Below are 57,671 nucleotides of genomic sequence, written 5' to 3' on the forward strand. Positions count from 1 at the left end.
GATGGCAATGAAAACGACAAAAAAAGTGATTGAAAAGTAGGAAAAACTCTTCTCTTTTCAATCGTACAACTATGAATCTACATGAAAAGAGGAAATGTATGTATACAGTACGGGAAGTAACGATTCGCCCCATTACAAAAAACGATCTCCCAAGACTATGGGAGCTGATTTACAAAGATGAACAGCCGGAATGGAAAAAGTGGGACGCCCCCTACTATCCGCATCAAGCGATGAGCTATGAGGACTTTCTGCCACAAGGAGAAAAATGGATTGGTCTCGAAAATTTCTGGGTGATTGAAGTGAAAAATATCGTCCGCGGTATTGTTTCGTATTATTGGGAGCATGAGTACTCCAAATGGCTGGAGATCGGGATAGTCTTCCACGAAGCTGGCACTTGGGGAAAAGGCCTAGGCACAACAGCACTGCGTTTATGGATTGACCATCTCTTCGCTACGATGCCGCTTGTCCGTGTAGGCTTTTCTACTTGGTCCGGCAATGAACGCATGATGCGTGTCGGCGAAAAGCTTGGCATGCAGCTGGAAGCAAGAATCCGTAAAGCCCGCTATTATGACGGGCAATACTACGATTCGATCCGTATGGGTGTTTTACGGGAAGAGTGGGAGAAGAATATCATACAAGCTCAGTCTTGATTTGAAAGGGCTACATGTATAAAGGAAGCAGATGTCAAAAGGCATCTGCTTTGTTGTTTATATCGAATAGCGGAAAATGCCCCGGTCTGTATGAATGATGGTGGGCGTCTCCTTCCCCGGCTTTTCTGAAAAAATCCATCGTCTGCCTACAGGTCCGACAATAATATAATTCCCCTCTTCCGCCTCACCCATAAAATTCAGAAACTGGCTTTCATAAATGTTTTCATTGTTCCGCGGGAATATACCCATTCCCATTAATTCTTCTACTACAATTTTTACATCATTTGTTGACACACCTATTTCACTAATTCCTACAAGTTGAGTGGGACTGAATTCAACCGTTAATGCTGTCGGCGTTGTAGACCGCGCAATATATTCGATAATATTGCCTGCCGGGTCTTCAAAGTACAATGCCTTTGCCTTTGACTCCGTAAAGTCTACCTCATCATCCCCGTCCTCGGTCAATAATGTCATGCGCTGCTGTATCCAATGCTTGGCAGAGTGAAATAAATTTGGCGGAATATTGAAAGCAAAGTGGTAGTAGTGCTTTGATTCTTCATTCTGATGGAGCACGAGCAAACTCTCCCCTACACGGAATGTCGCCTTTCCATCCTTTGTATTCAACAGATCCCAATGAAGCTGGTCCTTATAAAAAGAAATGGTTTCTTCAAAATTTGCGATAAACAGCTCTACTTGCGTAATTTTCATCTTTCTACACCCCTTTTTTACATAATAGCAACCAACTAAAAAAGGAAACATACGACGCAAGGCTGAATTTACCAGCTGCCATTTTGGCCGGACACTTTCCCTTGTGTAGGGCTTCAACTATATGTATACGGGATGCTACTCCACCCAACACATCATCACATTATTTTGTCATCCCCTTCCTACGGCAAATAGCTAAAACTTTTCCAATTATTTGAAACCTATATCTATAGATATCCGTAGAAAGAAAATAAGGGGGCTCCCCCTTCTAAAAGAACGGAGGGTTCGTAATGCTGAATCAAAAATCACCACGTGTCCTTTTAGTTGTTTTTTCGATTGCTGTACTCATCCTATCTCCTATTTTCATCCTCATTTTGCCTGTTGGTGTAGTAGAAACCATATATTTTGATAGAAAGAATATCCTGCTGCTTGTTCCCCGTGCTAATTTTTATTTAATGGCCGGTACAATGACCCTTATTATAGCCATTCTTCTTCTCCTTTCCTGGAGAAGGAGTGTTTCTACATATATCATCGCTTTTCTTCTGTTGGCCGGAAGCGGCACCGCAGCCCACTATTCAAGTCTCAGCTATACAGCGATACAAGATGGAGGACTCGTCCTAAAAAAATTCCATACGGTCAATGATTACCCGTGGAGCAGCATCGCAGAAGTCGTCTATGAGTATGATCCTAATACTTCAGGCAGCTATATCTTTAAGACAACCGACGGAGAAGCGATTACGATAGAGGAGAACGCACAATTTGGGCCTGCAGAGCAGCGGAAAATATATCGGGCTGTAACAGGGCAAGGTATCACATTAATCGAACGTGAAAAGAATACAGAGTAAACAAAAAAATCCTTACGGGTAGATCCCGCAAGGATTTTTTAGTGCAGCATTGTTTTTTTCAGCTTTTTATATTGGACAAGCATCGCCAGTCGCCAAGGAATGATCATAGACCATGCCAGGATAAAGAACATGCCTCCCAGTTCCCCGACATCGAGGCTGTTTGAAAAAATCAGCTTTAAAAGGATGCGCAAAATTAATAGCCCAATCAAAATAAAAACAAATGCCTTAGAACGTTTTAAATAAATTTCTCCATCCCGCGCCTCAAATTTTGAAGTAGCAATTAATACGGTTGAAAATAAAACACCAATCACTGTCGCTTCTAAAATTTGAAGTGGTGCTACTCGGAATTCCTCAAAAATAAACATGAGGGCACCCGTCGACATAGCAATAGGCGGGATGATGATTTTCTTCTCATTAATCGGTTTTTTCTGCGAACGTAAACGGACGAACATCACAAAAACCGCCATAAAGATCGCCCCCACACTGGAGACGAGAACTAATAATTGAGAAGGTATGGCCCCAAACACACGAATCCCTCCTCTTGATGCTTGACCTTCTTACACTTCCATCGATGGCATAATATTATCGATGACTGCTTTAAGTTTTTCAGGTGTAAACGGCTTCGTGATAAAGTCCTTTGCACCATATTCAATGGCGTCTATGACTAGGCGTTGATGACCAAGAGCTGTAATCATAATGATCTTTGCATCAGGAAATTCAGGAATGATCTGCTTTACAGCATCCAGTCCTGACATCCCCGGCATTGTAATATCCATCGTCACAAGATCAGGCTGCAGTTCACGGTACTTCTCAATTGCCTGCCTGCCATTTGAAGCCTCTCCAATGACTTCAAATCCCCATTCTTTCAGCATGTTCCCAATTGCTACACGCATGAACAATGCATCATCTACAATAAGTACTGTCGGCATAAGTAACTCCTTCTAATTAGTCAACCTATTACAAGATGTATCTGCTATAGTGTAACAAATTAGAACCCTGTAAATCCACCGAAAAATGGTGAAAGTAAGCGAATAATATAATCTAGACCATCAAAGAATAGTAACACCCCTACGGCGATCATAATCCAGCCGCCTATTTTGACGATTTTTTGGCTGTTGCGGCGGATCCATCCTAAACGTGAAATGAAGAAGCCTAAAATGAAAAATGGTATCGCAAAACCGAAGTAATAAGCAAGCATATATAGCATGCTTGACTCAGGATTAGTACCGGCTAGCAAAGTGATGGAAGCTAGAATAGGACCCGTACATGGTGTCCATCCCGCTGCAAAGGCAAGCCCGATTAAAGCTGATCCTAGATAGCCGCTCGGACGGTTCTTAAACTGGAATTTCCGGTCTTTCATTAGGAAATCGATTTGCAGAAGGCCAACAATCATCAATCCAAACACGACGATTAAAATCGCTCCTATTTGACGAATCAGATCCTCATATTGGACGAAGAAAGAGTTCACTATAGAAGCACTGAACCCTATCGCAATAAAGATGAGGGAAAATCCAATGAGGAAAAATAAAGTATGTAAAATTGCCCGCTTCTGCAGCATTCCCTTTTCTGCTTTCAGCTCATCCAATGTCATCCCTGTTATATAAGATAAAAAGGCGGGATACAATGGCAAAGTACAAGGTGAGATAAAGCTTAAAAACCCTGCACCAAATGCTAAAAATATATTAATATCTGTTGCCATTCAATTTTTCGTTCCTTTCTCTGTACTGTTTACATCGTACCAAATTTTTGCTGAAAAAGCGCTTGAATGGACTGTGAAAGTTTCATGGCGGACTTATGAAGAAAGTATGAAGAGATGTAAAAGAGAGCTTTTTGACATAGTCAGGATAAAAAGTTACCTGACTATGTCTATGACTAAAAACAAAAAATAGATTATCGAGGTAAAACCAATGACCACCATAAAGGCCATGGACTGGAACCTCATCATCCACCGCAGCAGACTTTCCCCTTCTTTTCGCTTGCTCCATCTTTTAGCCGCCGCAAAGCTGATAAACCAGCAATGCAATGTAATAAATAGAGAAGGAAATACACAAAGAAAGATACCACAGACGACACTAAGAGCTAATGTCGGCTGATAGTTGCCGTAATTCACAATATACAGCGGCAACACAAACCAGAATACAGACGTCATAATCAGTACCAAGGAAAAAATCACATGCAGCCACAAATACCTGCGGTGCATATTACCATAAAATTGAAAGGCCTCCCTCATATCCAACCCACCTTTTAATGGTTTTTCCATGTTATTTCCTTGTACAGCGTATTTAAAAACATTTTTCGCTATCATTTTCTTTATATAAACAATATGTACGAGCTGGTGACAATAATCACGGAATGTGCCTTTTGTGCACGATGCTTTAAAAACACACTTTTGACAGGGTGGCACAGGCAGCTGCTCTTTCTATTGCTGCATCGTATGGAGGGGCGGAAGAAGGTATTACGCGCATTTTGTAGAATTGGTATAAATACAGAGGCGGTACAAAGCGGGAATAATGGAATTATTTATAAAACGGAGAGGTGGAAATAAGATGAAACGATTTAGCCGATTGTCTTTAGGGTTTCTCATAGCAGGGCTGGTTTTTCTTCTATGGAAGACGCAGATGGAGGGTTCCGCAGAGCCCGTGCTCTTAACCGGTCTTTTATGTTTAGTCATCGGGGCAATCTTCAGCCTTCTCGCTATGGCAAAAAAAGAAAAAGGAAAGACAAAGTTCACAGCAATCGCTTCCTTTTTCGCTGTCACATTTATGATTACATGGTTTGAGCCTTTTGAAATCATCCGGTTAATGACTTGGCTGAAACACTTCAGTTAAAGAGCAGGCAATTACTATGAAAATAACCTGTCAGATTTTAGCATCTGACAGGTTACATTTTTCTATTGATCTGAAACCATGAGCTTAAAACGATCGCAGCTGCTCAGATTCTTCCTTCCCCACCCGTAGGTTCCAGATTGGCTCGAAGCGGCGGATCATTGCGTTTTTCAGCTGATTCATCTCTTTTTTATCATCCATCGGACAGATCGAGAAATAAATATCGGCTTTACCGAATAGCTCCGTCAAGCGGGCATTCACATGACAATGTGTAGCCGTACCGTCCCGGTAGCAGCCCTTTGCCGAAATATTGCCGATGTGCTGATTAAACCGCTCCTTAAAAGATCTGGCACAGACGCCGGTGAACGTGAGCTCATTATTTACAATAATGTTGTAAACCCCATTTTGTAAAAGCAGTGCATCGTTTCCTTGGACGACAAATCGCGAATAGCGTTTATCGCCATAGTTGTTTAGAAATTTCCGGTAAAATGAGTCCCCCTCATTTTTCAGGAGAAGCAGCGCCTCCCCAGCGGAAAGATCAAGCAGGCTGCCATAATGTTTTTCTGTTTGTTCCTTTAAGTGCTCATACTTTTTTTGCCTGGCCAATTCACCTAACGTCATTTTGTCGAATTTGGCAAATGTGTTTTCAATCCCCATTTCCAACACATCAATTTCGATTTTCCGAAAATCATAGCGTTTATCCCCAAGTGTTACGTACATCCCTTTTCCCCCTTCAAGTGTACATAGGATATATTCGTCATTTTCGGACAAATTCCTGCAAAAACTGTAAAATTATTCTCGCTAACGCTTTATCTGGTCCATTTACTTTGCCTGCAGGGCATGACGTTTTCTTGCCTGGTGAATGGAGGAATAGGAGAAAATCGCGATGGCTGTCCAAATGCATCCAAAAGCAACGAGCTCCACTTGTGTGAAGGGCTCCTTATACAAGAAGACGCCGAGAAAAAATCCGATCGTAGGTGACACATATTGGATAAATCCTAACAAATACATCGGAATCCGCTGTGCACCTTTTGCGAACAGGATGAGCGGAATCGCTGTTAAAATACCACTGATCATCATGAGGACATCTGTTTGCCAGCCTTCATGCAAAAACTGCATAGAATCATTGCTGTACAGATAGATGTAATAAATAACGGCAATCGGCAAAATAAACAATGTTTCAATTGCCAGCCCGCGTGTTGCCTCTAATACAATCCGCTTTTTCAGCACGCCGTAAACTGCAAAGCTGAAGGCAAGAAGGAGCGACGCCCACGGAACCTGGCCATAATTCACTGTCATGACTAAAACACCCAGCAGGGCCACAACGAGCGCCAGAATCGTTGAGCGCGACAGCTTTTCCTTAAAGAACAGCATGCCAAATACTACGGAAATAATTGGATTGATATAATACCCCATTGAAGCTTCCAACACGCGTTCATGAGTAACGGCCCAAATGTAAATATACCAGTTGATCGAAATAAAGAAGGAGGCTGCCATCAGTGAATAAAACTGACGTTTATTGTGCCATAAATAGGATAAATCGGCCATGAGCTCTTTCCGCTTGCCGATCAGGATGATAAAGATCGTCGTGAAAACAAAAGACCAAATGACACGTCCGAGCAATATTTCCAAACTGCTCACATGGTCAAGTAATTTCCAAAACAACGGGAACACACCCCATATGGTATAAGCTGTAAAGGCAAAAAGCATTCCCTTTTGCTGCTCTGTCATAGTAACACCTCTCATATGTAAAGTAAGCCCATTATAGTGTTCGCCTATTGAAAAGTAAATGCATTTCTTTCGAGTATAGAAGGATTAGATGCAGAAGAGAAAATTTTCCCGCTCGCATAGCATTTTGTGACAAATTGGTGGCAGTCTTCATTTATCTCTTTCAGCAACGCAGAGTATTTCCTCCTATAGTAGAGAGTTTCTTTCTTTTTAACGCCAAAAAGACCGGGTGAAATGCTTCACCCGGTCTCTGTTCATTCTACGATGCCATTTTGCAATAAATACATTTTGTGATACAGCCCTTTTTGTGAAAGCAGTTCCTGATGGTTCCCCCGCTCTACGATTTCCCCTTGGTGAAGCACTAAAATCTGATCGGCATCCTGGATGGTTGATAGCCTGTGGGCAATAGCAATCGTTGTACGTCCTTTTCGCATTTTATCAAGCGACTGCTGAATCGCTGTTTCAGTTTCTGTATCAATGGAGGCTGTAGCTTCATCCAGCACAAGAATTTTTGGGTTCGCCGCTATCGTCCGGGCAAAGGCGATGAGCTGACGCTGCCCGCTTGAATAAGTAGACCCTCGTTCTGTTACATGCTCGTTAAGCCCGGCCGGCAATGCATCAATGAAGTCAGCCTGGACAAATTTCGCAGCGGCTTCTATCTCTTCATCCGTCATCTCACCATACAGGCGGATATTACTCTTTACTGTGCCGTAAAACAGAAACGGGTCCTGCAGCACGAGGCCGAGTTTACGCCGGATTTCCTTCTGGCTATATGATTTGATAGAGACTCCATCAATGAAAATATTCCCTTGCTCGTATTCATAAAAACGCATGAGCAAATTGATAATCGAGCTCTTGCCTGAGCCTGTATGTCCGACGAGCGCTGTTGTCTCACCCGGACGTACGGTAAATGAAATATCCTTTAATACATCTGTTTTTCCATCATAGCTGAATGTCACATCGCGGAATTCGATAAGCCCATCTGTAATGCGCTTTTCGGTATTTTCCTGCCTAGGTTCTTCATCCGTTTCATCCATTACTTCAAAAACGCGTTTGGCGGCTACAACTGCCTGCTGGAAGATGGCCAGCTGCTCCATCATTTGATTAATCGGCTCAAAGAAGCGGGTAATATACGTGACAAACGCATATACGACACCGATTTCTACAGCCCTGTCAAAGGAAGCAATCCCAAAATAGGAAAGCAAAATAATGATGGCGCCAAAATAAACAAGATCAATGATCGGCCGTAGCAGTAAACTGTTCAGCTTCGTGTTGCGCATCATCGAGCTGTAATGCGCTTCATTAATCTCATCAAATTCGCGGTTCAGCCGTTTCTCCTGGCGAAATGCCTGTACAATGCTCATGCCTGATAACGACTCAGACAGCTTTGCATTGAGATCACTCAATTTTTCACGCATTGTCATATAAACGACTGCGCTCCATTTCCGGTATAAGTAAATGATGAGCACAAGAATCGGAATGACAAAAATAACATACATCGCAAGGAGCGGATTTAACAGGAACATCGCAAAGTAAACACCGACGATTAACACAATTGCCTGTACAAAGCTGATCAGCACATTAACAAATAGGTCCTTAATCGCTTCTGTGTCATTTGTCGCGCGAGAAACAGTAGCGCCTGCGGGTACTTGGTCGAAATAGCGCATACCTAAACGATGCACCTTGCTGAATACGTCAATTCGCAGCTGCTGAACAACCTTCAGCGCAATGACCTGGAACTTGTAATGCTGCAAGTAACGCAGTACTACATTGGCCACTTCGATAACAATATACGTCACGGCAAGAAAAACAATCGGCCCTGTCTCAAAGCTCCTCGGTGTAATATGATCATCGATAAACAGCTTGATTAAATAAGGTGTAATCACCTCACCCGTAACGGATAACAGTAAAATAACTAAAGCAATCGCGACCGCCTTTTTATGGGGCTTTAAATAGGAGAAAAGGCGCTTCAGTACCTCTGCCTGTTCCTTCCTGCTGATTGAAGGCTTACTCATCCTGGCCACCCCTTTCCACAAGCTGCTCTAGCTGCTGCAGCTGATACATCTCATAATAGCGACCACGGAGCGCCATAAGCTCTTCATGTGTTCCCTTCTCGGCAATTGTTCCATTTTCCATAAAGAGTATAAGATTTGCGTGCTGTATTGCGCTCAATCGATGTGATGTGATGATAGTTGTTGCGTTTTTTCGTTCTTCTTTCAATGAATGGAGGATCGCTTCTTCCGTTTTTGCATCCACCGCCGATAATGAATCGTCCAGAATGAGTAAATTCGGCTTCATCATTAGTGCACGTGCAATGGAAATACGCTGCTTCTGCCCTCCTGACAAGGCAACCCCCCGCTCTCCAACGACCGTATCGTAGCCCTGTGAAAAGCGAAGGATATCGTCATGAATATGGGCGGTTTTCGCTGCGTGCTCCACTTCCTCTTTATTCGCTTGTTCATCGGAAAAGGCAATATTATGATAAACACTTGTAGAAAAAAGGAAATGATCCTGCGGAACATAGCCGATTGCTTTCCGGAGCTGTTCCTTCCGGTAATCGTCAATCGGCAAGCCGCCATATGTGATAGTCCCTTCATATTGGTCAAACTGCCGCAACAGCAGCTTGAGGATTGCACTTTTACCTGATCCCGTTTTTCCTACAATGCCGAGTGTCTCGCCCTCCTGCAAATCGAACGCCACATTTTTTAATGTTGGATGCTCGTCTCGCGGGAATGTAAAGGATTGAATATGAAAGGAAATTGCTCCTTTTGGCACTTCCGCAATGGCACCTTCCTTATCCTCCACATCGACTGGCGTCTCCAGCAAGGATTCAATGCGGTCATACGAGGCACTTCCCCGCTCCACAATATTGAAAAGCATTCCGATGGCCAGCATCGGCCATACAAGAAGTCCTAAATATGTCGTGAAGGCGATTAAGTCTCCTACCGACATTGCCCCTTCCACAATGAACTTTGCGCCGAACATTAAGCTTAAAAAATAGCTGATGGCAATCACGAGGCTGATTGTCGGGTCAAACAGCGAATCGATTTTTGCTACCCGTATGTTTTTATCTACTACTTCCTGTGAAAGCCTGCGGAAATCCTCGATATCGTTCTGCTGGTAGCCAAAGGATTTAATGACCTTTACGCCTGTAATGGACTCCTGTGTTTTATCATTTAAATCCGAAAACGCCGCCTGTGCTTCCCTAAAGCGCATATGTAATAGCTTGCCGTAGTAGCTGGTGGACAGCGCCATAAGCGGCATTGGAATAAGGGCTATCAGCGTCAGGCGCCAATCGATTGTAAAAGCCATCGCCAAAATAACAAATCCGCCTGTCGTAATCGAGTCAAAAAGCGTCAATACCCCTGAACCGGCCGTCATTTGTACAGCGGAAACATCATTCGTAGCATGCGCCATTAAATCCCCAATACGGCGCTCCTGATAAAATGCCGGGCCCATTTTGGTAAAATGACGAAACAGCTTTTCACGCAGCAGCTTCCCTAAATAATTGGATGAGCCAAAAATCATTTTCCGCCAGTAAAAACGCAGCACATACATGACTAGTACCGTTGCTGCAATGTACGCAAGCCATTTGCCAAGCGAACCGGCTGTCAATGTTCCGTCCCCTATTTCATCAATCGTAATCCCGATAATTTTCGGCGGAACAAGCTGCAATATCGCTACAAGAATGAGCATTAGTACCCCAATACTGTATTCTTTTTGCCGCTCTTTAAAAAACCAGCCGAGCCTTAAAAAAACCTTCAAATACTCCCACCTCCAGATTTTTCTATTTTAGCAAATTTCATCGGATGAATGAAGAGGAGTATTGAAATTATTTCGAACATTGAAATAAATCACAATTCATCTGTTTCCTTTTGCGAAAAGAAAAACAGGACCACCTTCGCTGAGAGTTCTTTCCCCATATAAAAAACCTCCCCGGCTTGGCCGGAGAGGCTCTTTTTACGTTGTAACTTTTAATACCGTCTTGATTTTTTGAATAACGCCGCCAGTAGAATACGTTAGCACACTTCGTTTATAGAAGGTGATGCTAATGTAGTAAAGCGCTGCTACTGTTACTGCTAAAACAGCAAGCGAGATTAGCGGCGGGACAATCGAAATATCCGTCCCACCCATTCTCATCGGCATAACCATCCCCGATGTGAACGGAATGTAGGAGAATATTTTAATAAGAATCGTATCCGGATTATTCATTCCTGCAATCATGACATAAAATGCTGCGATAATGACGATCATCGCCGGCATCATTACTTGAGAGGATTCCTCCACTTTGGAAACAAGCGAACCGAACAATGCCCCGATAATCAAGTAAAGCAAAATCGATAATATAAGGAATGCTACTACGAAAATATAATAGGATGCCGATAATTCGTTAAGGTAGTCAGTAATCTTACTCCACAATTCCCCGCCATCCTTCAGGCTAGTCAGCAGTAATACCGCGCCAATCAGAACAACCAGCTGCGTGATTGCTACTAGGAAAGTGCCGAATACCTTTGATTTAAAGTGCGTTTCCGGCTTTACGCTGACAAGCAGCATTTCCAGTGCACGAGAGCCTTTTTCACTTGCTACATCTGTCGTAATAATCGATAAGAACGAAATAACAATGATATAAATAATAATACCAGCTGCATAGGAACCAAGCATGCCAGCCATTTTCTCATCTGCTGTTTTTCCGCTTTCTTCATTATTGAACGCCTTCATGCTGATGATCGGTGTCGTGTCCATAAGCAGCTTAGTCTGCTCAGCAGACAAATTCATCTGGCTGATGGCATAGAGCTGCCCGGCTGTTTCCACCTGTGTTGTTAAATCCTGCTGCAGGGAGAATTTCAGCGGTTCATAGGAGTAAAACTGTGCCGCCAATTTCCCTTCCACATCTGAAAGCTCAATAGCGGCAAGGTAGTCACCATCCTCTAAAGCACCTTCAATTTTATCCAGGCTGTTTATTTCTTTAAATTCCATATCTGTCGTATCTGTGAAATACTCTTCTATATTTGCCCCGGTTTGGTTATAAACCGCCACGACATCAGCTGCACTGTCCGAATCATTAAAAAGAGCCTTAATATCGGACCAGAATATAAAGCCGCTGATAAGCACCAAATAAAAGCCTGTGGACAGAAGGAAAGCTTTTGATTTCAATTTCTGTTTATACAGCTGTTTTAATAAAAGCGTAAACTTAGACATGGACGCCACCTACCTGATCTTTAAAGATTTCATCAAGCGATAAATAATCGAGGCTGAACTTTTCGATATAGGCGCCGTTTGATACAACATCAAATATACCTTTTGCAAAGCTTTCATCTTCCAGTGTCAGCAAATATTCACCCTTGATATTTTTGATCTCTTTTACACCCGGCAGATTGGCCTCTTCAAGCGGCATTTCCGTACGGATTGTCAGCTTTGTTTTCCCGTACTGCTTTTTTAAGTCCAGCAGCGAGCCGGAAAATAATGATACCCCGCGCTTTAGTAGGCACAAGTGGTCACAAAGCTCCTCAACATTTTCCATCTGATGGCTGGAAAAGAGAATAGTCATTCCCTGGTCGCGCAAAAGGAGAATCGCATTTTTCAGTAAATCCTTGTTCACCGGATCAAGTCCGCTGAACGGCTCATCCAAAATAAGGAATTTCGGCTTATGGATGAAGCTTGCAATCAGTTGTACCTTTTGCTGATTCCCTTTAGAAAGCGTTTCTGCCTTATCCTTCCGCTTCTCCTCCAAATCAAAACGATTGATCCAGAAGTCGACTTCTTTTTTCAATTCATCGCGTTTCATCCCGCGCAGCTCACCAAAGAAATAAAGCTGCTCGTCAACTTTCATCTGCGGGAAGATTCCGCGCTCTTCCGGTAAATAGCCGAGGATATCACGGTTTACCGAATTGATCGGCTTGCCTTCCCACGTGATTGTTCCTTCCGTAGTTTCCTGCAAGTCAAGAATCATCCGGAATGTCGTTGTTTTTCCTGCTCCGTTTTGCCCGATCAGGCCAAAAATCTCACCCTTTTCAATTTCAAAGTTCAAATCTTGAACCGCGGTGAAATCTCTGTATTTCTTCGTTACATGTTCCAGTTTTAAGCTCATGACAGGTCTTCCTTTCTCTCAATCTACAACATATATACGGTATAACTTTAACATAAGTTTCATAAATTTCATTTATTTCCAAAAATAATATACAAAAGTCCGTGCTTTTCTAATAAAAATGTGTAAGCAATGACGATATTTCATGACAAATCCATATTTCATTTATACTTACACAATGAAAAAAAGAATAGCCCGGTAACAGGCTATTCTCCTTTTTCCAGTAGAAGCACACATAAACCGCAAAAGTCGTTTAATGTTAATTGACCTTTCTCAAGCTTTTCCCTCCAAATGACTGAAAAACATCCTTGTGAAATTCCTTTTTCCACGATTGCTTTGACAAATGATTTATCGTAGTAAAGCTTTTGGATTCGCTCATACAGAGCAGCACTGGAAAACGGATTGCTATTCGGCTGGATAAATTGGGCAAGTGATTTTGCGATTGCCCTGCAGATTGCTTCAAAATGCTTCTTATAAAGGGACACATCCGCTGTTGAGTTGACAAAGCATATTTCTATCAACACAGCATCCTCCGTTGTTCCGTTTAAGAATGCTAGATCATTTCGTTGTTTAGCTCCCCGGTCCGGATAGCCGGCTGCATCAGCCACACCTTTACTCAAGCGTGCCGCAATCGAACGTACTGCTGCCTTTTTATAAAGCACCTCTGTTCCAATCGCACGCGTCTGTTTACTAGCTACGGCATTAAAATGAATGCTTACATCCAGTTGTCTTTTTGTCTGATTATGTGCCACGATTAAGTATCGTAGATTTTCTCTTTGGTTTTTTGAAGTATTGTCTTCTACATGATGGACACGAATGCCCATGTTTTTCAGTTTGGCTATGACACGGTTTACTACTTTCCTAGCCTCCGTTACCTCATCTATTATTCCAACGGCTCCGGTTCCCGGCTTCCAGTGTCCTGGACTCATTGTAATCATGCTATTCCCTCCTTTTCTTTTACTATCGATTCCGAAAAGCAAAAACGGGACAATGGCTGCACAACGAGGCGCCGCTTTGTTACTTTGTCATTTTCAGCCTGTTCAGCTGCTCATCTGCAAACTGCTGAATCGCTTGGTAATCTGCTTCCAGCGCTTCATAAGGAAGCGGACGGCTGATGAAATAGCCCTGGATTTTTTCACAGTCGTTATGGAATAAATAGTCGAGCTGTTCGGGTGTTTCAATTCCTTCTGCAACTACTTTCAGCTTCAAATGCTTGGCCATCGACAAAATCATCTTAACGAGTGCTTCATCGTCTGGATTGTCTAAAATGTTCCGGATGAAACTGCGGTCTATTTTTAAATAATCAATCGGAAAATCTTTTAAATAAGAGATGGAAGAATAGCCTGTTCCAAAATCATCTACAGCAATTGTGACCCCTAATGCCTTTAGTTCCTGAAGGGCCGGGACTATGAGCTTTGTGTTCATCGTCATACTTTCAGTAATTTCCAGCTGGAGATGAGCTGGCGCAAGACCGGTTTTTTCTAGGGTTTGTTTAACAAAGCGGCTAAAATCCTTTTCATAAAGCTGCCCAATGGACAGGTTTACGGCAACCCTCATCGGTTTACGGTGTTTTTTCTGCCACCTAACCGTTTCAGTACACGCTGTTTCCAGGACCCATTTTCCAATCGGCACGATAAGCCCGCTTTCTTCGGCAAGCGGAATAAAATCAAGCGGTGCAATCAAGCCCCTCTTCGGATGCCGCCACCGGACAAGCGCCTCGGCAGAACTGATTGCTCCTTGCTGCAGGTCAAGCTGCGGCTGGTATTCTATAAACAACTCGCCCTGTTCAATTGCTTTCTTTAGGTCATGTTCAAGCACGAGCCTTGCAGCGCGTTCTTCCTGCATGCTTCCTGTATAAAAGGAGACACGTTCTTCTTTTTTCGTTGCCTCATATGCTGCAAACTGGGCAAATTGCAGCAAATCCTCTGCATTCGCCGCATCCTTTGGATAGAGAGAGACCCCAATATGGAGCACACTGCTGATCGAAAAATGCTCCAAAACAAGTGATCTGTGCATCATCTGCTGCAGCTTGTCTGTGACTTCCTGAAGCATCTGCAGCTGCTCATAGCGAGGGATAAAAACAGCGAACCGGTCCTCCGGCAGTTTACTCAATACATAGCTATAGGGCAGTACCTCCTGCAGACGCTGCGCGATGGTTTCCAGCATTTTTTCTGCATAAGCCGTACCGAGCGAGCTCTTCACCCCCTCATAACGGTCCACCCCAAATACAAGGAGCGCCTTTGCGGAGTCTCCCTGCGGCAGATGCTCTTCAAGATATTCTTTTAAATACCGCTCATTTGGAAGCCTTGTTCCCGCATCATAGTAAGCGAGCTGCTTGATTTTCCTTTCCTTCAGCTCCAATGACTCTTTTGCCTTTATCACAGCGACAAAGGGCTGCTCGACCGTGAAATAATAGATTGATTTATAAAGAAGCCAAAAAGCAGTAAATTGGAAAATATGTCCCGTAAAATTATAAATATCATACACATCTATATAGGAGATGAACATAATATCACTGCAAAGCAAATTGAACGAGGCAGCAATGAGAAAGAGAAATAGCCTTGGCATGGTTCTAATTTGCTTAACTAGGACAACCATTAACAGAACTGTAAGAATGAAGGCCGCCATTTGCAAATTGCTCTTAAGCGCTGTGATGCCCCCTTCATTGACCAGCTCCGGTAATGGCCTAGCAGGTAAGTAGACCATTACAACCACCGATAGAGAAATCAGGAGGCTGCTGGCGTAAGCAGCCAATCTTGTTGAAGATGCAGCCTGCTTTTCTTTCGTTAATAATATGTATAAAAAACCAATCGGGAACAGCAGCCTGCCAGCTATATAAAACCATGTCGCAGCATATGGACCGCTTTCATGAATAAAAAACGGCATGCCTTTATAGGCGATTGCATGGACGACCCCCAAAACGCCGATCGTTAAAAAAAGAGCCCCACTATAAAGTATCTTATTGTTTTGATGGAACTTAGAACTTAGCCAAATCTGGTTGGCGATTGCTAAGGAACAAAAGGCTACAAATATTTCAATGATGAGATGGATGGCGACATAATTCTGCTCTCCAAATATTCCATGAAGAGGTTCCCTGAAGATCACGGCTATCCCTGCTAGTATATAGACTAGAAGTATATAGAGAGTTAAATACTTTTGCTCTGCTAAAACTTGTTTGAATGTTTTCATCACGATCCCGCCTCAATAATTATTAGGAATTTTTGGATGGTAGTATGTAATTTTATACTACCACAAGCATATGGAAAATATTATATCGCCACAAATTTTTCATTCTTTTCTTTCCCGCCTCGTTAGTCTAAAATCGAAAGGATAGTACATAGATTCGAGGTTATTATGGAGAAAAATAAGACAATTGGCTTTTTACTTGTAATTTAAGGGGCATTTTTCTGGGGAATCGGTGGTACGGTGTCTCAACAGCTATTTCAAAAGTTCGGCATTGACGTCGGGTGGTTAGTGTCTTCCAGATTATTGATCGGAGGCTTTTTACTGCTTGTCATGCAGGGACTATTCAAGGACCGTGCACAAATTTTAAAAGTGTGGCAGACAGATGCGGTGCGGCTCCTGATTTTCGGCCTTTTTGGCATGCTGGCAGTACAATATACATATATGGCAAGTATTGATTATGGTAACGCAGCGGTTGCTACACTTCTTCAGTATTTAGCACCCGTTATGATTATGGCTTGGCTTGTATTCAAAAAGCAGTCGCTCTTTACAAAGAAAGACGGGCTTACTGTCGCCCTCGCTTTATCAGGCAGCTTCCTTCTGCTGACGAATGGCTCGGTGTCCACCTTAGCCGTACCGGTGCCGGCTGTGATCTGGGGCTTATTGTCCGGTGTGACACTTGCCTTTTATACACTGTACGCCGTACCACTTTTAAAAAAATACGATTCCCTTGTCATTGTCGGCTGGGCCATGCTGATCGGCTCTGTTGCGATGAACGTTCTTCACCCTGTATGGCAGGTCGATACCTCCATCTGGACTGGCGAAACGATTTTTTACTTGGTGATCGTCATCATTTTCGGTACAATGCTTGCGTTCTGGTTTTATATTGAAAGCCTGCAGACGCTATCAGCAAAAGAATCAAGTCTTCTTGGCAATATCGAACCGTTAACAGCGGTGCTCGCTACAGTCCTATGGCTCGGTGAACCGTTCGGCGGCTTTCAGTGGGTCGGTACAGGTCTTATTTTATGCATGATGGTGTATTTGGCATTGAAGAAATAGACGGGAGTTTTAGCGTATTACGGCTAAAGGACTTTACGTGGTGCAGCATACGCCAAATAAGGCCCTTTTGAATGAAAATGATGTTTTATTAGACCGGCAGCTTCTTCGCTATTTCATCTACTGGATTAAAAAAGGTATCGGATTTGTTAAGATCCGATACCTTTTTCCTTTTATACGACCTCTTTTTCTTTACCGGCGATGGATAAATATACTACAAATATAAGCATCAGCAGCATGCCGGCATACTGCCAGCCGTACATAGCCGCATCCAGCCAGATGACGGAAATAATTGTCGCCGCCAGCGGTTCTACACTGGAGAGGACACTTGTCTCGACAGCGGAAATATAATGTAAGCTGCTTAAAAACAGGACAAATGCGGCAGAACCAAGGATGACAAGTGCCGCCATCATCCATATGACTGTACTGTCGGTCAGCAGCATCCATTCATCTGATGACCAGATACGCCCAATCACGCCTAGCTCAATCCCGCTGAGCAGCAGCCCCCATGCCACGACGACCAGTACCCCCCATTCCTTCATAAGGCGGGCAGGATACAGTGTGTAAAATGCATAGGTAAACCCTAGTGCCACACCCCATAGAAGCGCTGTCCTGCTTACCATCAGCGATTGGAGGGAGCCATTCGTCAGCAATAGGAACAATCCGAAAAGAGTTCCTGCTATACCGATTATCTGGGCTTTCGGCGGCCACTTTTTATGTATGAAAGAAATATAGACAACGATAAAAATAGGTGCCAAAAACTGCAGCAGTGTCGCAACAATAGCATTACTTTCTTCTATTGATTTTACGAATGTAAACTGAACACCGAGCATACCTACTATACTAAAGATAATTAATTGATTGCGCCAAGCTGATAGTTTCCAAATAGCCATCACTTTTTTCCCGCGCAGCTGTAAAAACAATAAAAGCAGTGTGCCTGCAATAATGAGCCTTACCGCCAGCATAAAGGATACGGTAATTGATGTTGTATGAAGCAGCCACTCCATCATCGGGCCGGTTGCCCCCCAGCAAAGGGCGCCCGATACTATCATGAGAATTCCTTTTAAACGATCCATGTTTGCACCTCTAAATTTGAGAATCATCACTTTTTCTGTTGCCCGAACTATATCATTAAAGGATTTTAATAAAAATGCAGCTTCATTTGATATAATAAGTTTACGAGCGTAAATTTTTTGTTAATAATAATAGTTGAGGTGAATACTATGTACAGAACAACAGAAGAGCGCCTGCGAGCTTTAGAGCAGGAGATCGCCCGCCAAGCTTTTCAAATTCAGCTCCTGCAAAACTTGGCTGCCAATCACGAAAAATATGCGCTATATCAGTACGTGATTTCTTCTAATATGAGCGAAAATACCTTCTACTCCCTCCAACATCTGACGGAGCAATATGAAAAACGGTTTGAAAACGGCGAAAATTTTTCGTTAATTGATTTTATAGCGGATTTTAAAGCAGTGCTGACAAAAGACGGCCTGTTCCTAACGAGCTCCGAGCTATCGGAACTGGTTCCTAAGTGGCTTGGCGGCGCCAATGGAGGCATCGGCTTCTCGGCTTCTCTTCATCATTATTTTTACGGGTAATGCCTTTGCCATCACAGCCGTCCCCGTCTCCTGTTCACCAGGCGGGGTGTGGGTGCTTCCGATTCGTCTTTTTACATATTGCTGTATACTTGCTCTTTATTCATCTATGTCTGTTTACTAAAGAAATTCAGCCTCTCTTTGCTTCCTCTCATTTAAACACCGCTGCACGATTATGTAAATACAAGATGTAGAAGATACCAACTCTCCCTACCTTTTCAGCTAGGACCATACATAGAGAAGGATTGACGATGGCTGCGTCCAGCAAAAAAGGAGCGCCATCGCACTCCCTTCCGTTTCTTCATTCAGCATTGAAACCGCTCCGGATAGAGAATCTCCTAGCGTCCTTTTAAAAAGGCAGCAATTTCATCAATCGTTTGATGGATCTCCTCTTCAAATACCTCGTTTTTCGTAAAAAAGCTGTGCACAAGACCTGCTGCAATAGACTGCTTCACATGAACGCCTGACTGCTCCAGTTTTTTTGCATAGGCAAGCCCCTCATCCCTCAGCACGTCATTTTCAGCTACGAGGACAAATGCGCGCGGCAGCCCTGCAAGCTCCGCATGAATTGGTGCCAGAAGCGGATTTTCTGCATCGGCACTTGTCCGGATATAATAATTACCAAACCATTTCATCACTGCTCTATCGAGTCCGTACCCTTCCCCATACGTTAGATAGGAACTGCTGTCATACGATAAGTCCGTCACTGGATAAAGCAGAACCTGCGCATCAATTGTAAGGCCGCCTTCTTTTGCAAGCAGTGTCACCCCTGCAGCCAAATTTCCTCCGGCACTATCCCCTGCTACATACACATGCCCGTTAGTCTGCAGCCCTTCAATCCCTTTGTTAATGGCAAGAAAAGCATCATAAGCATCATGCAACGGCACAGGGAATTTATATTCAGGGGCGAGCCGGTATTCCACAGAAACAACGATGGCCCCTGCCTTCTCCGCTAAAAGCGAACAGCTAATATGGCATGTATTCAAGTCATTCAGCACCCAGCCCCCGCCATGATAATAAAGAATGACAGGAAATGGACCTTCCCCTATCGGCTTATATACTCTCACAGGAATAGGATAACCGTCGCGGGCCGCTACTGCTCTATTTTCAATGGCTGCCAGCTTTCCTGATTGGACATGGATAGGCGGATATTTTGACCGCATCTCCCGTGCTTTTTGGGCTGACATCGTTGTAAGTGAGGGAGTTTGATTGTGATGAATTAAATACTGCTTTGTCTTTTCTTTTAGATAGGTCAATTTGCAACGCCTCTTTCTTAATACCTTTAATTCCGATAAACTTAATATACTTTAAAATAAAGGATATCGCAAACAAAAAATCCCAGTGGCTGCTTTCGTCCACTGGGATTGTTATTACATACGTTTTAATTTTTCATACTCAAGCTGCAGCTTTTCAATTCGTCTGCGTCCTTCTTCACGGTTGCGGATTGTTTCTTCCTGAATTTGCTTTGTTTCCTCAATGCCCTTCATAATTGTCTGCCATGTTGTTTCCATCGTCTCAATGGAAATGCTAGGTGCACCTGACTGGCGTGCAATATTGACAGAGTTTTGACGGATATTTTCCGCATTGCGGACTAGCATTTCATTTGTACGCTTATCCAGCTCAGCCATTGAATCCGATACAAGCTTTTGGCGCTGTAATGTAACGGCATGGATCAAGCCCTGTTTAAAAATCGGGATTGTCGTAATGAAGGCTGAGTTGATCTTCCCGATCAAGTGGTTATTTCCCTGCTGCATGAGGCGGATTTGCGGCGCAGCCTGGAATGAGACCTGCTGTGCCATTTCCAAATCATATTTACGCTGCTCTAAAAGCTCCATGCTTCGTCTTAACGTATCTAGCTCCATCAGCGCTTCCTGATCGCCTTGATTTCCTTTAGACTCTAATACCGGAATCTGATTTTGCAGCTGCTCTAATCTTACATCGATGGCTGCAACATGCTCGCTTAAGCTGTGGAAATAGCTTAAGTTTTCATCATACATTTGCTCCAGCTCAATCGTATTTCGCTTCATTTCCACTTCATATTTCTGGATTTCCCGGTGAACCGCATCGACTTCCTTGCTCATATTGTCATATTTGGCCAGGATGCGCTCCAACTGTTCCTTGCTTCGGTTAAATAAGCGCTTCAGGAATCCGCCCTTTTTTTCCTCTTCCAAAAACTCTTTCGGATCAAAACGGTCCATAATTTTATTTAAATTATTTAAAAGGGCACTTGATTTTTCAAGGTTGCTCGTTTTAATTGTTGAAAGCATCCGGTCTGAGAATGTCGAAATGCCCTTTGCTGTTTCCTTGCCGAATTCCAGGACGGCAATTTGATTTTTCACATCAATTCTATCAGCAAGCTGGACAACACGCGGTTCCGTTCTCAGCTGCAGCTGGCGCTTGCGGATTTGGGACATCTCTTCATTGGAAACAAGCTGCTGCGGCTGTGCTGTGGCCACCTCATGAACCGGCTCACCCGCCGGCTGTAGTTTTGCATCTAAATCGTCGAATAATGGATTTTTCATTTCTGACATCGTTCTTCCTCCGTTCTTCTATAAGGGCTTACCTTTACTTTACCATACGTATAAGGCTGACAAAAGTTTCAAAATAAACAACATCCACTTTTTCAGAAAAATGCTAAATTTCTGCTTTACTTTCTAAAACTCAATGTTAGAATGAGTAAAATAACATATATCAGGGAGTAAATTCATATGAAATTATCAATCAAATGGAAGATTATCGGTATCGTTGCAATTATCGTTGTATTTGGTCTGGGGTCTTTAGCATCAATCAGTTCTTATGTCATTTCTCAAAAGACAGAAAAGAATGTGGTGGAAGAGAGCAAATCTATTGTCGAACAGCTATCACATAATGTCGAGACATTTCTCGGCACCTACGAAAAGGCACTGCTTACATATGCTGCTTCCGATGAAATTGAAACATATGTAACCGATCACACAACGCTTTTTGATGAAGCGGATACTGTGCTGCGTACAGACTTGGCTACATTCCTGGACAACTATACGGAAGCATCCGGCATTTATTTCGCGCAGGCGGATAATATTATTTTTGAGCCTCACTTTGACGGAATTAAGGATGTAGATGCCACAACCCGCCCTTGGTATAATCAAAGCCTTAAAAATCCGGATTCAGTTATTTGGACAGAGCCTTATATAGATACAGCAACCGGTGAATATGCAATTACCGGCTCAAAGGCAGTCATCGCAGACGGCAAAGTGATCGGGGTTATCGGAGTTGACCTATTACTGCAAAGCTTAACGGAGATGGTCTCTTCCACAAATCTGGGGTATGAAGCATACCCGGTCATCCTTGATGCAGCCGGTACAGCTGTCGTCCACCCTACCCTTGCTGGTGAGAGCATGTCGGATTATCCATTTGTTAAAAAGATGACTAGCTCCGAAAAACCGGCCGAGCTGTCTACTGAAATTGATGGAGAGGACAGTATTTTTGTCTATAAGCATATTCCTGCTGTCGACTGGTCAATCGGTGTCGTCTATAAAGTCGGCAATTTACAGGCAATCGCAAAGGATATGCAAAAAATTATCCTTCTGATTACATGCATTATTTTAGCGGTAACATTTATTGTCCTGTTTTATTTTATTTCCCGTATGGTGAAGCCGCTCTATACACTCGGTACTTTAATGGGTCGAGTGGCAGATGGTGACCTATCCGTGCAGATCGAGGTAAAGAATCGGGATGAAATCGGCCGCCTTGCGCATCATTTTAATGAAATGATCCATCAGATGAAAAAAATTATTCACGTCGTAAAAGAATCTTCAGTAAATGTAGAATCGCGCTCACATCATTTAAGTGCGATGGCTGAGGAAACGAGCGCCTCTTCAATCGAGGTCGCAAGAGCGGTAAATGAAATTGCTGCGGATGCAAGTGATTCATCCGAGTATGCTGATACTGTGACAAGTCAGCTTACATTGCTCGGTGAAAAAATCAATCTCGTCAATGAACGTTCAGCAGATGTTGAGGCCGTGACGGCTGAAGCTTCCCGTTTAAATACGGGAGGACGCGAAAAAATGGGTGAGCTGTTAACAAGCTTCCACGGTACGGAAGAAGAACTTGAACAAATGGCGGCTGTCATTACACAGCTAGAGAAAAAAATCAGTGCTATCGGTTCCGTTATGGATACGATCAGCTCCATTTCCTCCCAGACGAATTTACTGGCGCTTAATGCTTCAATCGAGGCAGCCCGTGCAGGAGATCACGGGAAAGGCTTTGCTGTCGTGGCAGAAGAGGTACGAAAGCTGGCCGAGCAATCCGCAGTGGCGACAGAACAGGTAAAAACAACGATTACACAGCTTCAGCAGGAATCCTTCCATGTAACAGGACGGATGAATGAAATGCAGGAAACATTTACCCACTCCGGTGAGGTCGTGAAAACAACAAGTGAATTATTTACCGACCTGGCTAATTGTATTGACCGAATCAACGCTTCGTTTGAGTCCGTCCATGACGAGATCAACGTAGTAAACGGCTATAAGGATGATGTACTGCAAACAGTGCAGAAAATGGCCGATGCTGCCCAGGCTTCAGCAGCAGCATGTGAAGAGGTAAGCGCTGCATCCGATGAGCAGCTGACTGCAATCCATTCAGTAGCAGAGTCTTCCGAAGAGCTGAACAATTTAAGCAACGAGCTGGCAGTAACCATCAGCCGCTTTACTTTATAAACATTTTCTTTTTTGAGCCAATCAATGAAAACTTGAAACAATCAAAAAAACGACTAGAGCCGTTAAGCTCTAGTCGTTTTATTATGCGTAAAAATAAGAACCGGTATTACAGAAGCATATGAGCCGGCCGCGTCCCCTCCTGCTTACTCCGCTAAGTACACTGTCTACATGATCGGGGCGGCTGTGCTGGCACAATTACTCTGTTATTGCAGCTGCTCTGTTAATTCGCGGTACCAACGGAAGTCCCCTGATTTTACCGCAACAGCTTTTAACTCCTGAATATCTTCCTCCTGAAGCTCCACCTCTTCATGCGCTTCTAAATGCTCTGCCGGAATCCAGTAGGTTTGTCTTGAAATTGTCGGTGCCTGGATCAGAAATTTTTGCTCGGCATCATCTGCCTTTAATACAAACGCTGGGATCTGCCGATACAGCACCCATTGACCTACTTTATACAAAAGATCCATCCCCTTATAAGTATTATATAGTCCTATTCTCGTAATTATATCCTCTATCTTTTCATTCTATGCTAACTAGAGGTGAATATATGACAGTTTTTAGCTAGAAATATTTTTACTATCTATTATATTCTTTCAAAAGCGTCTGCTCTAGCTGCACGCCCGCAATTAACTACCTTGGATAGCTCGTTCTTCAGAGGTTCATGAACAAGAATAATCCTAATACTTCACCAGCTTCAGGATGGCATCTATTTAACTTCTATCGTCCTTCTTTAACTAGGTTCTCTCTCTTTTTATTCCTCAATGTCCATCAGGCCTGTTTCTACAAACCGGATTTCACCGGAGTAGGCATCGATCGATTTGATTTCCCCTTTCGTTGGAGAAGAGGGATATTCTATCATATAAACAGCGGTATATAGATTATTGACTATATCCACCCGCTCCATTGACAATTTAACATCTACGAGCTGACGTGCCATATTATTAGCTGTCTCTAGTGTAATCGATGGGGGCTTACTGACAGCCAGCTTTTCGACAGGAATCTTTGGCACAGTGACATGCCCTATTTGGCCTGTTACCCGATGAACAGTGATTTCGGCTGCATGATCAATCAAGTAAAGGCCTTTGTAGCAGTAGACAAAATGATAAGTGATCCATTTACACGCAGCGTCCTGCAAATCAATCGAAACTTCTGCAGGGTGTTCCCTCTGCTCCAGCAGGTAGCTGCCGTATAAATCACCGGTAATTGTCTGCAATGCCCGGCATGCATGTTCAAATGCCGGCTGCTGAAGGATGGGGCTTGAAAGCTCTCCATATGCGGTATATTCCCAGTAAAAGCCTTCTTCTGTATCGTCCATCGTTGCCTGTCCTGCTCTACCTCCTAACAGCAAATCCTGAAGCGAACCTGGAATCGCCTTTACCTCCGGAAGCGGTTCATAGGTCGTCTTTCCTCCTAAGTGCATCAGCTGTCCATCTGCCTCTACCCCATACACATCAAAGGTCGGTACATATACATACTGCCAATCTTCCTGCCTAAACGAAAGCTGCACGAGCGGCACACCTTGAAGGACACGCCGTGCTTCCTCTTTTGAAATCATGTGCTCCGGATAGATAATCGTAAACGGCTGGCGCATAAACGTCGCACTGCTCAGCGTACCGTCCCGTTTGATTGCCAGCTGCAGACCGGTATTCGGAATGGGCAGCCCGTAACGGAGCTCCACCTCTTCAAAAACAGCCAAATAATTAGTATCATAGTCTACAATATAATCCAATTGCAGTGCCCTGTCATCAAGCGCTTCTTTCATTTCCCACGCAATACGGGGAATCTCAGCTGCCTTCAATTCTTCTGTTACATCATTTGGCCTCACTGCAGCGTTCATCATGGCACTATTGCTAAACGGAATACCCGCATTAGCAAGCTGATCCGCATCATAAAAATCAATATGTGAAACAAAGCCTTGTTCCGTATGTATTTCCCCGACTAATTCTCCATCTGTGTCAAAAATAAACTGAATATCATCCTGCTGTGTGAGATAAGCAAGCTTCTCCTTAACAAATTTCTGTAATATTTCAAGCATCCGATCCATCCCCTTTCCTTCCTCTAGCATAACATGATGAGGGGGTTCATTGCTTTTGATGACTTCATTGTAATCACCATAAATTTTAGTCCATATCTCGTTCTATTAAGAACAACATTAAAAAATTGTGCTGCTGTATGTGTTTTAGCATCCGGCAAATGTTTAGATTATCTTTCTAAAGGACAGCAAAAAAGCAAAGTCTCAATAAAGACTTTGCCTACTTCACTTATTTGCTATCTCAATGGTAAACTCGACATCTTCATCTGTACAGCGGCTAATTTTCAGCACACCCGATTCGTTTTCATCAAGAACTCGCGATTAAAACCCATCATTATTCACAAAAAGTGACCCGCACCTGTTAAGCTTTTGATCGTGGATCTAAAAAATCACGTAAAGCATTGCTAAGCATATAAAGACCTAAAACCATCAGGGTAATGGCTGCACCCGGTGCGTAAGTATACCAGGGGGCATTGACTAAGTAAGATTGGGAGTCCTTAAGCATCCTTCCCCAGCTGGGATTCGGCGGCTGAACACCAAGCCCTAGATAGCTGAGCGCGGCCTCTGCCAGCATTGCAGTGGCAAAGGTAACAGTCGCAGCCACTACAATTTGCGATGAGATGTTCGGTAAAATATGGCGGAACATAATCGAATACGTTTTTACTCCAATCAATTTTGCGGATAAAATATATTCGGAGTCCCGATGCTGCACAAAGCCGCTGCGGACAATCCTGGCAATATTCGGTATCGCGATAATCCCCAAAGCGATTGCTGTGTTCAGGATGCCCGGGCCGAAAATCGCGACTAGCATTAATGCTAAAATGATTCCTGGGAATGCCATCAGTGCATCCAGAACCCTCATAAATATTTCATCGATCCATCCACCAAAATAGCCTGCTGTCCCGCCGATCAATACGCCAAATGTGACTCCGATCAGCACAGTTAAGAGTCCCACCGAAAAAGCTGTCTGTGTCCCTTTCATGATTCTGCTGAAAATATCACGGCCAAATTCATCCGTTCCAAACCAGTGCTCCCCGTTTGGTCCCAGCAGCTTATTCGGAACATTCATTGCCGTCACATCATGAGGTGTGTAGAATATGCTGATGCACATTAAGACAAAGAAGCCTCCGATAATGAGTGTGCCAATGAGGAGATTGATATTTTTGCTAAACCTGTTTATATTCATTGCTCACGCCTCCCTATCGTAACCGAATACGTGGATCAAGTACGGTATATAAAATATCCACAACAAAGTTTATCGTGACCACCGCTACAGTAATGTACATGACGATTCCCTGAACCAACGGGAAATCACGATTATTTATAGCGGTAATTAACAGCTGGCCAACACCTGGGAGGGAAAATACTTGCTCAACGATAATTGTTCCTGCAACTATTTCTGCTGTGATCAGCCCAAATACCGTCAGAATGGGAATCATGGCGTTTTTCAAAACATGCTTATACATGACGACTCTCTCGACTATCCCTTTACTGCGTATCGTACGGACATAATCCATCCTCACCTGCTCCAAAATAGCCGTTCGTACATAGCGGAAATTCACTGCAATTTGGGGAATGGCAATCGTCAGTGCCGGCAGAATCAACGTACTAAGCGCTCCGGCAATGCTTGTGGACCATGGGATATAGCCGCTTATTTTAAAGAATTCAACATTTAATCCAACATATAAAATAAGCATCATCCCAAGCCAAAATGAAGGGATTGCCATACCGATTTGTGTAGCGCTGGATAGTGTTAAATCACTTAGCCGGTTTTGACGTCTTGCTGCAAACATTCCTAACGGCAGGGAAATGAGACAAACAATTAAAAGAGTAATAGCTGCCAGTGAAATCGTCACGGGCAGTCTGGCTAACAGCAGCTCCTTCACCGGCATGGAAAATCGGATTGAATTACCTAGCTCACCCGTTACTATCCCCTTCACCCAATCGGTATATTGCTCATAAAGGGGGCGGTCCAAGCCGAGCTCAGACCGGAGATTTTCAATTTGGGTAGGATCTGCCTCGGTACCGAGCATCGTCCGGACAGGATCCCCGGGCAAAATTTGAAAAACAGCAAACGTAATAATCGAAACGAGAATGACTGTGATGATTAACAGGATGAAGCGGCGGAATATATAGAACATAATGCTTCATTCCTTTCTACTGTGACATCTTCACCTCAGACATATCATGGAACCAGAACGGATAGCTTTTTAGACCGGAAACTGCCTTATCAGAACCCCAAATAATTTGATAGTCGGCAATATACACGGCCGCTGCCTGTTCTGCCAAAATAGCCTGTGCCTGGTGGTAATATTGCACTTGCTTTGCAGGGTCTATTTCTTGCAGGACATCCTCCATCACTTGATCAAATTCTTTATTATTGAATCGGAAGAAATTCTCAGCGTCGTTTGTTGATATATAATCGTTCAGTACCTCATAGGCAGACGGGCGGCCCGTTAGATCAATTGCCGTCATTTCATAATCACGGCCAAAGTAAACTCGCTCCAGCCATATGCCCCATTCCACTACTTCGATTTCTACATCAATGCCGATTGCCTTTAGGTTCTCTACGACAATCTGTGCGATATTGCTGTAAATACCGTTATGGGAGGAAACAGTGATTTTCGTCGAGAAACCATCTTCATACCCCGCTTCAGCGAGCAGCGCTTTCGCTTTTTCTACATCAAACGGGTACTTGTCCACTAATGAAGGGTCATGGAAATCTCCCATTGCGGGACTCATATTCGAACCAAGCTTTACAGCATATCCCGAGAATACGGAGTCGATAATATCATCCTTATTGACTGCCATAGCAATCGCCTGGCGAACCTTTACATTATCAAATGGCGCTTTCGTTTCATTGAAAGTAACGACTAGTGAAGAATTATTGTTTTGATGGGAAGTATTATAGTTATCGGTTACTTCATTCACCCTTTGCCATGGGACAGCTGTTACGTCTACTTCGTTCGCTAATAAGCTCATAATGGCTGCCTGGTCATCCGATTGGAAAACAAATGTCACCTTATCCAAATAAGGAAGGCCCTCGCGCCAGTAATCTTTATTTTTCTTTACGATGAGATTCATCCCCGGTGCATATTTTTCAAACGCAAAAGGACCGGTACCGATTGGGTTTTCATTATGCTTGCCGTCGTTGCTGGCAGGGATAATAGCTGATGTCAGTGCTGTTAAAGAATACAGGAAATTGGAATTCGGCTCTGCCAAGGTGAATTTGAACGTCGTGGCGTCCACTGCCTCGGCAGACACTACGTTATCAAAATTGTTTTTCATTTTCTCGCCGCCATTTGTGCCCATCAGCCTGTCAAATGTATATTTCACATCATCAATGGTTAAGTCAGACCCATCGTGGAATTTAACGCCTTGGCGGATTTTAAATGTATATACTAATCCATCATCAGAAATTTCGTAGCTTTCTGCAATCGCCTCTTTTAGGGAGCCATCCGTTTCCGGTGCCATCAAGCCTTCAAACATATTCAAAATCATTTGAAATGAAATTGAAGCTGTTGCCTTATGCGGGTCTAGAAAATCCGGATCATCGTTCACACGGACAAATATTTCCTGAGGCCCGCCCGCTGATCCGTTTTCCGTATTTCCATCTGAGCTGCCTTCTTCCGATGAACACGCCGCTAAAATACATGCAAGTAATATGGTCATTAAAAACAGCCAACTTTTTCTCATGCCCTTTTCCCCCTATCTATTTGCGTTGAAGACTTTCATAGCTTTCCAGTTGTCCTAACGGCTGAGCCTTCTTTACAGCATTTATAATCGCTTCCTCCATTGCCTCAGCTGCCAGCTGCCCTAAATAATCAAGCGAATACCGGCGGTCACCAGTCCCCAGCACGAAGATCGTGTCACCATCCAGCATCGTATGCACCGGGTAAATTGTTCTGGCGAGCGCATTATGGGTAAGCTGCGCAATTTTCTTTGCCTCGGATTTCGTCAATTTCGCATTTACCGCTACAACACCAATTGTTGTGTTTGTGCCTGGCAATGCCATAGAACCGTTCTGCTCCTTTAAAAATTCACAGCTGTCAATCCACTTTCCTGTTTTAGCATCTCGTCCCCCGGCAATCGTTTCATATGTTTTTGGATCTCTCACGTCCCCGACTGCATTGACAACGACAATGGCACCTACGACAAGGTCCTCTTTGCCTCTTATGGAGCTGCTGCCAAGTCCGCCTTTCATACAATATTGCGGACCGGCAACCTTTCCAACGGTCGCACCATAGCCCGCGCCGATATTGCCATTTTCAAAGGGACCTGCCTTCGCTTTATTTGCCGCCTCATAACCCATTTCTGCAGTGGCATAAGCTGTTGGATCACCTAGAAACAAATCAAAAATAACGGCTCCCGGCACAATGGGGATAGTTGCTACGAGGGCATCCACTCCAATTTTCTGCTCCGCTAGATAGCGCATTATACCTGAAGCGGCCTCTAAACCAAATGCGCTTCCTCCTGCCAAAGAAATAGCATGGACATGCTGGATTTCATTGATTGGGTCAAGGGCATCCGTTTCACGTGTTCCCGGAGCCGAACCCCGTACATCCACCCCGCATACCGCGCCATTTTTAGCAAGTACTGCTGTACAGCCGGTGATTCCGGTTTTATCCTCCACATGGCCAACTTCTATTCCCGGAACGTCCGTAATATTATGAAACACTGAAATCCCCCTCCTCATATAAGAAGCAGGCCACATGCTGATCGTTTTTTTGTTTTGTCAATACTGGCCGCTTCTCTGAACAAATCGGCATAGCCTTTGGACAGCGTGTATGAAAAACACAGCCGACCGGTGGATCCATCGGACTTGGAAGATCTCCGTGCAACGGCTCCACATCCCGTTTTTCTTGAAAATCTACGACAGGGATGGCAGCAAGCAGTGCTTTTGTATAAGGGTGGAGCGGATTTTCATATAATGCATGTTTTTCCCCTACTTCTACAATCCGCCCTAAATACATGACTGCCACCCGATCGCTAATATGCTTCACCACCCCTAAATCATGGGAGATGAACATGTAGGTAAGCTCCAACTCATCCTGTAGGTCCATCATTAAATTTAAAACCTGTGATTGTACGGACACATCAAGTGCCGACACGGGCTCGTCCGCTATAATAAACGCCGGATTAATCGCCAGTGCCCTAGCAATGCCGATTCGCTGCCTCTGTCCACCTGAAAATTCATGAGGGAATTTCTTCATGGCGTCCTCCCGCAGGCCTACCTTTTCAAGCAGTTCCTTCACACGCGTTTGGCGCTCCTCCTTTGAAAGGGCTAATTGGAGCTTCATCGGCTCTTCTATTATTTCTCCCACACGCATACGGGGATTTAATGATGAAAAGGGGTCCTGAAAAACCATTTGCATTTGATTGCGGAATTTCTGGAGCGCTTTTCCGGATAACTTTTGGATAGGCTCGCCTTTAAAGAGAATCTCACCAGAGGTAGGCTCAATGAGCTTTAGGATGGTCCTTCCTAAAGTTGATTTCCCTGACCCTGACTCTCCTACAATCCCGAGCGTTTCTCCTTTATAAATTTCGATGGAAATATCGTCGACTGCTTTAACGACCTTTTTGTCTTCGCGGATGGATTTCCGTTTTACAGGGAAATAGGCTTTTAAATTTCGTATCTCGAGTAAGACAGTCCTATTCGACACTTACCATCTCTCCCTTCTCCGTATACAGGTGGCAGCGGACTTGCTGGTCATGCTCAAATTGCATGATTTCCGGCTGTTTTTCACTGCAAATAGACATCGCATGTTTACAACGTGCAGCGAAACGGCACCCGTTCGGCAATTGGCTGGCTGAAGGAACCGTCCCGGGGATGGATGGCAGACGATTGACATTGCTATCTAACGAAGGAATTGTTTGCAGCAATGCTGCGGTATACGGATGCTTTGGTTGTGTAAATAATGTCTTGACCGGTGCTTCCTCCACAATCTGCCCTGCATACATCACCATTACTCGATCAGCCGTTTCTGCTACTACCCCCATATCATGAGTGATAAATAAAATGGCAGAACCATGCTCCCTTTTCATCTTCAGCATCAGCCGCAGAATTTGTGCCTGCACCGTTACATCCAGTGCAGTCGTCGGTTCATCAGCTATTAGAAGCTTTGGGTTATTTGCCATGGCCATCGCAATCATCACGCGCTGGCGCATCCCTCCTGATAATTGATGTGGATATTCATGCATCACCTTTTCGGCGTTAGCAATTCCCACTTCCTTTAGCATCCGAAGAGCAATGGCAAAACCTTCTCTTTTCGTCACCGCCTGATGCCTGCGGATTCCTTCAATCATTTGATTGCTTACTTTAAATACTGGATCTAGTGACGTCATCGGCTCTTGAAAAATCATGCTGATTTCATTTCCCCGGATGGAACTCATATTTTTTTGCTTCATTTGGAGTAAATCCTGTCCATTCAAACGGATACTGCCGGATGTAATCCTCCCCGGCGGAATGGGCAGCAGCCCCATGACAGCAAGGGAGGTAATACTCTTACCACTGCCTGACTCTCCAACGAGAGCTACTGTTTCTTCCTTATAAACAGAAAAACTGATATCCTCTACGACCTTCGCCTGCTGTCCATTTGCTAAATCGAAGCAGATGGATAAATGATTGACCTCTAAGACGGGATTTTTATCCTTCTCCATATCAATCACCCCCAGGTTCCGTATAGCGGATGGCGATATTTTTCATCTGTGTATAGTTGCGCAAGGCGACCAGTCCCTTTTCACGTCCAATACCGCTTTTTTTGTAGCCGCCAAAGGGCATCTGAATCCCGCCTGCTGCTCCGTAATTGTTGATAAACACCTGCCCTGCCTTTACACGGCTCGCCACGTAATGTGCTGTATTCACATTGCTCGTCCAAATGCCTGCTACAAGGCCATAGGGTGTTGCATTGGCTGACGTTATCGCTTCGGCCGCTGTTTCAAAAGTAAATACGGTTAGCACGGGTCCGAAAATTTCTTCCACTGCTAGCGGATGGGCTGCGTCTAAACCATCTACAATCGTCGGGGCTACATAATAACCTTCCGGGTAACCTTCTATTTGCAGCTCCTTGCCCCCGGTCAGTACATGTCCGTCTGCTCGGGCCATTTCTAAAAGGTTAGTAATCTTTTTATACTGCGTTTCATTTAGCAGCGGTCCCATATCGAGATCCTGCTCACCTGCACCGACCTCAATTTTTTCAAATAGGGTTACGAGCTTTGCTAAAAATTCTTCCTTATAGGTATGCTCGATCAGGAGTCTAGCACCGGCTGAACATGTCTGTCCGGCATTTTGCACAATGGCTCTCATCACCCCTTCTAAAGCCTCGTCTTCTATAGCATCTTTAAAAACGATATTCGGTGATTTCCCGCCCAGCTCCAATGTGACCGGCACAATATTTTTGGCCGCCGCCTGCATGACCGAGATGCCTGTTGGTACAGAGCCGGTGAAGGTAATATGATGGATCCCCGGATGGCTGCTTAAATAGGCTCCCGAATCACGCCCATACCCGGTGACATGCTGAATGATTCCTTTCGGCAGCCGGTCCTTTAGCCATTTCACTATTTCATGTGTTGTAAGAGGCGTATCCTCCGCACTTTTAATAATGACTGCATTCCCCGTCGCAATCGCTGCAGCAACACTCCTCGAAGTAATCTGGATCGGATAGTTCCAGGGCACAATATGGACAGTAACCCCAACCGGCTCAAGGACGACTGCATTCAGCAGACCGTCTTCTATCGGGATTGTTTCACCCATAACCTTATCAGCCGCACCTCCGTAAAACTCAAAATATCTCGCTGCCGCTTCAACATCTGCCCGAGCCTGTGTCAACGGCTTGCCGACATCCATGCTTTCCAGCTTTGCCCACTGCTCTGCATGTGTGCGTATGAACTGTGCCAGCTCCACTAATAGCTGCCCCCGTTCAAATGGCTTGAATTTACGCCATTCTTTACTTTCAAATGCTCTATTTGCACTTTCTACAGCCTGGTCGATTTGCTCGGCTGTGGCATTAGATATAGTTACAAGGGGCTTTCCTGTTGACGGGTTGCATACTTGAATATCCTTTGATCCGACTACCCATTCTCCATTTATACACATAGGGATATGTTCCATTTCCTCACTCCTTATAGCCCGCGTCCGCCGTCTACATGCAACGTTGCGCCCGTAATAGCACTCGCTTCCTCCGATAGCAGGAAACGGACCGAATGTGCTATATCTTCCGGTGCAATCAATCTTCCTAATGGTACTGACTGAACAAATATTTGCTGCTTTGCCTCTTCTACATCTGCTCCTTCAGCTGCAAATTGCCCGAGCATTTGTGTATCTGCTGGTCCGGGATGAATCGTATTCACACGAATCTGGAACGGTGCCAGCTCAATAGCCATGGCACGGGAAAAGCTTTCTGCCGCTCCTTTTGATGCAATATAAGCCTGCAAACCCGGTCTCGGCCTGACAGCTGAGATGGAGGCAATATTAAGAATGGCACCTTTTTTCGCCTGTTTCATTTTTGGAACAACAGCCTTTGTCATGATAAAAAGGCTTTTGACATTCACATCCATTACTTTGTTCCAAAAATCCATCGATACTTCTTCAATTGGTGTCGCCGACTGGGCAACGCCAAGTGCATTCACAACGCCCCCGATCCGTTCCCATTGACCAACAAATACGTTTACCTTTTCTTCATCCAATACATTGCCCTGTTCATAATGGAAATTCGGATGAGAAAACGAACTTTGCTCCGCTAAATCGATTCCTGCTACATAAAAGCCAGCATCGACCAATGTCTTGACAATTGCCTGTCCCATTCCACCGGCAGCTCCCGTTACAATGACAATCTCCATATTAGACAACCCGCCTTTCAAAACAAGATTTTACCGCCTCGCAAATCGCCGCTCCCATTTCTGCTGTTGTAGCTGCACCACCTATATCAGCTGTTTTTACCTCTCCTGCCTCTAGCACTTGTTCAATGGCTGTAACGATCACTTTTTCCAAATCCGTGCGTCCCAGATGTCCAAGGAGCAGGGCAAGAGACCAAATCTGGGCAATGGGATTAGCAATACCACGCCCGGCGATATCCGGTGCAGAGCCATGTACCGGCTCGAACATCGAAGGATATATCCGCTCGGGATTGATATTTCCTGACGGAGATAACCCCAGTCCTCCTATCACTGCTGAACCGAGGTCTGACAAAATATCACCGAATAAATTCGATGCAACGACTACCTCGAACTCCTGAGGCCTTTCAATGAAATAGGCAACGAGGGCATCGATATAATAGGACTGCAGCTGCAGCTCAGGGTACTTCTTCATTTGCTCTGCCACACAGTCATCCCAAAATTTCATTGTATGAATAACGGCATTTGACTTTGTAGCGCTTGTCACCGTAGATTTACCGTATTTCAATGCATAGTCACATGCAGCACTGACAATATTGGTAATGCCGGTTTTAGTCATGACCGTATTTTGAATGGCCAGCTCCTGTGGTTTATCCATATATAATCTTCCGCCGCTATTTGAGTACTCCCCTTCTGTATTCTCACGGAAAATAGCGAAATCGATATTATCGGCCCGGACGAGCGGTGAGGTAATACCCGGCAGGGATTTGACCGGCCGGAAATTAACATACTGATTAAATTGCTTCCGGATCGGCATGATCAGCTCCCATACAGTTACATCATCCGGTACTCTTTTGTCACCAATTGCTCCAAATAAAATGGCATCATACTCTGATAGAATGGATAGGCCGTCCTCCGGCATCATTTTGCCGGTCCTCATATAATTATCAGAGCTCCAATCAAAAATAGTTGTATCGACGGATAAATCCTCTTCAAGCTCCTGCAGAGTTTCCAGTACAAGCAGCGCTTCCTTCATTACTTCCTTACCGATTCCATCACCAGGAATAACCGCTATTTTCACGCTTCATCACCTGCCAAAAAGAGTAGTGCCGCTTTCCGGTAAATCGCTGTCGTTTCAGCCAGCTCCTCAATGTCTACATATTCATCAATTTGATGAGGAATCTCCCTGTCGCCTGCCCCAATCGTTACAATTGGCACACCATGCACATGAAGGAACGTTCCATCTGTCGCTCCGGGCACGCCATTATACTGGGGTTCCTTTTCAAGTACCTCTTTTACAGCTTGATAGATTGCTTGGACAACCGGCTCCTCCTTATCTGTAGCGGTTGCCGGGCGATTATCCAAAACGGTCAGCTCCACTTTGAAGTCAGGATCTTCTGCTTTCATCCGCTCAATGATTGCTTCGATTTTAGCAAGGAGCTCATCATGGTCCTGTGCCGGTACTGTTCGAATATCCAGCGTTGTCATGCAGTGGTCAGGTATCACATTAATCTGTGCATCTCCCTTTACGGGTGCCCGCAAAATGGTCGGTGTAATCGTCGGCCATTTTAAAAATGGGTCTTCTCCGATACGGAGCTGCTCTTCTTTTTCGAGCTTTTCCATTTCTGTAATAAATCTCGCCATACGCCAATTTGGGTTAATGCCACTCCAGGAAATCGCCCCATGCGCCATCTTCCCGTAAATATCCACTCGAAGACGAATAGCGCCGCGCTGAGCTATGCACACCTGATTTTCCTCCGGTTCACAAATGATTGCGCCGTCTACACCATCTGCCCACCCCTGCTTGATAAAATGCTTAATCCCCAGCATCAAACCTTCTTCATCACACGGGATACATAAAATAATCTTGCCTGTAAATTTCTCCTGATCAAGCAGGATGGATTGACAAGCTGTAATCATACAGGCAAGATTTCCTTTTGTATCATTTGTACCGCGGCCATACATTCGGCCATCCACGATTTCAGCGCCGAACGGATCATATTTCCATGCCTCCCGATTCCCCTCTGTCACAACATCGGTGTGCCCTTCAAACAGCAATGTCTTTCCAGGCTTTCCTGAATCGATAATCCCGATTACATTCGGGCGGCCAGGCACTACCTCTTCTACATATGTCTCAATCCCGATAGTACGTAAATATTCGGCGACAAATTCGGCAACCTCCTGCTCTGTATGAATACCATCGTCCCGAAATACACTATCAATCCGAACAAGCTTTTGCGTTAGGTTAATAACAGTCTCCCGGTCCCGCAAATATGTTTCAGTTTTTTTCAAAGCTAACATCCGGCATCAACCTCTCTGAATTTTCTGAATTATATGATTACAATTAATTATAGCATTACTTTTTGCGATATACTTTTACACTATGTAATTTATACTTTTAAAATGTTTTACTTTTTGTAAACTGTTATTCTTATTTAATAGACAGGAGACTACTTTCTTCCCTTGCGATTTTATGATGCAGAAACTGCTAAACTGCTCATCCCGCTAAGTAAAAAAACGACCTTCCGAAGAAGATCGTCCCTTACTTATGAAAACGGATATTCAAGCTCTTGTGGCGGCTGCCCTTTTTTGTTCATCAGGCGGATGCGAGTCGGCTCGATCTGGATTGTGATCATATCGCTTTCACCCTTTGTGAAAAGGCCGCGGAAGAAGTTCGTTACCTTCAGCTTCAGCTCATCGTCCTTGAATTCTGTTACTTTGCCTTCAATTTCAAGGTAAGGAGCGTCCACATCTTCCAGCGTATATCCGTAGAGGATATGCGTGTACGGATTTTTTTCGAGGTCCAGTACCTTCGAGGAATCCTCTTCTGTCATCGCAAAAAGCGTAAAGTCATCATTTGTGAATGTCATATAGCGCGCATACGGTTTATTGTCTTTTACTGTAACCATGGAACCGATATTTTGCTTATTTAAAATTTCCAGTATTTGCTCTCGTAATGTTTCCATTTGTCCCATCCTTTCTTATTGGAAATCGACTTCTTCCTGATTGTCGCCGGCCTTATTCATAAAGCGCATACGCACAGGCTCAATTTTTATAAGTGTCATTGACATGCCGTCTACATGATATGGATATAGGGCAATAATTTTCTCCTTGATTGCATCTGCGTTAAATTCTGCCGCAGTTGCTTCGATTTCCAGGAAGGTATCTCCCATATCACCGTTTTCATAGCCGTAGAGGATATGTGTATGAGGATTTGCCTGCAGTTCCTTTAATAGATCAGAGTCTCTAGGTGTAGCCGTATACAATGTAAATTCATCGTTCACAAATGTCATATAACGTGAGTCAGGTCTATCCCCCGCAACGGTTGCCATGACTCCAACATAGTTTTTTGACAAAATTTCTAAAGCTTGCTCTCTTTTTGTGGTATTCACAAAACCCACTCCTTATCTATTTGTCATTCATTGTTTAAAATACCCTTCTGGCTTGGAATTAAACAGGAAAGGTCAGCTATGGCATCCTTATGGCAGCTGTCTTATAATGAAAGCACTACGAAAAAAGAGGGTTTATATATGAGAAAAACTATCGGGGTGTTAGCCCATGTGGATGCCGGCAAGACAACCTTTTCCGAGCAGCTGCTTTATTATACAAACAGCATTCAGTCACTTGGCCGTGTCGATCACCAGGATGCCTTTTTAGACAATCATGAGCTGGAGAAGGCACGGGGCATTACGATTTTCGCGGAACAGGGATTGTTCGAGTACGGAGGAGATACTTATACTTTGATCGATACACCGGGACACGTCGACTTTTCTCCGGAAATGGAGCGGGCCATCCGGGCGATGGATTACGCTGTACTGATAATTAGTGCGGTCGAAGGAATACAGGGGCATACCGAAACGGTTTGGCGGCTTCTTCGAGAGTATCATGTTCCGACCTTCCTCTTCTTAAATAAGATAGACCGGGAAGGTGCGGATATCCATACTTTACTTGCTTCGCTGCAGCGTGAATTTTCGCCTGACATTTTACTTGTTAAAGAACTGAAGGACGCTGCTGAATTTGTAGCAGAACGGAACGAGGCGCTCTTCGAACAGTTCATGGACGAATCACTAACAGAACAGGATATCGAACAAGCACTAATCAGCCTTGTGAATCAGGAGGAGGCATTCATCGCGATGAGCGGTGCAGCGCTGAAAGGAATCGGCATCGGTGAATTTTTTACTATGCTGCACAGCTTAACGCGGACACACTATGACTCTACCTCGCCATTTCAAGCCGAGGTAGTAAAAATCCGCCATGACGGGGATCAGCGTCTTACATTCTTAAAGGCACTTGCAGGAACACTAACAGTTAGGGACGAGCTCGTATTTGGTGATCATTCGGAAAAAGTGACGGAAATCCGTTTATATAATGGCAACCGTTTTACATCCGTTCCTTCTGTACAAGCCGGGCAGCTGTTCGCTGTGAAAGGACTGACGAGCCCTGAGGCAGGATACCTGATCGGGAATTCTATGGAGAAGGCAAAAACATATAAGCTAATTCCTACCTTACAGGCAAAAGTAGTATATAATGGAATTGTTCATATGAAGGAAGTACTACAGCTGTTCCGGCTGCTTGAAGCGGAAGAACCGTCACTCAGCGTCCTTTGGCAGGAAGCAACGCAATCGATTCATGTACATATTATGGGTGTCATTCAGCTTGAAATTCTGCGGGAAATCTTATTGACGCGGTTTTCCCTTGAGGTGCAGTTTGAGGACCCTGAAATCCTGTATCGAGAGACAATCGCTACTACAGTGACAGGCTACGGACATTTTGAACCGCTTAAGCATTATGCAGAGGTGCATCTCTTAATGGAGCCCGGTCCAAGGGGTTCTGGCATTACCTTTGCAAATGCATGCCATGCGGATGATCTGACGGTTGGGCATCAGCGCCTTATTGAGCACCACTTATTTGAGCGGGACCATCACGGCCTGCTTACAGGTTCTCCTGTAACTGACATCCGTTTTACATTGCTGACAGGGGCTGCCCACAATAAGCATACAGATGGCGGTGATTTTCGCGAGGCGACCTTCCGTGCTTTGCGGCAAGGTCTTGAACAGGCAGAGAATATCCTGCTAGAGCCTTATTATCAGTTTAAAATGAAAGCATCAAGCGACCATATCGGCCGAATGATGACGGATGTGCAGCAGGCTGCAGGCACCTTTGATCCGCCGGAAATGACGGAAAACTACGCTTTATTAACCGGAAGAGTGCCAGTCGCCACCTTTATGAACTACAGTACCCAATTCGCTGCGTATACGAACGGAAAAGGTGCTATCACGCTGACGTTTGACGGCTACGATGTATGCCATAATACGGATGAAGTGATTGAACGGATCGGCTATAACAAAGACGCAGATCCCGAGTATAGCTCTTCCAGTATTTTTTGTGCGAAAGGTAAAGGCTATTCTGTTCCATGGTATGAAGCCCGGTCTATGATGCACAAACTATAGGAGGTTTTATGCGACACAAAAAAATATTGATCATCGGCTGTGCCGGTGCAGGCAAGTCCACCCTCTCAAGGAAACTGCATCAGCTCACAGGGCTGCCGCTTATCCACCTGGATCGTCTATATTGGCAGCCTGGCTGGACTCCTACAGAACGCCCGGTTTTCCGGGAAATGATGCTGGCCGAGCTGCAGAAGGATGCTTGGATAATGGATGGCAATTTTGATTCTACCCTTTCTATGCGGGCGCAATACGCGGATTTAATACTTTGGCTCGATTTCCCGCGGCATATTTGTTTCCCGCGTGTAGTAAAGCGTGTTGTTACAAATTTCGGGAAAACCCGACCTGATATGACACCCGGGTGCCCTGAAAAGCTGGATATCGAATTTGCCAAATGGATTTGGCGCTTTGAGCAGGATGCCCGCCCTCCTATAGCGGAGGCTGTACGCCAGGCACCGTGCGATTCTATCGTATTCCACCACCCACAGGCGCTTGCGTCTTGGCTTGAGCGTATTTCGTCAAACTAATCGTTTGATACGATGTGAGTTGGGAATAGTTTAATTGTAAGTAAAAATGAAAAACAGGAGGTTCACACGATGAATTACAAAAACGTAACAATAGCTGGCAGTGGTGTTCTTGGCAGCCAAATCGCCTTCCAAACTGCTTTCAAAGGATTCAATGTCACAATTTATGATATCGATGATACAGCGATTGCCAAAGCAAAAGAGCGTATCGCCAAATTAGAGGACACATACAGCGACTACTTCCGTGATGAACAGGAAGCAGTAAAATCAGCACAAAGCCGTATCAGCTATGCAACAGTTTTGGCAGATGCGGTGAAAGATGCTGATCTTGTAATTGAAGCAGTGCCGGAAATAAAGGAAATTAAACAAAGCTTCTATACGCAGCTTGGCAAGGTGGCACCGGAAAAAACGGTATTTGCCACAAACTCTTCTACAATGCTGCCAAGTGACTTTGTAGAATATACAGGCCGTCCTGAAAAGTTCTTAGCACTTCACTTTGCCAATACAATATGGAAAAACAACACAGGTGAAGTTATGGAGCACCCTGGTACAGATCCACAGGTTGTACAGGACTTACTGGCATTTGCCGCAGCAATCGGCATGGTACCATTACACATCAAAAAAGAGCAACCAGGCTATATTGTAAACTCTCTTCTTGTTCCATTCCTGGATGCAGCGCAATCTCTATGGGGCAACGACGTAGCTGACCCAGAGACAGTTGATAAAACATGGATGATCGCAACAGGTGCGCCACTTGGACCATTCGCCATTATGGATGTTGTCGGCCTGCAAACTGTTTACAATATCGTCAGCACGAAAGCGGCACATCACCCGAATCCGGATGATAATCTATACAAACGAATCGCTGATAAAGTAAAAACTGAATTCCTTGATCAAGGAAAAACAGGAACTCAAACAGGTGAAGGGTTCTATAAATATCCAAACCCTGCCTACCAGGCTCCTGACTTCCTAAAACCTTAAATCGAATAGGTTGACCGGACATTCTTTACCGGATGTCCGGTTTTTTATATGATCAATTCCGTAGTATGCCATTACACAAAAAAGCCAAAAAGATATTTCAATTTTTGGTTTGAGGTCTTCATTTCCTGGGTAATAATGTTTTAATTTTCTAACTATTTAAACATTTGAGTGGTTTATTTCCCCGATTCTTTTCAAAATATTTCCCTTCAACGAGGCTTTTCATCTTATAAATTGCCACTCTGCACTCATTATGTAGCCTTCAAAATCACTCAGACAGCTCAGGGTCCCACCCTTTACATACATCAACGACCTTAATTGCATTTGCGTATTCCCCAAGCTCTTCTACTGTCAGCTCGATCGAAGAATTATCACTTCCGCATGCGGGGTGAACTGTTGTAAAGCGCTGTAGTGATATATCTAAATAAACAGGTACATCCGTTGCCAGCGCAAATGGACAGACACCCCCAACAGCATGTCCTGTTACGTTCAGCACTGTATCCGGGTCCAGCATTTTTGCCTTCACGCCGAATGTTTGCTTAAATTTCGCATTATCCACCTTTGTGTCCCCTGCAGCAACGATTAAAACCGGTGCATCCTGCCCTTGAAAGCACAATGTTTTTGCAATCCGTGCCGGATGAACACCTACAGCATCCGCCGCCTCCTGTACCGAAGCTGTGCTACGAGCGTGGACCACAACATCCTCCTCGCGACCTCTTTCTTTGAAATATGCTTGTACCGCCTGTAAACTCATGATCATTCCCCTTTCACTAGTTGCTGTGCTTTATTATACTAAAGAAAGGGTGTATTGACTGAATTTTTGCATAGTAAATCTGCTAATTGTATATTTCCCACCTATTCTTGCGTGTTTCCTGTTTTTTATACGAAAGACTCTTGAGCTAAACGAATATGAAACCTTGGATAGCTATACAAAATGTAAAGACAAATCCTACAATAAAGAACCAGCCCATCATTTTTCTCTTCTGCTGAATTTCCTGTATACCCATAACAAGCGCCATTAATCCCATAAATAAAACCATATACCCTTGGTACTCATAATTCTTTGTGATGAGTCCGTAAGTTGCGAATGCGACTGTAAGGACTGAAAATAAAATGCGTAAAAATAGCAGCAAAATGAATTCCCCCTTCTTATTCGATTTTGTAGCTTATCGGAATTTGTTGTTCTTTGTCTGCCACGAGCAGTTCAAACCAGCCGTGGGAGTTTGATTTGTATCAATGGTTAGGATAATTTTGCAAGAGGAAGTTACACACTACGGGCGTTTCGAAAGAAGATTTAATAGACTGTATTCCAAAAGCAATCGTTTTTCATATCCTCTACTAACTTTTGAAAAATAGACATGATGATTTTTGGCTCTTCTGTTTTGTAAAAGATAAGCTGAAGCGGAAATTTTGTATGAGTACCGCCATTTTTATTGCAAGGGAAAACTCTTATGATGCACGGCATTTTTTCATCAATAAAGTATATATCCTTATTGTAAATAAGCTCGGCAACCCAGTGTGTCGCATAAGCATATTCCAATATATATCCTTCCTCATCGAACCCAGATCTGTCCTTTACCCCCATAGGCACAATCGCATAATCAATACACTTGTATCCTCTTCTTTTTCTGCTTTCACGTTTAGCCCGTTTCAGTACATTGTATCTGTTACCTGCTTTTTTCTTTAGCCTTTTCTTCATTCTGTCCTCCTAATTTTTATATTCGAAATAACCTCTAGTGGACAACGGCGTTTATTGTAGGTCCGGTTTATACTTTCAATCAGATGCTGCATAAAATTTACTCATCTTTTTCAGCACCTTCCAGCATCTCGAGGAAACTTTCACTCATTTTTACATTAACAATGCTTGCCCCACTAGTTGACGTTGTTCTCTTTTCTAACTCAAAACTTTTAATAAAATCGAAGAAAGAGTCGGCGATTACATATATATTTTCCCAATAATCATCGACACTGACGCTTTCGTACTCTTTCTCACCCAGCATAACCCTGGCTGTTATTTCGTTTTCGTGATCCCAGAAGTAGATTTTCCCTTCACGATCCCCGCTTATTCCTATGCATATAAGATTCCCTGCATAATCTTCGGCGATTGGTACAATGGAAGCCGGGATTCTGTCATAATACTGCTGTATCTTTCTTTCCAGATTATCTACACCTTCGTCAAAACCGAAAAAAGAGCCGAAAGCGTTTAGTCCGTCCTTGTCCGTCCAGTGAGATGGCTCTATCGGTCGGTAACATACATCCTTCTCAAAGGTCGAATGACCATATTTACATACGAATGACTTATATATTTCATGAAAATTGATGCCGTATTTATCTTCTATTTTAATAAGAGCTTCCTCAGCATAACTGCCGTCTGCACTTGATATAAAAAGTTCCGTTACATGTTTTTCTATTTTATTGAACCTTTCATTATCCTCTGTCATTTATTAGCGCTCCTACTTATGTAATCATTGCATCTAAAAAGAAATTGCTGCTATTACTTTCGGGATACCTCGGAATCTCTTGCTAGATTCATTAAATACATAACCTTTTGGATAATGTTTTCCCTGTCTTCAGAAGCTATTAATTCCTCAAAAATAGAATACAACTTTAATAAACGATTACATTACCCTGCGGCCATTTCCCATCCCATCCACAAGGAAAATTACCAGCCTCATAGACTTTTAATAGTTCAAGGAAGAATGTCGGTCTTTTATTACATTTCGAATAAGCAGATTCCAGAATGGCATTGGCAATATCCCATTTCACACAATCGATAAACGCCTGATCAAGCTCATTCTTTTCACGGTAATTCTCTACTTCTTGTATGACTTCTTTTTCTATAAACGCCCTTACTTCTTTCGCTATTTTGTTCCATTGGGCATATTCATTACGATACTTGTTATGTAAAAAAGCAGTTAATTCATTGCGTGCTTCCAGCGTTGCATGTTCCCAATTGGGGTCTTGATAACTTCGCATGGCTTCTTTCCAATTATAGACCCTTGTATAACTAAACCGCATGTCATTTTCCAACGCCTGCCCACAATTCGTAAACCAGTTAATTTGTTTAATTCTATTAAGAATATCTTGGTCTATGTCCAATTTGATCCCTCACTAATGAAAATATCTCTTTTATTAGCATTACACTTTATTCATTACTAAATGATTTGCCTGAAAGTGCTTTTTCTATAATCTGCTCGGCTGTTAAATCTTCATCGGCATAGTAAATATAATTTGAGACATCCGTGTTCCTTACTGCCTCTTCCACTATTAATAACAGGTTATCGATTTCATACTCTTCTCCGGAAACATCCAGTATGATATTGACCATATCAATCAATTCCATTTTCGAAAAGCCGTCTTTTTTCCTGTTTTCATAATCGATAATCCTGTTACTGATGTATCCGTGTTCCCGATCTGTATAGAATAATTCCCTTATACCTGGAAAAGCTACAGTCATTTGAAGTTCTGCAATTAGTTTATCGACAGGTTCCAGTAGGTACCTTTTCTCCATAATGTCCTCCACTTTTTTTCTAATAGCGGCTTCGTTCATCTTATCACGTACTTTCTCTTAAACTCTTTATTATATTTTTCTATGCATTCCTTCAAAACAAAAGGTCGATAATGAAATGCTTCATCCCATCATCAACCTATCTAATTCACATACATTGCACCGCTTAGCTGAAGTACTGTATAAATCTTTCTTTATACGGAATGTATTCATCCTCCAGCAGCTCTACTTGTAACAACTTTGCTTTGTCCTCCAGCTTGGCAATAAATAGAGCATAAAAGTCCCCTTCAGTTGGGTAAGAAAAAAGTCCAAATCCTTTGGTAGACAATACTTTATTGACTTCCTTAATCTTTTCGGGCAAAACTTCATATTCAAACGTATCCAAGTCTTCAAGCTCATCCAGAGAGGCTAATTCGAGTTGGTGGCTGAATTCGTAATCTAAAATATAATTAGTGATCTCATAGTTTTCTTCACCTTTAAAATCTACATAGAGAAAATTCTTTGTAGACAGACCATACTTTAATATCGAAGTATATATACTTGCCGATTCCGAGTAATTTAGAATTGCCTCTATTTCATCACTTTTTTTGAAAATAATCGGTACAATCTCTTCTTCTGTCATTCTATTTCCCTCCTAGATTCTCGGTTCCTTGAAACAACGCCCCATGCTTATTCGGGATATATTCCGGATAATTTTTCCGATAAAAATTATCAATCAGACGCAGAAGAGGATCCCATTCTGGATATGGTTCCGGATCCTGTATCATCATTTGCGCTTCCGGCGTATTCATTAAAAAATCGTCAAAATGTTGGGGTACAGGTAATCCGCGCTTTTGTCTCACATAGATAAGAAATAGAATTTCATATGGATAGAAGCCATATCTATAATCCCCAAATTCAATTGACTCACCTAATTCGGATGCCAAGATGGAGTGAAATGATGACATTCTTTCAATTAGCTCCGTAATTTCCTCAAGTGGTGCTGTTGTCCACCGTTCTAGTACTTCTGTATAAACTTCCAAGTCCTCAGGAATTAAACTATATTCCAGCTCTGCTTCTTTAAATTGCTCTCTAACCATCCTATGCAGATTTTGATTTGTTCCCATGATGGTTTTATTTCTATATTGCAAGTAGAGTTCCAACAAGAACCATGTATGCTTATTCCAATTATTCGCATCCATCCAACGGCTGCCAAAATGATCCACGATGAACTCGAATAGAATGTTCTCCTCTTTTTCCCACCCGTACATTGTGAAATGAATTAAGGTTGCAATAACTTCCCTAAAAGAATACTCAACCATCATTTTTGGATATCGGTTTTTATAGAGGTTTTGGATTACACATTGATAAAATGTTATCACTTGCATAGATTTTAAATGTTCTATGCTTTTTCCTTCTTTCATTAACACCTGATTTTTCCATAGCGACAATTGGTATGAAAGTATTTTGTTTAAATTAATCAATAATATATGATCTTTTTCTATAGAATTGCACTCTGCAATATTTTTGATTTTACTTGCACTAACAGTATACTTTTCCTTTACATCTTTATAATAAATATCATCAACATAGTTATTTTTATATCTTCTAAACGCCATTTCTAATTTCTTTTGATTTACCATTTTTCTCTCCAATTGATTATTCAGTTTGTCTTCTCCATAAATAAATTTTATAATTTACCTTTATATACATAATTTAACATAAATTAGAACATGATTTCGACTTAAAAAGGATAATTCCTTGTATATTTTCCTGGAAGGCTACCTACTAACCTTATATTTACTAATTAAGCACAATAGATTCCAATGAAAAAACAACCGAAGATTCAGTTCAATAAATCTCTGGTTGCTATTCAAAAATCCTCCTTAGATAGCTAAAGAGCCAAAATAACTTTTCAACACCAATCATCACTTATATCAATTGTTCTATCTTTTCTTTTACATTTTCATCAAACATTGCTTCGTCAATAACAGCGCCGTTCCACACGACATTTTCCAGCTTTGCACCGGTAAAATCAGCACCTTTAAAATTGCCATTTTTCAGGATGGCACCTGTTAAATCGCAGTCTGTAAAATTGGTTTTAACAGCCATTACTTCAGTAAGGTTTGCCCCTGCAAAAGAGGCTCCTTTGAAATCGCCTTCTGTCAATGTAGCATAGGATAAATCTGCTTCTTTATAATCGGCTTGTTTGCCGTCTACTTCCCTTAAGTTTGCTTGCAAAAATGTACTCTGATGAAAAGAAGAACCCATCATCTCCCCGTTTGAAAAGTCAACTTCATTCAAGCACGATTCAATACACATACTGACACTCATGTTGGCATAGCGCATAATGGCCTGATGGAAATTGACTCCATTCAGCATACAGTCTACACAATGAAACCCTTCTAAATTAGCATGACGAAAGTCTGCCGATTCGAAATTACAATCTGAAAAGGAGGCATCTATTAATGATGCAGCACGAAATACCGTGCTTTTCGCTTCCATACCGTCTGCCATCATTGCAGACAAATCTGAAAAAGATAAATCTGCGTCACTTATATTTAAATAGTCAATTACCTCATCATTAATATTTGCTTGATCGATAATCTCCATTATTCTTTTTCTATCTACCATCTTATCTTGCATGATAACAACCTGCCTCCTCTTATCTTAACTGTCTAGATATTTTACCCATTCCTGATTTGGGCAAAATGAGACCCCCATCCGGTCCTCATCAAAATGTGGAATGGCGATTACTTGAGCAGCTTCTAAATACTCCATCACATGTAACCAGGATGCAAGTAAGCTTTCATCATCCGCCTCAAACGGCTTAGGCACTACATCAAGGCAAAGCCCTCCCCAAGCCGGTTCTCTTACAACAGCCGGGCTGTTCAACAAAAAGTCTTTTCCAAACATGTCCAATACATGCCCACCGATATACGTTCTAGCTCCTACCCCTAAAGGACCGTTTGGTAGAAATTTAACAGGGACAGGGTAGGAGCATTGATTCATCCACATTCGTAATTTTTCTTGTTCAGTGTTCCAAGGGTAGGATAATGGCCAAAAAATATGGGTAACACCAAAGATTGGTTTCAAAACTTCTGCTAATTGATCCGATAACTCAAAAAAGGCCGGCCACATCTTTTTAGCCATTGATTTACGAAAATCAAAATTAAAAAATGACCGATGACTCCAATGAATATTAAAAAATCCTGAATATTTGACGGCCTTATCTCGAGAAAGGTGAAGTTCAGATACACTTTTCTCTACAATTACTTTTTCTAAAATTTCATCACGGTTATACTCTACCTTTACAAGCTCGCTGTTGCCCCAGTGGGTAGGAGCAAATTTATCATTAGATTCGAATACATCTAGAATTTTCCCTAGTGCTTCCTCTGTATTGAAAGATACCGTGGGATACATAATAATTGAAAATAAATCTGGTTTCATGAAATAGCTCCCTGTATTATTAATGAATGTTTGTGTAATCTTCTGGGTTTAGTTACACTGCGCTTTCTTTACATGATTGAAAATGTTATTAATAAACCGCTTTTACTTTCAACTGCCTCTTTGTATAACTCTATTAGTTCACCATAGCCTACAAGTACTACCCTCCTAGTTTATGTAAGAAAAAATATAACTTAAATAAAAATAACCTATTTTGGTTTTTTTTTCAATAACGCTATTTCCCCCTTCTTTTTTCAGCCTATGCTTAGTTAATTCCATAAAAAACAACGAGTGATTCGGTTAAGTGAATCACCCGTTGCTATTCGAAAACTCTCATTGTAAAACAAATAATACTCACTAATTAAATATTTTATAATAATTAAATGATACAATTATCTTTCCTCAAACTTTTCATTTGAAAATACGTAGAAAATTTTATATTCATTCATTTCATCTTCATCATCTTGCGACCATTCAATAACAGGGCATTCATTATTGACTAACCTTGAAGTATCAAGACAATGTACACCGATTCCGTAGTTTTGTATGACAACGAGATCCATTGGCAAGCCGTATTTTCTCCATTCCTCCGTTTCAATTACACAAGTTGGCACCTCGCAAAGTCCGCCTCCCAAAATCTCTATTCCAAAAACCCTTCCAGCCCCTTATTCTTTAAAAAACCATTTATAGCTTTCCGGTAATCTTACATTCAGCCTTTTCTCGATATTCCTAATTTTATTATCATCTAAAGCCCCTACAAAATAATTATTAGATGCCCTATTTTATTAATTCAACGATTGTCTCTTTATGTAAATTATTCATCCTTTCCAAAATTACCATTGATACATCAATATTCTGTTAAAACTTGTCTATACACAGTGTGAAAGCTTTAATTGTTTTTATTAACATTCAATTCTGCTAGTAAGGTTTCGCCAATATTGTCGATTTGTTTATCTAAATCACCTGCAATAAACCCATACAAAGCATTATTCCTACTTTCGATGTAAAAGCTAATGCCGTCTTTAAAACCTATGTGATGAGTCAAGTCACTAAACCATGCTCTTTGAAAATCATATGTTTTCGAAAATTTATCAATTATCCTAAGAACATCCGATTCATGGTGCCTCTGTATTGCTTCTTTAAGCATGTTAGGTGATCCCGTAATCATCATACACTTATCATAATTTAAACTTTCATATTTACTAAATGCGCATTGAAATAACAATTTTTCAAAGTTATCTGCAAAATAACTTACAAAATGGCTGTCCTCATTAGTCATAACAATCTGCGGATTATCAGTTTGGGTAAAATCAAATGATAGTTGACCATCAAATAATTCCTTTTGAAAAAAATGTATATATTTATCACTTAAAGTATCTGGTGCTTCCTCATGTATTGCTTCATAAGAGCCAATTATCTCAGAAATTGAATAACTGAACTCTATTACTCTATTTCTACTGGCTTTTTAAATAAGCAAAGAGTGTCTAGTGCCTCGTATATGTCCTCCCCAAACTTAAATAATGAGGACCCATTTTTTCCAAACACCTTTCCCGATTGCGAAATAAACATTATTATATTTCCACGATATGCTTCTCCAATTACGACGAACGGCTCTTTCACTCGCGTCTCAAATTCTTCAAAGTCTTCTTTTTCATAGTAATCCCCTATAGCTTTTTCTGGGCTAAAATGAAAGGTTTCCAAACTTCCATCCGGATGCCTGAATTTATATTCACCCCCACCAAATTGACTTAATGCATCAACCACCGGATTAAACATTTGATATCCCATCGCCTCTAAAAACTTTATTGTTTCAGTTAATTCAACCTTTTTATTTGGATTCCATCCTGCTTGTAGCAATACGTCTCTCGTTTTATCTGACAAACTCCACATAAGTATCCCGCCTATTTATTCAAAAGTTCTATTAACGATAATCATTACTGAAATTTATAAATGTCTTTTGGCAATTTCTATATGGCGTTTTATATTTCCCATTAAATGATTTATTTCTAACTAGGGAGTGATCTTCTACTATCAAACTTAAACCTCAAAACCTATTACAATCCACTCGTCAACTACATCCCAAAAATTAATATTGTATCTAGGTTCTTTATTCGTCCACCATAAAGTTGCATTATCATTGACGCAGTTATTAGTATCTATTGCAACATAACCACCCATACCACTTTTAAAGAAACCAAAAGTAGTTTCCAGATTGATTTGTATCGGTTCTTCTAACTCCTCAATAATTCCCCATTCATCGTCATCAAAATATGTGACATTTTCTAGGGGAACCAACCCCATAGAACGACTTGCATAATAGTAAAAACCGTTGTGAACATTCTCATAAAAAGTACGTATTGATGACGGAATTTCACTCCAGGATTCTTTTAACACCTCATTGTTAAATAAATCGTTTGGATTTCTTCCTTCATAGAATATTGTTTTTCCACTGTCTGTTTTAATAGTGTATAAAGTCGAGTATCTGCCATCTACCATCATCAATTCCACTTCTTCTAGGTGCTCAGACAAATAAGAAATAGTGTTCCTTAATTCTTCTGCCACATATTTTTTCCATATAGATAAAATAAAATCAATTCTTTTCTCAACGTTTTTTTCGCTAAATAATTCAACCCATAAACTAGGTAGTGTTTCATTATTAATGTTAAAAATCTCACTGCTAGGAATAAGCTTTACATTATCACTGAAATATTCTCTTAAGAATTTAAGTTTCTGCTCCATATTATTCTCTAAACTCCTTTATTAATCTATACCTGCTCCTTCATAATTTTACCAAATTTACCCACACATGCAATATTTCCATTAGACAGAATAGTATCGTCATGAAATGTATCTGTAATATACTTACCTGAAAGAGCCGAATCTGGCTTCCCATTCTCTATGGTGGCAGTACCATTATAGGCTCTCTATTCAAAACACATTCTTTTTCATTTTGTCTCACTCCAATATCATCTGAATTTTCCTTTTTAATCACTTACTTTTATGTCATTCTTCATTACCAATTTTAGCCTTACTTGCTTTGTCATCTCGTGTACAGTTATAACCCGTTGTTATTTTAATATCACTGTAACTAACCTATTAAGTTTTCTTGCAATCATCGGCTTTTAATTCAATGCTTTTTCACTGATACTTCGTCCTAAATCATAAAAAACCTTGAAAGGCTATAAAGCCAATCAAAGTCCCTAATTTTTTTCAAATGTCTAATAAAGTATTCGCACCTATATTATTTACTAATAATTCGGCTAGAGATGGTGCAATTTTCATTGCCTCCTCAATGTCCAAATCTCCGAATCTCAAATAATGTAACCCAAAACCATCTTTTCCATGTAGATAGATTAATGCACCGCCTCCTTCATCATCACCAGTTGCGAGCGAATTCGGGAGATATTTCTGCACTTTATAAGCTTCATTCATTTCTATGCACCCCAATGCTCCCCAAATTCGGATATACATTTGATTGCCAATATTAAATTCGATGTCTGAAGCTAGCTGAATTATTTCTATATAATCTGTGGGGACATCTATTGTCGAAAAATCCTGAAGTGCTTTAATTTCCTCTTCTTTCGAAGGAGATTTTCTGGCATCAATTGTATACACACTACTGATTCTATTTAGTATGTGCATTAATAATCCATCCTTTCATCCTTAACACCTAGTTTATCTGACATCTTCTAATTGCTGGCCAAGAACTTGATTAGTGATATTACGTGAAAAACCAGCTTTAGCTAAGTCGTCTCCTTACGATTGTATTTATTATGTATTATTTCGACAGATAAAAAAAGAAACCACAACACAGATGGTTATCTTGTATTGCGGCATTGTTCTTTAGGCTGTTAGACATTATACAAACTTAATGACAGCCCCAACTAATTTGTATGTTTCTTGATCATAGCATTCCATAACGGTATAACTACTATTAGTTTAGATTTTCTACAACACCCAAAAATTAAGCTAATCCAACCCTTTCGAGGTACTGATACCAATCGTCTAAATGAGATTCAGGAATTAATTCTTTATACTTTTTCCCAAAAACATAATTAAGCATGAAACAGTCAAACTCGCCTAAAGTTTGTCCTATTTTCGCTGGATGACCTTGGTAAAAACAGTAAACAAAACCTGACTCCTTTTCTATGACTAAAGGTTCGTATAAGATTTGTCCAACTTCAATCCATTTTTCTGGTCCTCCTGAAAAATCGGAAATCCGAGTCTGATGTAAAGGTAACTCACCATATGACCATAAATCAATTGCTCCAAATCTTGCTCCATCACAAATTCGTAAGAAGTCAAAATATTCTTTAAGGGGATCCTCATTCGAGCAAATACTTTTGTTTCCATCATTTAATTCACCATAAATGATACTATCTGGTTCAGATATAAAATCTTCTTTTACTTTCTCAATTGTTATTTTTAATAACTCATTCATCTATATCCCTCTAATTTACCTTAATATTCTATAGAAAATAATTTCGAATGATGTTTACAACATAAAAATTCAAATCCATCAAGTTAATTCATATTAGACATTGACTAGTATTCCTTATAAAACTCTTCTACCGAAATCACTTTAATAGAAGTACAATAAAATTCAATAAATTCAAATCCATCATTTTCACCATAACCACTATCATCATGTACATGATAACGCTGACTACTTACCAAACCTTGGTCTTTCATATCATGAATTATCAAATCCCCTGACAAGGGAAAAGTTGTTGCCTCTCTTATTGTTAAATCATCAACATTATAATATCTAACTCTTATTTTGTATGGATCCTTTGTCTTTAAAAGAGTAACATGAAAAGTAAGATCCAAAGTTCCGACATAGTTATCTTCAAAATCATTTTCAACATTATATTCAATCTTTACTATTCTTTCGTAAACAAACGTACCACTAAGTGTTTTTTCTATAAGTTCTTTATTTTTTATATTCACTGATTTACTGCTCCTTCTTTAATCAACAAATTTTATATCATTATTCTTTGTCACTCTCAAATTTCTCATTCTGCCAGTAGAAGCATCAAACATATAAACATATTTTTCTTTAATGTTTTTCCCTGGATCTTAATAGGTGTATTGATGTAAGTGTGATAAAGAGTTCATACCATCAGTATGACCACTAAATTTAATAAATGGGCCACTGTTACTTTCTCTATATCCGCTATCAATATGTATATGATAATGCTGGTTCCTTCTCCTGTTGTAGTTACAGGATTCCTTTTGTTCATAAGGTGTGACAGGGTTAAAGATTGAATTCATTATTTATAAGGTAGTCGCTCAATTTCTATGTTACAGAATGTTAGATAATGATATTCCATCAAACTTATTCCCCCAACCACTGTTTTCCTCGATAGAAAAACCCAAGAAGGGGTCAATGTTTGGTAAGGGAAACTTGTTTTCTATCATGAAATCGATAATTTTCTCCAAAGATTTCAAACTACTTTCGCCATATCCTTCAATTACAGTATAGGCACGACTGATTCCAAGTTCATAGATAGCACGTAGCAAGATGTCTATTGACCCATCATTAGTTTGATACAAGTTATATAAATATATGAACTCATCCTTACTTAAGCGCTCAAACTCCTCCTCTTCAAATGTTTTAAATTCGAGTAAATTCTCAGGAATTAATTCAACTACTGTATCACTCCATTCATCTAAATATTGTATACTAGTAAACTCCCATAGATAGTTCACAATAAACTTCCACTCATCAAGATTATATTTTAAAGCTATGAGTGCACTCTCAAAACAACTAATTCCATATGCGACTCTTCCTCTGAAAGATATATTTTTAAATACATCCAATTTCATAATCCTCCTTTTAGCCCCCCCTGTTATTATATATATAAATTACCTTTAAATGTAAATATACGTTAATAGCAACACTTAATTCTTTATCTCAAGGTAACTTGGGTTTTACTATACCCTTATTATCCTACTGTTTCGGCGTTACAGATTTATTACCATTCTGCGAAGTTAAATTTGTCTGTTTCTTATAACCTGCTGGTGTCTGCTTTGTATTAGGATTTGTCTTATTCTCTTGTTTGTTCTTGCTCGGGGTGGTTTTGGCTTTGGGTTTTGTAATCGTATTATTTTAATAATAAAGTAAAAAGCACTTGCTGCCTGTAGTTGGCTATCAAGTGCTTTCAAGTTTATACGTCTTTTGAAGTTTGTATTTCTACTCTAGTTCAATTCCATCATAAGCATCCCCTAGCGATTCAAAATCATCACTATACCAATACCAGCTATCACCTTCGCCTTTACTTACTAATAATCTATTTAACAAATCAGTAAATGAATTTGCTACAACTGTACTGCTCCCTACTACACCATGGGAATCCCAGTGGCTATCATAGCATTTCCCTAACCTGTTAGGGTGTAAATCAATCGATAAATAATTTCCACTACCAAGGTCAGCAATTATATACCAATGTGAGGAAATATCATATTCGCATTTTTCCCCCACAATTATAGGGTTTGCAAGCACTAATTTTTCAGGACCAACGATAGTAATGCCAAAATCTGCATTAGTAAACAAATCCACTCCTGCACAAATATTATAAAATTCAAGTAAATCTTTAGGAAGAACATCACCTTCTTCAATGTTTTCTGGAAGTCCTTCCGATGGATTTACTTTACAGTTTTCTATTTCATTTATCTCTTGAAGAATTTCTTTTATGCCCATATTATCTTCCTTATTATTAGAAAATTAAATTTAAAAATTTATTATATTGAGCCAAATATGGAATAAATTCACCTATGCGCATATTAAAAAGTACTTGATGCCTATAATGGACAAACATGTACTTTTTTCACCTAATATCCCAGTTTATTTTTATTCCTTTGCATTACTCTGTAATTTCAACTGTAACTCTTTCAATATCATCAGGTCTACTATTGCATGGATAAGGATAAATTTTTAAAAATGTATCCACTTTCTCCCCCGGGTCCCTGTATTACTAACTCAAACCCTAATATATTTTCATGAATGTATACTGCTGGTACTTCTTCATAAATATAATCTTCTAGCCCTCCAAATGGAATACCTCCAACTAACTTATCAGAAATAATCTTTGCAACACCAAAAATATCTTCTTCAGAAAATATTACCAATGAACAAGTAAAATAGGGATACTTTCTCATTCTGCCCTACTCCTTATCATTAATTATTTTTGTACCTATATTGATTTTGCGGTTATATTCTTCCAGTTTATAGATTCGAAACGTTAAATTATTTGGTCCTCCTCTCTTGTCTACTTTTCCCATCCTATGTAAAGATTCTTTTAAAGCTTTATCAATTTCACCGTGCATTTGTTCAATTTCTTAGATTTTTGTTCCTGATTTCCAAGGTATTTCAGGTTTGAATTTTGAAGCTAATTTATCATTAACATTCTCTACTACAGGGTGCATTGTATTTTGTACAATACTTGTAATTTCAGTTCAGGTTTGAACTTTATCCGTCTCTTTAAGTTAGATTCTCAACATCTGTTAATTTTAATAATATTGTTAATTTTTTCTAAGTATTTGTCAGGCTGTTTGTTGCTTATTTCCTTTAATATTTTAATCACTTCTGCTTTAGTAGACTTTCATTTTCCGAGGGATATTTAGTATTCTTCACCACTATAGTTTTTTTGCCAATAAAAATTTAGATTGCAGATTTTCTACTAACATTAAATGGATCGATATTTCTCTCTTCTAACAAATCCTCAAATTTTTCAGTACCATACTTTCCAAAATACTCATACTCTGATTGTGAAATAAAAAATGCCAATAAAACTCTGCCATTCTTATTATCTTTACTCTCAGTAAGAACTTCGGAATATTCATCTGGGAAAGCAAAAGGGTCAGTAACGTAAACTGCACTCTTATCGTATTTTTCAACAAACTTTACATCAATGCTCTCAATACCACTTATCGCTATGCCTCTCCCCATCTTCATTTGATTACCAATACAATAAAATAACACATTCGCAAGTATATATGCTGTACTATTAAATGCTCCGTCAACTACCATAGAAACTTCTATGTTTTCGCCAATTATTCCCTCGTACTTACTAACACCAAGAGTATTATAAACTAAACATTCTTCAAATATATTTTCATATTTTAAAATTTGTATTTTGGGCATTTCTTTATTATTCATAAACACTTCTCGGTCAATTGGATCTCCTAAAAATTTATTATAGTGATTATAATAAAGTTCTCCATAATTAATCATCTTTTTTCGCTCCCTTAAAAGTATCTGCTATCCCTTCGTACTTATGACTGGTATTACATTCATGGGATTGAAGCCTTAATCGTTTATTGAACTCATTATTACTTATACATAAATAATTACCATTACTTACGTCAAGGAACGGAACCAAATCTGTATCCCAATCACCATTATTAATCTCGTAATCATAATCAAATAGCCTTCAATTCATCACAAGTCATCTTAAATTATCTTCTTTTTTTTGTCGGTAATTCCTAGGCTGTTTTTGCTTCACCATGCCATATATAATGATTACGGGCTGTCTCATTATATAAAATCTAAAACATTTTAAAGTTACTCATTTATTTTTAAGATAAGATTATCCATCCATAAATCGTAACTGAAGTTAGACATATTATAGAGAGCTGATAAAATCTCATTAGATTTTGTTTCTAAAATTTTATCTTCAGTAACATTTTCTTGTGCAAATTTGCAAAGGAAAATAGAGTAATTTGTTATATTGATATTCTTCGCAATTTTCTCTGAAACATCAGAAAATAATTTCACAATACTAGGAGGGCTTTCAAAATTACTCCAATCTTGCAATTCCCCTATAAAATTATTATTTTTTAGTTCAATCAAATAAGAGCTCATATATTTTTCTAAATATCTTTTTTTAACTTCCCTTATGTCATCACTTTTTAAAATTAGAAACTCATGATTTTTCAAATCTGATAATAACAATACTATCTCTTGCATGGATAAACTTGTATCAAAGGAAAAAAATTGTGTACAATCGAAGTTTTCATCCATTTTTTTGTTTCTCCTATTCTTGATATTCGCCGTTTTTAAATAGCCTTATAATTATTTTATATCTTTTGCATGTGGTGTTGTTACACCACCATTTGACGTTTTGGAACCCATTCCGCCATAAATATTTCCATTCGGTGCGGCATTTCTAGCGGGTTGATGTACATGTGGTGCTAAGTTAGCATGACAATCAGATCCAAAGCGTTTAAACTGACTTGGGGCATCACCATTAACATTATTAAATTTCGGTGATTTTGTATGTAGTAAAGTTTCTTTTTCAATAGGCACATTATTTTTCACAAAACCATCAAAAGTTCTTCCACCCGGAATTGGTTTATAACCTCTAGAAGCTAGTCCTTTATCCGTACCCTGCTGTTTCGCCGCTGCCGGTTTATTACCATTCTGCGGAGTTGAAGTCGTCTGTTTCTTATTACCAGCCGGCGCCGGCGTTATATTAGGCTTTGGCTTATTCTCTTGTTTCTTCTGGCTTTGAACTGATGCAAGCTTGTTTTTTGTAACGGCTACTTATTTTTATAACT

General features: G+C 41.4%; 60 protein-coding genes and 2 pseudogenes. 9 read left to right on the forward strand and 53 right to left on the reverse strand.

Annotation, left to right across the window (positions count from 1 at the left end; all coding sequences use genetic code 11):
* Nucleotides 1-98: 98 nt before the first annotated feature.
* Entirely contained in the window at nt 99-650 is a 552-nt protein-coding gene (locus BOD01S_RS00590) for a GNAT family N-acetyltransferase (RefSeq protein WP_036159474.1), read from the forward strand.
* Between the two features lie 57 nt (nt 651-707).
* Here BOD01S_RS00590 and BOD01S_RS00595 read toward each other — a convergent pair whose 3' ends face one another.
* Nucleotides 708-1,358 (reverse strand): VOC family protein, encoded by a 651-nt coding sequence (locus BOD01S_RS00595; RefSeq protein WP_036159476.1) that lies wholly within the window; start codon nt 1,356-1,358, stop codon nt 708-710.
* A gap of 287 nt (nt 1,359-1,645) precedes the next feature.
* Between BOD01S_RS00595 and BOD01S_RS00600 the strand changes: the two genes are divergently transcribed.
* Nucleotides 1,646-2,200 carry a hypothetical protein gene (locus tag BOD01S_RS00600; RefSeq protein WP_036159478.1) on the forward strand — a complete coding sequence of 185 codons (555 nt, stop codon included), beginning with the start codon at nt 1,646-1,648 and terminating at the stop codon, nt 2,198-2,200.
* Nucleotides 2,201-2,238: 38 nt separating this feature from the next.
* On the opposite strand, the gene BOD01S_RS00605 is transcribed toward BOD01S_RS00600, so the two are convergent.
* From BOD01S_RS00605 to BOD01S_RS00620, 4 genes are all read right to left on the reverse strand, one after another.
* Nucleotides 2,239-2,727 (reverse strand): CcdC family protein, encoded by a 489-nt coding sequence (locus BOD01S_RS00605; RefSeq protein WP_036159480.1) that lies wholly within the window; start codon nt 2,725-2,727, stop codon nt 2,239-2,241.
* 30 nt (nt 2,728-2,757) lie between these two features.
* A complete protein-coding gene (locus BOD01S_RS00610) occupies nt 2,758-3,129 on the reverse strand; it encodes a response regulator (protein ID WP_036159482.1) in 372 nt (123 codons plus the stop codon).
* A 59-nt stretch (nt 3,130-3,188) separates the two neighbouring features.
* Nucleotides 3,189-3,899, reverse strand: a complete 711-nt coding sequence (locus tag BOD01S_RS00615) for a cytochrome c biogenesis CcdA family protein (protein WP_036159484.1) — start codon at nt 3,897-3,899, stop codon at nt 3,189-3,191.
* 153 nt (nt 3,900-4,052) lie between these two features.
* Nucleotides 4,053-4,460: a hypothetical protein gene (locus BOD01S_RS00620; RefSeq protein WP_169745648.1), complete on the reverse strand. Its 408-nt coding sequence runs from the start codon at nt 4,458-4,460 to the stop codon at nt 4,053-4,055.
* Nucleotides 4,461-4,746: 286 nt separating this feature from the next.
* Between BOD01S_RS00620 and BOD01S_RS00625 the strand changes: the two genes are divergently transcribed.
* Nucleotides 4,747-5,028, forward strand: coding sequence for a hypothetical protein (locus tag BOD01S_RS00625; RefSeq protein ID WP_036159487.1), 282 nt, complete (start codon nt 4,747-4,749; stop codon nt 5,026-5,028).
* A gap of 84 nt (nt 5,029-5,112) precedes the next feature.
* On the opposite strand, the gene BOD01S_RS00630 is transcribed toward BOD01S_RS00625, so the two are convergent.
* The 8 genes from BOD01S_RS00630 to BOD01S_RS00665 all read right to left on the reverse strand — a co-directional run bounded on the left by BOD01S_RS00630 (nt 5,113) and on the right by BOD01S_RS00665 (nt 16,027).
* Nucleotides 5,113-5,745, reverse strand: a complete 633-nt coding sequence (locus BOD01S_RS00630; protein ID WP_036159489.1) for a GIY-YIG nuclease family protein — start codon at nt 5,743-5,745, stop codon at nt 5,113-5,115.
* 102 nt (nt 5,746-5,847) lie between these two features.
* Nucleotides 5,848-6,756 (reverse strand): EamA family transporter RarD, encoded by a 909-nt coding sequence (rarD, locus tag BOD01S_RS00635; RefSeq protein WP_036159491.1) that lies wholly within the window; start codon nt 6,754-6,756, stop codon nt 5,848-5,850.
* A gap of 251 nt (nt 6,757-7,007) precedes the next feature.
* Nucleotides 7,008-8,768, reverse strand: coding sequence for an ABC transporter ATP-binding protein (locus BOD01S_RS00640; protein ID WP_036159494.1), 1,761 nt, complete (start codon nt 8,766-8,768; stop codon nt 7,008-7,010).
* A complete protein-coding gene (locus BOD01S_RS00645; RefSeq protein WP_036159495.1) occupies nt 8,761-10,518 on the reverse strand; it encodes an ABC transporter ATP-binding protein in 1,758 nt (585 codons plus the stop codon). The genes BOD01S_RS00640 and BOD01S_RS00645 overlap by 8 nt, the downstream gene beginning before the upstream one ends.
* Before the next feature lie 195 nt (nt 10,519-10,713).
* Nucleotides 10,714-11,952: an ABC transporter permease gene (locus BOD01S_RS00650; RefSeq protein ID WP_036159498.1), complete on the reverse strand. Its 1,239-nt coding sequence runs from the start codon at nt 11,950-11,952 to the stop codon at nt 10,714-10,716.
* Nucleotides 11,945-12,841 carry an ABC transporter ATP-binding protein gene (locus BOD01S_RS00655; protein WP_036159499.1) on the reverse strand — a complete coding sequence of 299 codons (897 nt, stop codon included), beginning with the start codon at nt 12,839-12,841 and terminating at the stop codon, nt 11,945-11,947. Before BOD01S_RS00655 ends, BOD01S_RS00650 begins: the two co-directional genes overlap by 8 nt.
* A gap of 203 nt (nt 12,842-13,044) precedes the next feature.
* Nucleotides 13,045-13,776: an N-acetylmuramoyl-L-alanine amidase gene (locus tag BOD01S_RS00660; protein ID WP_036159501.1), complete on the reverse strand. Its 732-nt coding sequence runs from the start codon at nt 13,774-13,776 to the stop codon at nt 13,045-13,047.
* A gap of 79 nt (nt 13,777-13,855) precedes the next feature.
* Nucleotides 13,856-16,027 (reverse strand): putative bifunctional diguanylate cyclase/phosphodiesterase, encoded by a 2,172-nt coding sequence (locus BOD01S_RS00665; protein ID WP_052125030.1) that lies wholly within the window; start codon nt 16,025-16,027, stop codon nt 13,856-13,858.
* 165 nt (nt 16,028-16,192) lie between these two features.
* On the opposite strand from BOD01S_RS00665, the pseudogene BOD01S_RS00670 reads away from it, so the two are divergent.
* Nucleotides 16,193-17,080 (forward strand): annotated as a pseudogene (locus BOD01S_RS00670) (EamA family transporter).
* A gap of 170 nt (nt 17,081-17,250) precedes the next feature.
* Here BOD01S_RS00670 and BOD01S_RS00675 read toward each other — a convergent pair.
* On the reverse strand, nt 17,251-18,153 hold the full coding sequence (locus BOD01S_RS00675) for a DMT family transporter (RefSeq protein ID WP_036159502.1): 903 nt from the start codon (nt 18,151-18,153) through the stop codon (nt 17,251-17,253).
* A gap of 147 nt (nt 18,154-18,300) precedes the next feature.
* Between BOD01S_RS00675 and BOD01S_RS00680 the strand changes: the two genes are divergently transcribed.
* Nucleotides 18,301-18,675 carry a hypothetical protein gene (locus BOD01S_RS00680; protein WP_036159505.1) on the forward strand — a complete coding sequence of 125 codons (375 nt, stop codon included), beginning with the start codon at nt 18,301-18,303 and terminating at the stop codon, nt 18,673-18,675.
* Nucleotides 18,676-19,010: 335 nt separating this feature from the next.
* Here the strand turns inward: BOD01S_RS00680 and BOD01S_RS00685 are convergent, their stop codons facing one another.
* Both BOD01S_RS00685 and BOD01S_RS00690 read right to left on the reverse strand, forming a co-directional pair.
* Nucleotides 19,011-19,928 carry an alpha/beta hydrolase gene (locus tag BOD01S_RS00685; protein WP_036159507.1) on the reverse strand — a complete coding sequence of 306 codons (918 nt, stop codon included), beginning with the start codon at nt 19,926-19,928 and terminating at the stop codon, nt 19,011-19,013.
* Nucleotides 19,929-20,042: 114 nt separating this feature from the next.
* On the reverse strand, nt 20,043-21,203 hold the full coding sequence (locus tag BOD01S_RS00690) for a toxic anion resistance protein (protein ID WP_036159510.1): 1,161 nt from the start codon (nt 21,201-21,203) through the stop codon (nt 20,043-20,045).
* Between the two features lie 177 nt (nt 21,204-21,380).
* On the opposite strand from BOD01S_RS00690, the gene BOD01S_RS00695 reads away from it, so the two are divergent.
* Nucleotides 21,381-23,369 carry a methyl-accepting chemotaxis protein gene (locus tag BOD01S_RS00695; protein WP_036159512.1) on the forward strand — a complete coding sequence of 663 codons (1,989 nt, stop codon included), beginning with the start codon at nt 21,381-21,383 and terminating at the stop codon, nt 23,367-23,369.
* A 203-nt stretch (nt 23,370-23,572) separates the two neighbouring features.
* Here the strand turns inward: BOD01S_RS00695 and BOD01S_RS00700 are convergent, their stop codons facing one another.
* The 14 genes from BOD01S_RS00700 to BOD01S_RS00765 all read right to left on the reverse strand — a co-directional run bounded on the left by BOD01S_RS00700 (nt 23,573) and on the right by BOD01S_RS00765 (nt 37,622).
* Entirely contained in the window at nt 23,573-23,824 is a 252-nt protein-coding gene (locus BOD01S_RS00700) for a hypothetical protein (RefSeq protein WP_036159514.1), read from the reverse strand.
* Nucleotides 23,825-24,117: 293 nt separating this feature from the next.
* Complete coding sequence (locus tag BOD01S_RS00705) at nt 24,118-25,401, reverse strand: PepSY domain-containing protein (protein WP_143815033.1); 1,284 nt, start codon at nt 25,399-25,401, stop codon at nt 24,118-24,120.
* 358 nt (nt 25,402-25,759) lie between these two features.
* Complete coding sequence (locus BOD01S_RS00710) at nt 25,760-26,584, reverse strand: ABC transporter permease (protein ID WP_036159518.1); 825 nt, start codon at nt 26,582-26,584, stop codon at nt 25,760-25,762.
* A gap of 13 nt (nt 26,585-26,597) precedes the next feature.
* A complete protein-coding gene (locus BOD01S_RS00715; RefSeq protein ID WP_036159520.1) occupies nt 26,598-27,539 on the reverse strand; it encodes an ABC transporter permease in 942 nt (313 codons plus the stop codon).
* A 16-nt stretch (nt 27,540-27,555) separates the two neighbouring features.
* Nucleotides 27,556-29,094, reverse strand: coding sequence for an ABC transporter substrate-binding protein (locus BOD01S_RS00720; protein WP_036159522.1), 1,539 nt, complete (start codon nt 29,092-29,094; stop codon nt 27,556-27,558).
* A 16-nt stretch (nt 29,095-29,110) separates the two neighbouring features.
* Nucleotides 29,111-30,076 carry a P1 family peptidase gene (locus BOD01S_RS00725; RefSeq protein WP_036159524.1) on the reverse strand — a complete coding sequence of 322 codons (966 nt, stop codon included), beginning with the start codon at nt 30,074-30,076 and terminating at the stop codon, nt 29,111-29,113.
* Nucleotides 30,066-31,061, reverse strand: coding sequence for an ABC transporter ATP-binding protein (locus BOD01S_RS00730; RefSeq protein WP_036159526.1), 996 nt, complete (start codon nt 31,059-31,061; stop codon nt 30,066-30,068). The genes BOD01S_RS00725 and BOD01S_RS00730 overlap by 11 nt, the downstream gene beginning before the upstream one ends.
* Nucleotides 31,051-32,064, reverse strand: coding sequence for an ABC transporter ATP-binding protein (locus BOD01S_RS00735; protein ID WP_036159769.1), 1,014 nt, complete (start codon nt 32,062-32,064; stop codon nt 31,051-31,053). The genes BOD01S_RS00730 and BOD01S_RS00735 overlap by 11 nt, the downstream gene beginning before the upstream one ends.
* The gene (locus tag BOD01S_RS00740; RefSeq protein ID WP_036159527.1) at nt 32,060-33,508 is read right to left on the reverse strand and encodes an aldehyde dehydrogenase family protein; all 1,449 of its coding nucleotides are present in this window, start codon (nt 33,506-33,508) and stop codon (nt 32,060-32,062) included. The genes BOD01S_RS00735 and BOD01S_RS00740 overlap by 5 nt, the downstream gene beginning before the upstream one ends.
* 11 nt (nt 33,509-33,519) lie before the next feature.
* Nucleotides 33,520-34,236: an SDR family NAD(P)-dependent oxidoreductase gene (locus BOD01S_RS00745; protein ID WP_036159529.1), complete on the reverse strand. Its 717-nt coding sequence runs from the start codon at nt 34,234-34,236 to the stop codon at nt 33,520-33,522.
* 1 nt (nt 34,237) lies between these two features.
* A complete protein-coding gene (locus BOD01S_RS00750) occupies nt 34,238-35,311 on the reverse strand; it encodes a tartrate dehydrogenase (RefSeq protein WP_036159531.1) in 1,074 nt (357 codons plus the stop codon).
* Nucleotides 35,308-36,531 carry a M20 family metallopeptidase gene (locus BOD01S_RS00755; RefSeq protein ID WP_036159532.1) on the reverse strand — a complete coding sequence of 408 codons (1,224 nt, stop codon included), beginning with the start codon at nt 36,529-36,531 and terminating at the stop codon, nt 35,308-35,310. Before BOD01S_RS00755 ends, BOD01S_RS00750 begins: the two co-directional genes overlap by 4 nt.
* Before the next feature lie 245 nt (nt 36,532-36,776).
* On the reverse strand, nt 36,777-37,196 hold the full coding sequence (locus tag BOD01S_RS00760) for a pyridoxamine 5'-phosphate oxidase family protein (protein ID WP_036159535.1): 420 nt from the start codon (nt 37,194-37,196) through the stop codon (nt 36,777-36,779).
* A 15-nt stretch (nt 37,197-37,211) separates the two neighbouring features.
* A complete protein-coding gene (locus BOD01S_RS00765; RefSeq protein ID WP_036159537.1) occupies nt 37,212-37,622 on the reverse strand; it encodes a pyridoxamine 5'-phosphate oxidase family protein in 411 nt (136 codons plus the stop codon).
* Between the two features lie 138 nt (nt 37,623-37,760).
* On the opposite strand from BOD01S_RS00765, the gene BOD01S_RS00770 reads away from it, so the two are divergent.
* The 3 genes from BOD01S_RS00770 to BOD01S_RS00780 all read left to right on the forward strand — a co-directional run bounded on the left by BOD01S_RS00770 (nt 37,761) and on the right by BOD01S_RS00780 (nt 41,179).
* A complete protein-coding gene (locus tag BOD01S_RS00770; RefSeq protein WP_036159771.1) occupies nt 37,761-39,680 on the forward strand; it encodes an elongation factor G in 1,920 nt (639 codons plus the stop codon).
* Nucleotides 39,681-39,688: 8 nt separating this feature from the next.
* Entirely contained in the window at nt 39,689-40,201 is a 513-nt protein-coding gene (locus BOD01S_RS00775; RefSeq protein WP_036159540.1) for a P-loop NTPase family protein, read from the forward strand.
* Nucleotides 40,202-40,270: 69 nt separating this feature from the next.
* Nucleotides 40,271-41,179 carry a 3-hydroxyacyl-CoA dehydrogenase gene (locus tag BOD01S_RS00780; protein WP_036159542.1) on the forward strand — a complete coding sequence of 303 codons (909 nt, stop codon included), beginning with the start codon at nt 40,271-40,273 and terminating at the stop codon, nt 41,177-41,179.
* Nucleotides 41,180-41,444: 265 nt separating this feature from the next.
* Here the strand turns inward: BOD01S_RS00780 and BOD01S_RS00785 are convergent, their stop codons facing one another.
* The 23 genes and pseudogenes from BOD01S_RS00785 to BOD01S_RS00895 form a co-directional block, all read right to left on the reverse strand.
* Nucleotides 41,445-41,930 carry a YbaK/EbsC family protein gene (locus tag BOD01S_RS00785; RefSeq protein ID WP_036159544.1) on the reverse strand — a complete coding sequence of 162 codons (486 nt, stop codon included), beginning with the start codon at nt 41,928-41,930 and terminating at the stop codon, nt 41,445-41,447.
* A 145-nt stretch (nt 41,931-42,075) separates the two neighbouring features.
* Complete coding sequence (locus tag BOD01S_RS00790; protein WP_036159546.1) at nt 42,076-42,309, reverse strand: YczI family protein; 234 nt, start codon at nt 42,307-42,309, stop codon at nt 42,076-42,078.
* 161 nt (nt 42,310-42,470) lie between these two features.
* On the reverse strand, nt 42,471-42,875 hold the full coding sequence (locus BOD01S_RS00795) for a hypothetical protein (RefSeq protein WP_036159548.1): 405 nt from the start codon (nt 42,873-42,875) through the stop codon (nt 42,471-42,473).
* A 97-nt stretch (nt 42,876-42,972) separates the two neighbouring features.
* Nucleotides 42,973-43,617, reverse strand: coding sequence for an SMI1/KNR4 family protein (locus BOD01S_RS00800; protein ID WP_036159550.1), 645 nt, complete (start codon nt 43,615-43,617; stop codon nt 42,973-42,975).
* A 166-nt stretch (nt 43,618-43,783) separates the two neighbouring features.
* A complete protein-coding gene (locus BOD01S_RS00805) occupies nt 43,784-44,275 on the reverse strand; it encodes a hypothetical protein (protein ID WP_036159552.1) in 492 nt (163 codons plus the stop codon).
* A 46-nt stretch (nt 44,276-44,321) separates the two neighbouring features.
* Complete coding sequence (locus BOD01S_RS00810) at nt 44,322-44,687, reverse strand: hypothetical protein (RefSeq protein ID WP_052125031.1); 366 nt, start codon at nt 44,685-44,687, stop codon at nt 44,322-44,324.
* Between the two features lie 163 nt (nt 44,688-44,850).
* Nucleotides 44,851-45,306 (reverse strand): DUF6630 family protein, encoded by a 456-nt coding sequence (locus BOD01S_RS00815; protein ID WP_036159554.1) that lies wholly within the window; start codon nt 45,304-45,306, stop codon nt 44,851-44,853.
* A gap of 1 nt (nt 45,307) precedes the next feature.
* Nucleotides 45,308-46,306 carry a hypothetical protein gene (locus tag BOD01S_RS00820; RefSeq protein ID WP_036159556.1) on the reverse strand — a complete coding sequence of 333 codons (999 nt, stop codon included), beginning with the start codon at nt 46,304-46,306 and terminating at the stop codon, nt 45,308-45,310.
* Between the two features lie 289 nt (nt 46,307-46,595).
* A complete protein-coding gene (locus tag BOD01S_RS00825) occupies nt 46,596-47,309 on the reverse strand; it encodes a pentapeptide repeat-containing protein (RefSeq protein ID WP_036159558.1) in 714 nt (237 codons plus the stop codon).
* A gap of 24 nt (nt 47,310-47,333) precedes the next feature.
* Nucleotides 47,334-48,113 (reverse strand): hypothetical protein, encoded by a 780-nt coding sequence (locus BOD01S_RS00830; protein ID WP_036159560.1) that lies wholly within the window; start codon nt 48,111-48,113, stop codon nt 47,334-47,336.
* 389 nt (nt 48,114-48,502) lie between these two features.
* A pseudogene (locus BOD01S_RS00835) lies at nt 48,503-48,859 on the reverse strand (SMI1/KNR4 family protein); the annotation flags it as partial.
* Between the two features lie 140 nt (nt 48,860-48,999).
* Nucleotides 49,000-49,389 (reverse strand): hypothetical protein, encoded by a 390-nt coding sequence (locus BOD01S_RS00840; protein ID WP_244887221.1) that lies wholly within the window; start codon nt 49,387-49,389, stop codon nt 49,000-49,002.
* A 164-nt stretch (nt 49,390-49,553) separates the two neighbouring features.
* Nucleotides 49,554-50,000 (reverse strand): SUKH-3 domain-containing protein, encoded by a 447-nt coding sequence (locus tag BOD01S_RS00845; RefSeq protein WP_036159562.1) that lies wholly within the window; start codon nt 49,998-50,000, stop codon nt 49,554-49,556.
* A gap of 147 nt (nt 50,001-50,147) precedes the next feature.
* Nucleotides 50,148-50,849 (reverse strand): hypothetical protein, encoded by a 702-nt coding sequence (locus tag BOD01S_RS00850; protein WP_036159564.1) that lies wholly within the window; start codon nt 50,847-50,849, stop codon nt 50,148-50,150.
* Between the two features lie 471 nt (nt 50,850-51,320).
* Nucleotides 51,321-51,752, reverse strand: coding sequence for an SMI1/KNR4 family protein (locus BOD01S_RS00855; protein WP_036159566.1), 432 nt, complete (start codon nt 51,750-51,752; stop codon nt 51,321-51,323).
* Nucleotides 51,753-52,074: 322 nt separating this feature from the next.
* Nucleotides 52,075-52,551 carry a hypothetical protein gene (locus BOD01S_RS00860; protein WP_036159569.1) on the reverse strand — a complete coding sequence of 159 codons (477 nt, stop codon included), beginning with the start codon at nt 52,549-52,551 and terminating at the stop codon, nt 52,075-52,077.
* A 104-nt stretch (nt 52,552-52,655) separates the two neighbouring features.
* The gene (locus tag BOD01S_RS00865; protein WP_036159570.1) at nt 52,656-53,060 is read right to left on the reverse strand and encodes a hypothetical protein; all 405 of its coding nucleotides are present in this window, start codon (nt 53,058-53,060) and stop codon (nt 52,656-52,658) included.
* A gap of 354 nt (nt 53,061-53,414) precedes the next feature.
* The gene (locus tag BOD01S_RS00870; protein ID WP_407655983.1) at nt 53,415-53,933 is read right to left on the reverse strand and encodes a hypothetical protein; all 519 of its coding nucleotides are present in this window, start codon (nt 53,931-53,933) and stop codon (nt 53,415-53,417) included.
* Between the two features lie 373 nt (nt 53,934-54,306).
* Complete coding sequence (locus BOD01S_RS00875) at nt 54,307-54,813, reverse strand: SMI1/KNR4 family protein (protein WP_036159575.1); 507 nt, start codon at nt 54,811-54,813, stop codon at nt 54,307-54,309.
* 209 nt (nt 54,814-55,022) lie between these two features.
* Nucleotides 55,023-55,271, reverse strand: coding sequence for a hypothetical protein (locus tag BOD01S_RS00880; RefSeq protein WP_052125033.1), 249 nt, complete (start codon nt 55,269-55,271; stop codon nt 55,023-55,025).
* A 502-nt stretch (nt 55,272-55,773) separates the two neighbouring features.
* Nucleotides 55,774-56,346, reverse strand: coding sequence for a suppressor of fused domain protein (locus BOD01S_RS00885; RefSeq protein ID WP_036159577.1), 573 nt, complete (start codon nt 56,344-56,346; stop codon nt 55,774-55,776).
* A gap of 330 nt (nt 56,347-56,676) precedes the next feature.
* The gene (locus BOD01S_RS00890; protein WP_036159579.1) at nt 56,677-57,135 is read right to left on the reverse strand and encodes a hypothetical protein; all 459 of its coding nucleotides are present in this window, start codon (nt 57,133-57,135) and stop codon (nt 56,677-56,679) included.
* A gap of 51 nt (nt 57,136-57,186) precedes the next feature.
* The gene (locus tag BOD01S_RS00895; RefSeq protein ID WP_036159581.1) at nt 57,187-57,432 is read right to left on the reverse strand and encodes a hypothetical protein; all 246 of its coding nucleotides are present in this window, start codon (nt 57,430-57,432) and stop codon (nt 57,187-57,189) included.
* Between the last annotated feature and the right edge of the window lie 239 nt (nt 57,433-57,671).

The sequence above is a fragment of the Lysinibacillus odysseyi 34hs-1 = NBRC 100172 genome (assembly GCF_001591965.1).
Taxonomy (GTDB): domain Bacteria; phylum Bacillota; class Bacilli; order Bacillales_A; family Planococcaceae; genus Lysinibacillus_B; species Lysinibacillus_B odysseyi.

What these genes read in the sequence shown, in the direction of transcription:
- BOD01S_RS00590 (WP_036159474.1), top strand. Translation starts at nt 99, where the DNA reads ATGTATACAGTACGGGAAGTAACGATTCGCCCCATTACAAAAAACGAT.
- BOD01S_RS00595 (WP_036159476.1), bottom strand. Translation starts at nt 1,358, where the DNA reads ATGAAAATTACGCAAGTAGAGCTGTTTATCGCAAATTTTGAAGAAACC.
- BOD01S_RS00600 (WP_036159478.1), top strand. Translation starts at nt 1,646, where the DNA reads ATGCTGAATCAAAAATCACCACGTGTCCTTTTAGTTGTTTTTTCGATT.
- BOD01S_RS00610 (WP_036159482.1), bottom strand. Translation starts at nt 3,129, where the DNA reads ATGCCGACAGTACTTATTGTAGATGATGCATTGTTCATGCGTGTAGCA.
- BOD01S_RS00615 (WP_036159484.1), bottom strand. Translation starts at nt 3,899, where the DNA reads ATGGCAACAGATATTAATATATTTTTAGCATTTGGTGCAGGGTTTTTA.
- BOD01S_RS00620 (WP_169745648.1), bottom strand. Translation starts at nt 4,460, where the DNA reads ATGGAAAAACCATTAAAAGGTGGGTTGGATATGAGGGAGGCCTTTCAA.
- BOD01S_RS00625 (WP_036159487.1), top strand. Translation starts at nt 4,747, where the DNA reads ATGAAACGATTTAGCCGATTGTCTTTAGGGTTTCTCATAGCAGGGCTG.
- BOD01S_RS00630 (WP_036159489.1), bottom strand. Translation starts at nt 5,745, where the DNA reads ATGTACGTAACACTTGGGGATAAACGCTATGATTTTCGGAAAATCGAA.
- rarD (WP_036159491.1), bottom strand. Translation starts at nt 6,756, where the DNA reads ATGACAGAGCAGCAAAAGGGAATGCTTTTTGCCTTTACAGCTTATACC.
- BOD01S_RS00640 (WP_036159494.1), bottom strand. Translation starts at nt 8,768, where the DNA reads ATGAGTAAGCCTTCAATCAGCAGGAAGGAACAGGCAGAGGTACTGAAG.
- BOD01S_RS00650 (WP_036159498.1), bottom strand. Translation starts at nt 11,952, where the DNA reads ATGTCTAAGTTTACGCTTTTATTAAAACAGCTGTATAAACAGAAATTG.
- BOD01S_RS00655 (WP_036159499.1), bottom strand. Translation starts at nt 12,841, where the DNA reads ATGAGCTTAAAACTGGAACATGTAACGAAGAAATACAGAGATTTCACC.
- BOD01S_RS00660 (WP_036159501.1), bottom strand. Translation starts at nt 13,776, where the DNA reads ATGATTACAATGAGTCCAGGACACTGGAAGCCGGGAACCGGAGCCGTT.
- BOD01S_RS00665 (WP_052125030.1), bottom strand. Translation starts at nt 16,027, where the DNA reads ATGAAAACATTCAAACAAGTTTTAGCAGAGCAAAAGTATTTAACTCTC.
- BOD01S_RS00675 (WP_036159502.1), bottom strand. Translation starts at nt 18,153, where the DNA reads ATGGATCGTTTAAAAGGAATTCTCATGATAGTATCGGGCGCCCTTTGC.
- BOD01S_RS00680 (WP_036159505.1), top strand. Translation starts at nt 18,301, where the DNA reads ATGTACAGAACAACAGAAGAGCGCCTGCGAGCTTTAGAGCAGGAGATC.
- BOD01S_RS00690 (WP_036159510.1), bottom strand. Translation starts at nt 21,203, where the DNA reads ATGTCAGAAATGAAAAATCCATTATTCGACGATTTAGATGCAAAACTA.
- BOD01S_RS00695 (WP_036159512.1), top strand. Translation starts at nt 21,381, where the DNA reads ATGAAATTATCAATCAAATGGAAGATTATCGGTATCGTTGCAATTATC.
- BOD01S_RS00705 (WP_143815033.1), bottom strand. Translation starts at nt 25,401, where the DNA reads ATGCTTGAAATATTACAGAAATTTGTTAAGGAGAAGCTTGCTTATCTC.
- BOD01S_RS00710 (WP_036159518.1), bottom strand. Translation starts at nt 26,584, where the DNA reads ATGAATATAAACAGGTTTAGCAAAAATATCAATCTCCTCATTGGCACA.
- BOD01S_RS00715 (WP_036159520.1), bottom strand. Translation starts at nt 27,539, where the DNA reads ATGTTCTATATATTCCGCCGCTTCATCCTGTTAATCATCACAGTCATT.
- BOD01S_RS00720 (WP_036159522.1), bottom strand. Translation starts at nt 29,094, where the DNA reads ATGAGAAAAAGTTGGCTGTTTTTAATGACCATATTACTTGCATGTATT.
- BOD01S_RS00740 (WP_036159527.1), bottom strand. Translation starts at nt 33,508, where the DNA reads ATGGAACATATCCCTATGTGTATAAATGGAGAATGGGTAGTCGGATCA.
- BOD01S_RS00745 (WP_036159529.1), bottom strand. Translation starts at nt 34,236, where the DNA reads ATGGAGATTGTCATTGTAACGGGAGCTGCCGGTGGAATGGGACAGGCA.
- BOD01S_RS00755 (WP_036159532.1), bottom strand. Translation starts at nt 36,531, where the DNA reads ATGTTAGCTTTGAAAAAAACTGAAACATATTTGCGGGACCGGGAGACT.
- BOD01S_RS00760 (WP_036159535.1), bottom strand. Translation starts at nt 37,196, where the DNA reads ATGGAAACATTACGAGAGCAAATACTGGAAATTTTAAATAAGCAAAAT.
- BOD01S_RS00770 (WP_036159771.1), top strand. Translation starts at nt 37,761, where the DNA reads ATGAGAAAAACTATCGGGGTGTTAGCCCATGTGGATGCCGGCAAGACA.
- BOD01S_RS00775 (WP_036159540.1), top strand. Translation starts at nt 39,689, where the DNA reads ATGCGACACAAAAAAATATTGATCATCGGCTGTGCCGGTGCAGGCAAG.
- BOD01S_RS00780 (WP_036159542.1), top strand. Translation starts at nt 40,271, where the DNA reads ATGAATTACAAAAACGTAACAATAGCTGGCAGTGGTGTTCTTGGCAGC.
- BOD01S_RS00785 (WP_036159544.1), bottom strand. Translation starts at nt 41,930, where the DNA reads ATGAGTTTACAGGCGGTACAAGCATATTTCAAAGAAAGAGGTCGCGAG.
- BOD01S_RS00795 (WP_036159548.1), bottom strand. Translation starts at nt 42,875, where the DNA reads ATGAAGAAAAGGCTAAAGAAAAAAGCAGGTAACAGATACAATGTACTG.
- BOD01S_RS00800 (WP_036159550.1), bottom strand. Translation starts at nt 43,617, where the DNA reads ATGACAGAGGATAATGAAAGGTTCAATAAAATAGAAAAACATGTAACG.
- BOD01S_RS00810 (WP_052125031.1), bottom strand. Translation starts at nt 44,687, where the DNA reads ATGGAGAAAAGGTACCTACTGGAACCTGTCGATAAACTAATTGCAGAA.
- BOD01S_RS00815 (WP_036159554.1), bottom strand. Translation starts at nt 45,306, where the DNA reads ATGACAGAAGAAGAGATTGTACCGATTATTTTCAAAAAAAGTGATGAA.
- BOD01S_RS00820 (WP_036159556.1), bottom strand. Translation starts at nt 46,306, where the DNA reads ATGGTAAATCAAAAGAAATTAGAAATGGCGTTTAGAAGATATAAAAAT.
- BOD01S_RS00825 (WP_036159558.1), bottom strand. Translation starts at nt 47,309, where the DNA reads ATGCAAGATAAGATGGTAGATAGAAAAAGAATAATGGAGATTATCGAT.
- BOD01S_RS00830 (WP_036159560.1), bottom strand. Translation starts at nt 48,113, where the DNA reads ATGAAACCAGATTTATTTTCAATTATTATGTATCCCACGGTATCTTTC.
- BOD01S_RS00840 (WP_244887221.1), bottom strand. Translation starts at nt 49,389, where the DNA reads ATGACTAATGAGGACAGCCATTTTGTAAGTTATTTTGCAGATAACTTT.
- BOD01S_RS00845 (WP_036159562.1), bottom strand. Translation starts at nt 50,000, where the DNA reads ATGTGGAGTTTGTCAGATAAAACGAGAGACGTATTGCTACAAGCAGGA.
- BOD01S_RS00850 (WP_036159564.1), bottom strand. Translation starts at nt 50,849, where the DNA reads ATGGAGCAGAAACTTAAATTCTTAAGAGAATATTTCAGTGATAATGTA.
- BOD01S_RS00855 (WP_036159566.1), bottom strand. Translation starts at nt 51,752, where the DNA reads ATGCACATACTAAATAGAATCAGTAGTGTGTATACAATTGATGCCAGA.
- BOD01S_RS00860 (WP_036159569.1), bottom strand. Translation starts at nt 52,551, where the DNA reads ATGAATGAGTTATTAAAAATAACAATTGAGAAAGTAAAAGAAGATTTT.
- BOD01S_RS00875 (WP_036159575.1), bottom strand. Translation starts at nt 54,813, where the DNA reads ATGGGCATAAAAGAAATTCTTCAAGAGATAAATGAAATAGAAAACTGT.
- BOD01S_RS00880 (WP_052125033.1), bottom strand. Translation starts at nt 55,271, where the DNA reads ATGAGAAAGTATCCCTATTTTACTTGTTCATTGGTAATATTTTCTGAA.
- BOD01S_RS00885 (WP_036159577.1), bottom strand. Translation starts at nt 56,346, where the DNA reads ATGATTAATTATGGAGAACTTTATTATAATCACTATAATAAATTTTTA.
- BOD01S_RS00890 (WP_036159579.1), bottom strand. Translation starts at nt 57,135, where the DNA reads ATGGATGAAAACTTCGATTGTACACAATTTTTTTCCTTTGATACAAGT.